The sequence below is a fragment of the Streptomyces sp. UW30 genome, from assembly GCF_008042075.1.
Classification (GTDB): domain Bacteria; phylum Actinomycetota; class Actinomycetes; order Streptomycetales; family Streptomycetaceae; genus Streptomyces.
This window is the reverse complement of record NZ_RDBN01000021.1, coordinates 140,264-197,934: the sequence shown is the minus strand read 5'-3', so window position 1 is coordinate 197,934 and position 57,671 is coordinate 140,264. Positions and strand designations below refer to the sequence as shown.

Genomic DNA, 57,671 nt, shown 5'->3' with positions numbered 1-57,671 from the left:
CCCTCAACTCGGACATACCCCGCCCCCCTCGCCTCGTTCCGGCTTCGATTACCGGCGCGATGCTAGTGGTTCACGGTAAAGACGTCTCAAGTTCGCCGTATTGAAGGGGGGTCGGCGGGGTGGGCGGCGACGGCATCCTCGGACTGGGCGAGGCCGTCGTCGAGACGTACCGGACGATCCGCCGGCCAGGGCTACTTGCGGCGGTTCTCCCGACGCCGCACGAACTTCAGGCCCGACCAGTCCTCCCCCAGCGCCGCCACCTTCACGTCGACCAGGCCGAGGGGGAGGAAGAGGTCGCGCAGGGCGTTCTCGGTGATGTCGCTGACGTGGCCGGCCGCCCGTCGGGGCCAGGCGATCCACACCATGGCGGGGTCGGCGAGGTCGCCGGCCAGCGCGGGACCTTCGGCGACCAGATCGCCGTACGACCGATAGAACGCGAGGGTGACGTCCGCGCCGCGCGGGCCTCCCTCGGCCACCTCGCAGCCCTCCGGCAGCCCGGGGATCTCCCACCGGTCGGGCGCGTGCCGGAGCCGGACCCGGTGGCCCGGCTTGATGCCGATCTTCCTGGCGAGCGGCGTACTGGATCCCCGGTCGGAGTCGCCCATACCGAACCGTCCGCCTCTCTCCCCGCCGTCCGTGTGCCGTTTGCGCACCGTCCGGATGCCATCTTGGCGCAGCGGAATCCGACATGCCCGATTCCCCGCGACACGCACGACCGAAGGCCCGGCACACCATGACGAGGATCAGGCTCGGACGATGCCGCCCCGCAGGGGATTGAACCGCGTGGCCGCCATCAGGTACCAGGCGGTCGCTCCCACATGCCGGTACGGGTAGTACCCGAACCCGAACCCGGTGTCGATCGGACTGCTGGCCGACACGACGCCCGCCCGCTCGGGAAGCGCCCGCCCGCCGACGGTCTGACCACCCCCGAGCAGTTCCTGAGCCCGCTCGATGGAACCGATCAGCAGCCGAGCCCGCGCCTCGTCACCCCGCCCAGCCCGCTCGCGCAGGGCGAGCGCGAGATGGGCGGTCCCCTCGAACCACACGCCGTTCCTGTCCGGCTTGGGCTGGGAGTCGGCGATCGGCACGTCCTCGTTCGCGAGGAGACTGGCGGAACTGAAGGTGACACCGTCGTACGACTGCCCCGCCGGCACCGTGCTGTTGCGCCGCCCGGCGTGATCGAGCACGGCGAGCTCGCGCGCGGCCCAGTCCAACGACCGGGCGTGGGCACGGGAGTCGAGGGCGAGGTGGGTCCAGGTCTGGGTGTCCTCGGGAATCGGCGAAGTATTGACCGTGACCCCGTCATTGGTCCCGGTGTAGAAGAACCCGCCGTCCGCCTCCCACATCCTCAGGACGAACTCCCGGGCCCGAGCACGCCGTTCCCACCACACCCGGTCCCTCGTGAGCCGGGCCAGCCGCCCGAAGAGACAGACAAGATCGGTGTTGTGCTCGGTGGAGGTGAAGGGCAGCTTCTGGTTGCCCCCGTCGACCCCGAACTTGTACCCCCCGAGCGGTTCGTCGGTACGCCCGTACCGCTCGACCCACTCCCCGATCCGCACGGCACCCCGAAGGAACCGCTGCTCCCCCGCCGTCCGCGCGAGCGCGCTGAGCGCGATGCCGGCCCAGGCCATGTCCCCCACGGCCGTCCCCGTGAACCCGAACTGCGTCCCCACATTGACGGTCCCGTCCGCCCGCACGAACCCGTCCGGCTGCCGCGAGCCGTCATAGAAGGTGTACGGCCCGACGTTGTACCCCTGCCGAAGCCGGCCGTCGCCATGAACCGGATCATGCGCCTGCGCATACAGGAGCGCGTCCCCGAGCGAGATGGCCCGCTCCCGTCCGCCGACGGTTCGGGTGGCGAGCAGGGCGAGGATCGCGAGGGCGTTGTCATAGGTGAAGGCGGTACTGAAGAGACCGGCCTGGTCGGCGTAGCTCTGGGCGAGACGGGTGGGGCCGTGGTCGGGGTAAGCGTCGATGGCGGCGGCGAGGAAGGCGCCGGCTCGATGCCGGGCGGAGGCGGAGGCGGCGCCGGCCTGTGCCGTTCCGGCCCCGGCCCCCGTCGCGGTCGCGGTCGCGGCCCCGGCCCCGGTCGCGGTCGCGGTCGCGGTCGCGGTCGCGGTGAGCACGGTGGCACCGATACCGGCTGCGATGAGTGCGCGACGGCTGAGTGCGCGACGGCTGAGTGCGGGGGATTGTCTGCCGGTCATGCCGTTCATGCCGCTCATGCCGTTCATGCCGTTCATGGGTCTCCCTCGGATGATGCCGACGGTTGGACATGCGCTTGCGGCGTTCCTTTGAGAGCGCTCTCAGAAACGCGCGCTCATTCTGCTGGTGCACCCGGAGCGGGTCAACGCCCTTGGCCGCGCTAAGGGTTGGAGCAGGCATGAGTCGAAGTCGGCGGTTCCGTGGGCGGGCTGGGCGAGGCGGCGGTGCCTTCCGCGTCGTGCGATACGCGAGTTGCGGCGCGACGCAGGCGCTCAAGTCCCGCGCGAGTGTTCCGTGTCCTGGGTTGATCGGAACCCAGCACCGCAGCCCCAATGGAAACTCAGCTTAGTGAGCACCCAGCTCCACCGGGCCGACCCCGACCGCCGTCGCCGTCGCCGCAAGGACGGAACGAGGAAACACACTCGACGAGTGGGCCTACGCCCAGCCCTACCGCACCGAGCAGGAGCGGCGCGCCGCGTTCCCCGGCTGGCTCCGCACCTGCACTCGCCACCGCGGACACACCGCCCTGAAGGGCCGGCCACCCGCCAGTCGCGTCCCCACCCTCACGGGTCGAGACACCTAGGGCCTGAGGACGATCTTGCCGTGGGTGTGGCGGCGTTCGAGCTCGGTGTAGGCCTCGCGGACTTGCGCCAGCGGGTAGACGTTCGCGATCGGCACCTCGAGGTGTCCGTCGGCGATCAAGCCTGCAAGCTCGGTGAGCACCTTGGCGCCCGGCCCGGCCGCGATCCCCCCGTCAGTCTTCACCCCGTGCTTCTCGGCGGCCGCGAAATCGGCGATGGTGTCGATCCGATCGGTCGCGACGCCGAGGGCGAGGGCCAGCTCGACGTACCCGTCGCCGAAGGTGTCGATGAAGGCGTCCACGCCGCGGGGCGCGGCGGCCCTGATGCGGTCCGCGACACCCTCGCCGTACGCGACCGGGATCACGTCGTGGCTCTCCAGCCACTCGTGGTTGCTCTCGCTCGCCAGGCCGATGACCGTGGCCCCGGTACGGCGCGCGAGCTGGACGGCGAGCGAGCCGACTCCCCCGGCGGCTCCCGAGATGACGACGGTCTCACCCTCCTCGGGCTGGACGGAATGTACCGCCCCCCATGCGGTTACGCCGACGACGTACAGGCTGCCGGCCACCTCCCATGAGACCTTCTCCGGCTTGCGCGTGAGGTCACCGGCTTCGACCAGAACCAGCTCGGCCTGGGAGGCCCGCTTCTGGGTGAATCCGATCACCTCGTCGTCGGGCGAGAATCCAGCAACCCCGGCGCCGACCTCCTCGATGACCCCGGCGAGGTCGCTGCCCTGCCCGGACGGGAACGTCGACGGGAACAGGTCCGCCAACGCCCCCGTGCGGATGGCCGCCTCACTGGGGTTGATGCCGGCCGCTTGCACGCGCACGAGGACCTGCCCGTCCCCGGGCACCGGGCGTTCCACCTCGTCGACCCGCAACACGTCGATCCCGCCGAACTCGTCGTACCTGACCGCCTTGGGCATGATCTCTCTCCTTCGACTCGCTGCAGCTGACAGGGGTGTGGGCTACGCCCGCCGGAGTTCGAGCACGGGAATGACGCGGATTCCGGCAGTCTGGCGTGCGTACTCGGCAAAGCCGGGGTAGCGCCGCGCTTGCTCGGCGTAGATGCGGTCGCGTTCGGCGCCGCTCAGGTCGCGGACGGTCACCTGGTAGGTCGCGGTGCCGCGTTCGATGGTGCCCTCACCGGCGGCGGCCAGGTTGCGGTACCAATCCGGGTTGGTGGGTGCTCCGCCCTTGGTTGCGAAGACGTAGACGATGTCCGGCGCGGTGTCGTGCGGGAGGTACATCGTCGGAGTGACGTGCTCCTGCCCGCTCTTGCGGCCGCGGTGATGGACGAGGACCAGCGGAGCGCCCTCGAAGACCCCGCCGACCCTGCCCTCGTTCGCTCGGAACTCTGCGATGGTCTTCGCGTTCCAATCGGCTGCTTCGCTCATGTCGAACTCCTGTCGTTCTCGATCCGGGTTGTGCGCTGGGAGGATGAGCTTGTTCGGTGCTCACGGAGGATCTCCCTTCGGTCGGCGACCTCCTGCCGCCAGGCGAGCCACTGCGATGCCTTCCATCAGGAAGGTGAGGAGGCATCACCGGACCAGGGTGATTCGCACGGCCGTGGCACCCGCAGGACCGATCCGCTGCGGACATGCGTGCCTTCTCGGTGCCATGGGACGTCTCGGCCGGACAGGCCCTAGCAGTAGCGGCAAGGACTGACCGCTTTGGCGCGAGCGACTCGGTCGTCGTCCCCCAGTACAGTCCCGGTCAGCTGTGCTGCGGGCTGTGATGCCGCCGGCTGCGGTGCGGCCGGCGGTGGCGCGGCCGGCGGTGGTGCGGCCCGCGGTGGTGCGGCCGGCTGAGTTTCGGGAACCGCACCGGTCAGTTCCTGACGGTGGACCCGGATGGTGGCGATCGCGATGAGCAGGGCGAGCAGCGCGACCGCTGCCGCGACCTCGAACCCGCGGGAGAAGCCGACCGCCAGGGCGTGGTCGTAGACGGACGCGGGCGGCGCGGTGCCCGACCTCGCGGCTGCTTGCGCCCCGACGCTGTTCGCGACGGCAGTCCAGGCGACGGTGCCCAGCAGGGCAAGTCCGATTGCGCCGCCGACCTGCTGGCCGGTGTTGAGCAGGCTCGAGGCGACGCCGGAGTCCTGGTCGGCCACGTTGTGCAGGGAGACGAGGGCCAGTGGGACGAACACCAGGCCGAGCCCGAGCGAGGTCACGAGCAGTGGGCCGAGCAGCTGGCCGATGTAGCCGGAGTGTTCGGTCAGCCTGGAGAACCAGAACGTGCCGCCCGCGACCGCGGCGGCGCCGGCCAGGATCAGCGGCCGGGCGCCTACTCGCGCCACCAGCCGCGAGGCCAGCGCGGAGCCGGTCACGACCCCGAGGGCGAACGGCAGGTAGGCGATGCCCGACTGGATCGCGCTGTAGCCGAGCACGGACTGCATGAAGAGGGTGAGGAAGAAGAACAGGCCGAACAGCGCGGTGGCGATGCACAGCATGATCAGGTAGGTACCCGACCTGTTGCGGTCGGCGAGGATCCGCATCGGGAGCAGCGGGTGGGGGCTGCGCATTTCGATCCAGACGAACGATACGAGCAGCGCCACGGACGCGGTCAGCGATGCCGGCACCTGCGGGTCACTCCAGTGCGATACTCCGTCGGACCCGGTGGCGGCCTTGGACAGACCGTAGACGAGCAGCGCGACTCCGCCGGTGCCGGTGATGGCTCCGGCCATGTCGATCCGACCCGGCCTGCGGGGCGATTCGGCCAGCACGCGCGGTGCCATGGCCGCCACCAGGATCCCGATCGGGACGTTGACGAACATCACCCACCGCCACGACAGGTAGGTGGTCAGGATGCCGCCCAGCAGCAGGCCCACCGCGCTGCCGGCGCCGGCCATCGCCGCGTAGACGCCGAACGCCCTGTTGCGTTGCCCGCCTTCGGGAAAGTTGGTGGTGATCAGTGCCAGCGCGGTCGGCGCGATCGCCGCGCCGCCAACGCCCTGTACCGCCCTCGCGGTGAGCAGCCACCACTGACTGGTGGCGAACCCGCCGAGGAGGGACGCGGCGGAGAACAGCAGCAGCCCGAAAATGAACACCCGCCGTCGGCCGAGGATGTCACCGGCACGGCCGCCCAGCAGGAGCAGGCCGCCGAAGGTGACCGCGTAGGCGTTCACCACCCACTCCAGGCCGGTGCCGGAGAAGCCAAGGGCACGCTGCACATGCGGCAACGCCACATTGACGATGGTGGAGTCGAGTACCACCATGAGCTGGGCGGTGGCAATGACCAGCAGAGCCAGTTCGAGGCGACGGTTGCCGCCGTCGGCCGTGGCGCCGCGTGAGACTGCTCGCCCGGTCACGGATCGCGGGACCGGCGCGGGCCGCGAGGTGGTCGCGTAGTCGGACGGGTCGGCGGCGCCGTCTGCGCCGGAGGCTGGTGACGTCACGGTGTCTCCCTGGGCCTCGGAGCACGTCCCTGGTGGCCGTGCAAGCTTGGGCGATGGAGCCAGGCTCGCTGCCGGCACGGTGAGAGGGCCTCACCGGATTCCGGTGATTCGCGCGCGCTGACGGGGCGTGCGCCGGCCTGATCGCGAGAGGATTGTGCCGTCGGCGGCAGGGCATACGGCGCAGGCACCGAGGAAGGCCTATGACGGTGGGTCCAGCAGCTCCCCGGCTGATCGACCGGGGTGAACTTCTCGCTGCCCTGGATCGAGCGGCGGCGAGGAAGGTGACGATCATTTCGGCTCCCGCCGGCAGCGGGAAGACCTCGCTGCTGCGCGCCTGGGCGCACCAGCCGGGCCGACCGCACCAGCTCGCCGTGGTATCGGTGCAACGCGACCAGCATGACGCCCAGCAGTTCTGGCTTGCCCTGCTCGACGCGGTCCGTCACGCTTCGGCCACGGCCGGCCGTGCGGAACCGCAAGCAGCGACACCGGACTTCAATGCACCGGCGATGGTTGACCGGGTCCTGTCGGAGCTCGCCGATGCTCGTGGCGGCATGACACTGGTGATCGATGATCTGCACGAGCTGAACTCGCCGGAGGCCCTCCACCAGCTGACCCGGCTGCTGATGAACCTTCCCCCGAACGTGCACGCGATGCTGGCCACCCGTCGCGATGTGCGGTTGCGGCTGCATCAGCTGCGCCTGGCAGGCCAGCTGGCCGAGATCCGCGCGGCGGACCTGCGCTTCTCCGAGCACGAGACCCGCGAGCTGCTTGATGCCTCGGGTATCGCGCTGTCCGCGGCCGGGGCAGCGCTGCTGCACCAGCGGACCGAGGGGTGGGCCGCGGGCCTGCGGCTCGCGGCGATCTCCCTGGCCGGTCACCCCGACCCGGAGCGTTTCGTCGCGGAGTTCTCCGGCAGCGACCGCACGGTCGCCGAGTACCTGATCGCGGAAATGCTGGACCGCCGGCCGGCCGGCGTCCAGGATCTGCTCCTGCGCACCTCCCTGCTCGATCGCGTCAACGGCGAGCTGGCGGACGTGCTGACCGGCCGCCCCGGCTCGGAACGGATCCTGCTGGAACTCGAGGATGCGAACGCGTTTGTCGAATCACTCGACCCTGAGCGCACCTGGTTTCGCTACCACCGCCTGTTCGGGGATCTGCTCCGGCTGGAGCTGCGCCGGACGCTGCCTGCGGAAGTGCCGGCACTGCACCGGCGTGCCGCCGAATGGTTCATCCAGCAGGGCCAGGTGGTCGACGCCATCCGGCACACGCAGGCGGCCGGCGACTGGCCCGATGCGGCCCGGCTGCTCGCCGACCATTCGTTCAGCCTGACACTCGACGGGCAGGCGCAGACCATGCAGGCGCTGGTACGGGCCTTCCCGCCGGGCGCGGACCACTCCGAGCTGGCCCTGGTACGCGCAATGGGTGACCTTGCCCAGGGGCGCCTGGACGAGGCGGCCGCCCACCTGGCGGTCGCCGAGACATACGCCGGGACGACGCCGCCGGGTCGCCGGCGCCGCCTCCAGGTGGCGATCGCGTCGCTGAAGCTGTCGCTGGCCAGACGGCGCGGTCACCTGGCCGGCGTCATCGAGCAGGCCCGATTCCTGGCCTCCCCGGTAACCGGGCCGTCCGACGAAGACATCGCGCTGGGCAGCGACCTGCGAGCGGTGGCGCTGATGAATCTGGGGACGGTCGAGGCGTGGTCCCTGGGGCTGCCGGACGCTGAACGCCACCTCCGGGAGGGCGCCGTCCTGGCCCGGGAGATCGGCCGGCCGTACCTGGAAGTCGGCTGCCTCGCGCAGCTCGCTTTCGCGTACATCTTCCATGGTGCCGCCATGCCGAAGATCCAGGCGTTCGCCACCACCCAGCGGCGCTGCCGCGAGGCGATCGCGCTGGCCGAACGGTACGGCTGGGGAACGGAACCGGTGATCGCACCCGCGCTGATGACGCTCGCCGGCACGATGGTGTGGCTGGGTGAGTTCGACCAGGGCGAGCAATGGCTGCGGCGCACCGAACGGGCCCTGCAGACAGACACCGGGCCGGACATCAGGCTGCTGCTGCACCAGGCGGCCGCGATACTGCACGCCGGTCGCGGACGCCGCCACGAGGCGCTCGAGGAGTTCGGCGCGGCCGAACACCTGGCATCGCAGCTCGAGGGCTCGCAGGCGCTGGCGAGCCAGATGACCGGCTGGCTGCTCGCCACGCAAGCCCGCCTCGGGAGGCCCGGCGAAGCCCGCGCCCGCCTCGCGGCGCTCGATGACGAGCAGGCCGGCTCCGGTGAGATCCGTAATGCCCGCGCGGCGATCTGCCTCGCGGAAGGCGATCCGTCCGGAGCCCTGGGCGCGCTGCACGATGTTCTCGATGGCACGGCACCGGTCCTCGGTTACACCACGGTCATTGAGGCGCACCTGCTCGCCGGGCTCGCCCATCGGGAGCTCGGTGACCAGCGCGCGGCGAACCAGGCGGCCGAACGCGCACTGGCTCTGGCGGATTCCGACCGGCTGGTCCTGCCGTTCGCGATGACGGGCGCCCGGGAGCTGCTCGAGGCGCTGCCCCAGCATGAGACAGCGCACGCCGCGCTGCTCGGCGACATCCTCGATGTCCTGCACGGCTCATCCCCGGCGGCCCAAGAGCAGTCCTCATTACCGCCGGCGGAGCAGCTCAGCCCGGGCGAACTCAGGGTGCTGCGATATCTCCCGACGAACCTGTCCCGGCCCGAAATCGCAGGCGAACTATCGGTCTCGGTGAACACGGTCAACACGCACGTCCGCAGCATCTACGCCAAGCTCCAGGTCCGAGACCGGTCCTCGGCCGTGCAGCGCGCAAGGGAGCTGCGACTGCTGGCCGCCGGCCGCACGCGCTAGCCCGACGGTCACCGGATCCTGGTGATGCGGTTTCACCTGCCGGCCCGTGACCATGACGTCATGGACCCGGAACCCGCCCTGTACATGATCCGGATCAAGGGGCACCTCGGCGCCACCGTGCTGTCCGCGTTCCCGGCGATGACGCCGCGGCAGCACGGCGCGCATACCGTGCTCACCGGGCTCCTGGACCAGTCCGCGCTGTACGGCGTACTGGCCGATATCGAGGCGCTCGGCCTCGACCTGCTCGAGATCCGAAAGCTCACCCCGCACCACGAATCAGCAGGACCAGGGGAGCGCCGCTCACCGTGACGAGTCCCGTCCGCACGGCTCCGCCAGGCCCCCGCCTCGACCAGCGATCTAGCATGAAAAGCAAGGCTTGATCTCCAGGCCCGCGCCGCAGCGGCAGGGAGGCCGACATGGCGCTCAACACGACTGGCTTCGAACAGACAGACAGCAGCCGCTACACACCGATCTCCGAACATGGCCTGATCGGCGATCTTCGAACGACCGCTCTGGTCGGCACGAACGGCACCATCGACTGGTACTGCTGCCCGCGCTTCGATGCGCCCAGCGTCTTCGGGTCCATCCTCGACGCCGACCGCGGCGGCTCGTTCGAGCTGGCCGCCGACGTCCCGACCCGCACCCGGCAGTTCTACTTCCCCGACACGAACGTCCTGATCACTCGGTTCTTCTCCGCAGACGGCGTGGCGGAGATCCAGGACTTCATGCCCGTGGTCGACGAGTCGCGCGAGGCAGCCCGGCACCGGCTGATCCGGCGGGTGGTCTGCGTCCGCGGAACCCTCCCGTTCAGGGCGCGGATCGCCCCCCGCTTCGGCTACGGCGCCGAAGCGCACACCACGCACCTCGAAGGCCACACGGCGGTGTTCCGCTCCCCATCACTGACGCTCGCGCTGACCGCCACCGCACCCCTGGAAAGCGACGGCCTGGACGTGTGGTCGCACTTCAAGCTCCTCGAGGGCGAGTCCAACGTGTTCGCTCTCGACCAGGTCAGCGGCGACGTCCCGACCCGGTCGTGCCCGCGCGCCGAGGCGCAGGAGCAGGCCGAGGCGACCGTCCGGTTCTGGCGCCACTGGCTGGCCGGCTCGCGTTACCACGGGCGGTGGCGGGAGATGGTGAACCGCTCCGCGCTGGTGCTGAAACTGCTCACCTACGCGCCGACCGGTGCGATCGTCGCCGCACCGACCACCAGCCTGCCCGAGCAGATCGGCGGCGAGCGCAACTGGGACTACCGGTACGTCTGGGTCCGCGACGCCGCCTTCTGCGTCTACGCGATGCTGCGCCTGGGGTTCACCTCGGAGGCCGAGGCGTTCATGGGGTTCCTCTGCGAGCGAGGCATCATGCGCAGCACCGGTGCGACCGGCCCGTTGCAGATCATGTACGGCATCGACGGGCGCAGCGAGCTTCCCGAGTACGCGCTGCCGCACCTGGAGGGCTACCTCGGCTCCGCACCGGTCCGGGTCGGCAACGCCGCCACCGGCCAGCTCCAGCTGGACATCTACGGAGCCGTGATCGACTCGATCTACCTGTACGACAAGTGGGGACAGCCGATCAGCAGCGACCGCTGGGACGAGGTCGGCGCGATGGCGGACTGGCTCTGCGAGCACTGGGACCAGCCCGACGAGGGGATCTGGGAGACCCGCGCGGGCCGGAGGAACTTCGTGTACTCGCGGCTGATGTGCTGGGTGGCACTGGAGCGGGCGATGCGCATGGCGAACCGCCGCGGCCTCCCGGCCGACCTGCCCCGCTGGCGGCAGTCCCGGGACGCGATCTACCGGCAGATCATGCAGCGCGGCTGGTCGGCCCAGCGGGGCGCGTTCGTCCAGGCCCTGGACGGCGGTGAGCTGGACGCCTCTCTGCTGATGATGCCGATGGCCAAGTTCATCTCGCCCACCGACACCAAGTGGCTCTCCACCCTGGACGCGCTCACCGCGGACCTGGTCTCCGACTCGCTGGTCTACCGCTACGACCCGACCGGCAGCCCCGACGGACTGCCCGGCCCCGAGGGCACCTTCTCGATCTGCTCCTTCTGGTACGTGGAGGCACTGGCCCGCGCAGGCCGGCTGGAGGAGGCCCGGCTCGCCTTCGAGAAAATGCTCACCTACGGCAACCACCTGGGGCTGTTCGCCGAGGAGATCGGTCCGACCGGCGAACAACTCGGCAACTTCCCCCAGGCCTTCACCCACCTCTCGCTGATCAGCGCAGCCTTCAACCTCGACCGCGCACTCGGCTGACGCGCCATCACCGACACGTACGGACCATGCCCCTTTAGTCCGAATTCCAAGGTTAATAAAAAGAAGAAACCCCAGGTCAGAGGTCTGACCTGGGGTTTCAATAGGGAGCCGCCTTCGGGATTCGAACCCGAGACCTACGCATTACGAGTGCGTTGCTCTGGCCATCTGAGCTAAGGCGGCGCGCCGTCCGCACTATGGTGCGATCGGCAACGTCGGTAAGTCTACACAGTTTCCCAGGGGCTCCGTACCAGCCCCCCACCAGCCCCTTCGACGGCCGCGATCAAGGCTATGAGCAGCGCTTTCCCCCGGTTGGCGGCGTCCCTCGGAGGAGGTACGCGTTGATCGTGTCGTCGATGCAGGAACTGCCGCGGCCGTACGCCGTGTGGCCGTCGCCGTCGTAGGTGAGGAGGCGGGACGAGGAGAGCTGGGTGGTGAGGGCGCGGGCCCAGCGGTAGGGGGTCGCGGGGTCGCGCGTGGTGCCGACCACGACGATCGGGGCCGCGCCCTTCGCCTCGATGCGGTGCGGTTCACCGGTGGGGGCCACCGGCCAGTACGCGCAGTTCAGGGTGGCCCAGGCGAGGCCCTCGCCGAAGACCGGGGACGCCTTCTCGAAGGCGGGGAGGGCCCCCCGGACCTCGTCCGGGGTGGAGAAGGCGGGCGGGAGGTCCACGCAGTTCACGGCCGCGTTGGCGAACATCAGGTTCGTGTAGCGGCCGTCGCCGTCGCGCTCGTAGTAACTGTCGGACAGGGCGAGCAGGCCCGCTCCGTCGTTCTCCCGCATCGCCGAGGTCAGCGCGTCGCGCAGGGTCGCCCAGGCCCCCTCGTCGTACATCGCCGCGATCACCCCGGTCGTGGCGAGGGATTCGCCCAGGTCACGGCGGTCCGGGTCGCCGGTCGGGACGGGCTGGGCGTCGAGCTTCTCGAAGAAGGCCTTGAGGCCCCGACCGACCTCGCTCGCCTTGGTGCCCAGCGGGCAGTCCCGTTGCCGCACGCAGTCCCTCGCGAAGGCCTGGAACGCCGTCTCGAACCCCGCCGTCTGGTCGAGGTTCATCCGGCGGGCGTGATGAAGGAGCTGGAGGACAAGCAGAAGCGGCGCCGTACGCGGACGCAGCGCGACAGCCTCGACCTCGCCCTGACCGACATCACCGCCTTCTACCGCGACGTCCTCGCCCTCCAGCTCGGCTCCCGCATCGCCCTCGCCAACACCGACGCCGAGGACGCCGTTGCAGTGCGTCAGCCCCGACCGGGCGCTCGGCGGCGCCCCCGGTTGCGGGTTCTGCGACGGATGCCATACGGCCCTGGTGGGCACGCATGCCGACGTCACCACCGTCGCGGCCGTCGGCACCCAGATCCTCGCCGACGACATGCGGGACACCGTCCGCAAGTCGTTCACCTCGCCGGCGAACGGCCGCTGGCAGGTCATCCTCGTCGAGGACGCCGAGCGACTGAACGAGAAGTCGGCCAACGCCGTCCTGAAGGCCGAGGAAGGTGCCGTACGACGCCCCCACATATGTCAGCTTCTCGTCGCCCAGCACCGACCGCAGGATGTCCATGTCCCGTGCCGCCTCGGCGGTGGACACATGGCGCAGGAGACCCGGCGCGTCTGCCCCGCAGCCTTCCGCGAACTTCTTGTACGCCTCGACGAGTTCGCCGGTCTCCTTGGCGTCGTCGGGGGTGAAGTCCGTCTGCGTGTACGCGTCCATCTCCCGTCCGTCGAGGCATTCGACGGGCTCGCTGCGGGCGACTCCGCGCGGGTCGACCGCGACCATGTCGTAGCGGGCGCGCACGTCGGTCGGGTAGCCGATCCCGGCGTACTGCTGGAGGTAGCCGATCGCCGAGCCGCCGGGTCCGCCCGGGTTCACCAGCAGCGACCCCAGACGGGCGCCCGGTCCCGTGGCCTTCTTGCGGGCCACGGCGAGCTTGGCGACCCCGGCGTCCGGCTTCGTGTAGTCGAGCGGCGCCCGCATCGTGGCGCACTGGAAGCCGGGCATCCCGCAACTGCGCCAGGTCAGCTTCTGTGTGTAGTACGGCGTGAGCGCGGCCGGCGTCGCCCGCGGCAGCGCCGCCAACCCGGCCTCGGCCGCCCCGCTCTCCGAGTGCGTCGACCCGCCGGAGGTGCAGGCCGAGGCGAGCAGCGCGACTGCGGCGAGGAGGGCGCCGAGCGCGCCCGCGTGACGGCGGGGTCGGCGGCTGTTGCGCGGGCCCCGCCCGCTCGGGCTCGGGTCTGGGCTGACCGTGGAGCTGTGCCTGAGGTGCATCTGGCGAGCGTAACTCTGCGCAGCCGATTGGATGCCCTGCGTGCGCGTCACGGCTCGTACGGGTTACATGGTCAACCTCCCGTTGATCATGCAGCGGGTCGTTCGGGCTGTCCGGCCGGTGGGCCGCGTCGCCTCAGCCCACCCCTCTCACCACTCGCCGCCGACTCAGCCCGCTCTGAGCGCCATGGTCATCGCCTCCACCGCCAGCAGCGGCGCCACATTGCTCTCCAGGGCGTCACGGCAGGCGGCGATCGCCTCGATGCGGCGGAGTGTGGACTCCGGGGAGCTGTCGCGGGCGAGGCGCTGGAGAGCGTCCTCGGCGTCGGTGTTGGCGAGGGCGATGCGGGAGCCGAGCTGGAGGGCGAGGACGTCGCGGTAGAAGGCGGTGATGTCGGTCAGGGCGAGGTCGAGGCTGTCGCGCTGCGTCCGCGTACGGCGCCGCTTCTGCTTGTCCTCCAGCTCCTTCATCACGCCCGCCGTGCCGCGCGGCATCCTGCCGCCCTGGGTCGCGCCCAGGGCCGCCTTGAGTTCCTCGGTCTCCTTGACGTCGATCTCCTCGGCGAGCTGCTTGGCGTCCTCGGCGGCGGCGTCCACGAGTTCCTGGGCGGCCTTGAGGCAGGCGCCGACCTCGCCGACGCGCAGGGGCAGCTTCAGTACGGCGGCCCGGCGCTCGCGCGCTGCCGGGTCAGTGGCCAGGCGGCGGGCCCGGTCCACGTGGCCCTGAGTGGCACGGGCCGCCGCGACGGCGACTTGGGGCTCGATGCCCTCACGGCGCACCAGCATGTCCGCGATGGCGTCGACCGAGGGCGTGCTCAGGTTCAGGTGGCGGCAGCGGGAGCGGATGGTGGGCAGGACGTCCTCGAGGGAGGGGGCGCAGAGCAGCCAGACCGTGCGGGGGGCGGGCTCCTCCACGGCCTTCAGGACGGCGTTGGCCGACTTCTCGTTCAGTCGCTCGGCGTCCTCGACGAGGATGACCTGCCAGCGGCCGTTCGCCGGCGAGGTGAACGACTTGCGGACGGTGTCCCGCATGTCGTCGGCGAGGATCTGGGTGCCGACGGCCGCGACGGTGGTGACGTCGGCATGCGTGCCCACCAGGGCCGTATGGCATCCGTCGCAGAACCCGCAACCGGGGGCGCCGCCGAGCGCCCGGTCGGGGCTGACGCACTGCAACGCGGCGGCGAAGGCCCGCGCCGCCTGATTCCGGCCCGCTCCGGGCGGCCCCGTGAACAACCAGGCGTGCGTCATCCTGGACGCCTCGGGCGGCGGCGCTGCGGCGGCAATCGCGGTGACCAGGGCATCGGCGTCCCGAGCGGCGGCGTCCAGCTGCTCGCTGACCCGCTCCTGCCCCACCAGGTCGTCCCATACGGTCATGGGTCACGCCCGCCTTTCGTCACAGCTCGCGTTGTGAGATCCATTGTGCGGGGCGGCACTGACAATGGGCGCCGGCCGGGGCCGGGGGCATCCGTCCGGGCCGTCGTCCGTCGGGCGTCGTGCGGCTGCGGGCCGGTGGGGCTGGTCGCGCAGTTCCCCGCGCCCCTTGGGTGGGTCCGATCACGCCGACGTAGGCCCAACGGCACCCGGTCGACCGTAGCCCCCGCCGGCCTCAGCGCCGGCGGCCGCGCCCCCGGCCGCCGTCCTCGTCGTAGTCGTCCCCGCGCGGACCCAGCAGCTCGTCCGCCAGCGTCGGCAGATCGTCCAGCGGGGTCTCCTCGGCCCAGTCGGACCTGGCCCTGCGACGCGGCGCGCCCGCCTCGTCGACCTGGGGCATCTCACGCGTCCGGTCCTCTTCCCGGAAGTAGCCGGGCGGAACCCGGTCCCCGGGCTCGTCCGCCGGCACCGGAGGCAGCACGGCCGTCTCGTCCGCGGCCCCCGGAGGAACCGGCGGCAGCACAGCCGTCTCATCGGCCGCACCCGGCACAACCGGCGGCAGTACGGCCGTCTCGTCCGCCGCCCCGGCAGGCGCCGGAGGCTGCGGCAGCTTCGCCGTCACCTCGGACTCGGACTGCCCGTGGGCGCGGTTTCCGGAAGGCCGCTCACCGCCCGCCTCCGGTCGCTCCTCATCACGCACCGGCCGCAGCACGGTCGTCTCGTCCGACGTCCCGCCCGGCGCGTTCCCCGGCGTCACCTTGGGCGTGGCAACCGTCGCCGCGTCCCCGAAGCCGGCCCCGGCCGCGGGCCCCGTCGGCTTCGGACCAGCCTCCGCCGCGGCCGCCGCCTGCTCGGCCAGTCGACGGGCCTCCTCGGCCCGCAGCAGGGCATCCTCCGCCTTGCGCTGCTTCTCCAGACGCCGCTCCTCGGCCTCGGCACGAATACGCGCCTCCTCCTCGGCCTGCTTGCGGCGCCGCTCCTCCTCGGCCTTGCGGCGCGCTTCCTCCTCGGCGCGCACCTTCTCCTCAGCGAGGAGCCGCTGCCGCTCCTCCTCGGCACGCCGAGCCGCTTCCTCGGCCCGCTGCCGGGCCTCCTCCGCCTGCCGTTCGGCCTCGCGCCGCTGCGCCTCCTCCAGCTCGCGCCGCTTGCGCTCCTCCTCCTCGGCGCGCAGCCGGGCGAGCTGCTCCTGGCGCTCACGCTCCAGGCGCTCCTCCTCGGCCTTGCGGGCGGCCTCTTCCTCGGCCTTGCGGCGGGCCTCCTCCTCGGCCTTGCGGCGCGCTTCCGCCTGCGCCTGGATCTCCGCCTCGGACAGCGGAAGCGTCTGGTCGAGCCGGTGCCGGATGACGGTCGTGACCGCCTCGGGCTCCTGGCCGGCGTCCACCACCAGGTACCGCCCGGGGTCGGACGCGGCCAGTGTCAGGAATCCGGAGCGCACGCGCGCGTGGAACTCGGCCGGCTCCGACTCCAGCCGGTCCGGCGCCTCGGTGAACCGCTCGCGGGCGATCTCCGGCGAGACGTCGAGCAGGACCGTCAGATGCGGCGCGAGGCCGTTCGTGGCCCAGCGGTTGATGCGGGCGATCTCCGTCGGCGACAGGTCGCGGCCCGCGCCCTGGTAGGCCACCGAGGAGTCGACGTAGCGGTCCGAGATCACGACCGCGCCGCGCTCCAGGGCGGGCCGGACGACCGTGTCGACGTGTTCCGCGCGGTCCGCCGCGTACAGCAGCGCCTCCGCGCGGTGCGACAGGCCGGCGCTCGACACGTCCAGCAGGATCGACCGCAGCCGCTTGCCGACCGGCGTCGCGCCCGGCTCGCGGGTGACGACGACCTCGTGGCCCTTGCCCCGGATCCACTCGGCGAGCGCCTCGGCCTGGGTGGACTTCCCTGCGCCGTCGCCGCCCTCCAGGGCGATGAAGAAGCCGGTCGTCGCGGGCACCTGCTCCGGGTCGTCCCCGCCGCGCACCGCGTCCCGCAGGTCCTGCCGCAGCGGCACGCCGGAGCGGTCGTCGACCTTGGCCAGTACCAGCACGGCCACCGGCAGCAGCAGCGCGCCGACCAGCATCAGCGTGAACGCCGCCCCGCCGTGCGCGAAGACGAACTTGCCGCTCTCCAGCCGGTGCGGCCCGATCAGCGCGGCCACCAGCGGCGCGATCACCGCGCCGAGCCCGACACAGACCCGTACGACCGCGTGCAGATGCTCCGTCGTGCGCGAGCGCCGGAACTCCTCGGCCTCCTGGTCGAGCAGGGTGTGCCCGGTGTTGGCGGACACACCGGCGCCGACCCCGGCCAGCGCGACGATCAGCAGGACGGTGGTGACGTCCGGGACGAGTCCGGCGGCCAGCAGGGCGACGCCGGTGAAGGCGATCGCGAGCGCGAGCAGGCGGCGCCGGGACAGGGCGGGCAGCAGGGAGGGGGCCGTGCGGATGCCGACGACCACTCCGCCGGTCAGGGCGAGCACCAGCAGGCCGTAGAGCACCGGGCCGCCGCCCAGGTCCTTGGCGTGCAGCACGGCCACGGCGACCGCGGCGGCCACCGCCGCGGCGACGGCGGCGCACGCCGTCACCAGCAGCGCGATCGCGCCGGTACGGCCCTTGTCGACGCCCGAGCCGGTCTTCGGCCGGCGCAGCCCCTCGAGCGGCGACCGCGCGCGCGGGGTGCGCGTGTCGGGCAGCTCCAGGAACGTCAGCACGGACAGGGACGCGGCGAACAGACCGGCCGCGACATACGACGCTAGGGCCGCCTGGTGCTGCTCGAACCAGTCGAGCCCGGCACCGAGCAGGTTGTTGAGCAGGGCGGCCGCGACGAGTGCGGCGGCAGCCAGCGGAACCGCCACGAAGCTCGTGCGCAGCGACAGGCGGCGCAGGGCGTCCATGTGGTCCGGCAGCGGTCGTACGGTCGCGCCCTCCGGCGGCGGGGGCGGCAGCAGGGCGGGCGCCGCGCTCTCGCGGGACACCGTCCAGAAACGCTCGGCCACGCCGGTCACGAAGACCGTCACCAGGAGGAGCGCCAGCGCGTTGTCCGGCGTCCAGTCGATCCACAGGGGCGCGACGATCAGCAGGGCGGCCCGCAGTCCGTCCGCGCCGACCATGGTCCAGCGCCGGTCGAGCGGGCCCTCCTGGGAGGTCAGCGAGGTCAGCGGGCCGAGGAGTACGGCGCCGAAGAGCAGCGTGGCCAGGATGCGCACGCCGAAGACGGTCGCCACTGCGAATGCCACGCCTCGGTAGCCGCCACCGAACGACCCCTCGACGATCGCCGCCTGAAGGGCCAGCAGCACCAGCACCAGGAGGGCGAGGATGTCGCCGACACCACCCACCAACTGCGCACTCCACAGCCGCTTGAGCTGCGGTCGGCGTAGCAGGGCGCGGACGGCACGCTCGCGGGAGTCCACGACCAGGGCGTCGTCGGGGGCCGGCTGGGGGGCCGTTGGCTGCTCGGCACGGGTCATGCTTTCAGCCTATCGGGACCCACCGACAGCCCGGTGCTCCCGCCCGAACGTACGACCGCCCCGACACCAAACTGATGCCGAGGCGTTCGTTTTGCGAACCGTGAGTGAAGGACCGGACCGTCAACCGGTCCCGTTCGAGGCGCGGTTGGTCCTCGCCGGGACCCGGTCCGCCCTGCGGGCGAAGGTCCCTGCGGTGGTTCAGTCCTCCGAGGACGACTTGGAAGCCGTCGCCTTCTTGGCGGTCGCCGTCTTCGCCGTCGTCTTCTTCGCGGCCGTCGTCGTCTTCTTCGCCGCGGTCTTCTTGGCGGCCGTCTTCTTGGCCGGGGCGGCCTTCTTGGCGGTCGTCTTCTTCGCGGCGGTCTTCTTGGTCGTCTTCTTGGCGGGCGCCTTCGCGCGCTTCTCGGCGAGCAGCTCGAAGCCGCGCTCCGGGGTGATCTCCTCGACGCTGTCGCCGGAGCGCAGGGTCGCGTTGGTCTCGCCGTCCGTCACGTACGGCCCGAAGCGACCGTCCTTGACCACGACCGGCTTGCCGCTGACCGGGTCCGCACCCAGCTCCTTCAGCGGCGGCTTGGCGGCGGCCCGGCCACGCTGCTTGGGCTGGGAGTAGATCTCCAGCGCCTCTTCGAGCGTGATCGTGAAGAGCTGGTCCTCGGTCTGGAGCGAGCGCGAGTCCGTGCCCTTCTTCAGGTACGGGCCGTAGCGGCCGTTCTGCGCGGTGATCTCCACGCCCTCCGCGTCGGCGCCGACGACACGCGGCAGGGACATCAGCTTGAGGGCGTCCGCGAGCGTCACCGTGTCGAGCGACATCGACTTGAACAGCGAGGCCGTACGCGGCTTGACGGCGTTCTTGCCGGTCTTCGGGGTGCCCTCGGGGAGCACCTCGGTGACGTACGGGCCGTAGCGGCCGTCGCGGGCGATGATCTGGTGGCCGGTCTGCGGGTCGGCACCGAGCTCGAAGTCACCGCTCGGCTTGGCCAGCAGCTCCTCGGCCAGCTCGACCGACAGCTCGTCCGGAGCCAGGTCCTCGGGGACGTCCGCCCGCTGGTGGTTCTCGGAGTCCTTCTCGCCACGCTCGATGTACGGGCCGTAGCGCCCGACGCGCAGCACGATGTCGTTGCCCACCGGGAACGACGACACCTCGCGGGCGTCGATCGCGCCCAGGTCGGTCACCAGCTCCTTGAGGCCGCCGAGGTGGTCCCCGTCGCCGTTGCCGGCGTCGGCCGCGCCGCCGTTGTGCGTGCCCTCGCCGAAGTAGAACCGCTTCAGCCACGGCACGGACTGCGCCTCGCCGCGGGCGATGCGGTCGAGGTCGTCCTCCATCCTCGCGGTGAAGTCGTAGTCGACGAGCCGGCCGAAGTGCTTCTCCAGGAGGTTGACCACGGCGAAGGACAGGAAGGACGGGACGAGTGCCGTGCCCTTCTTGAACACATAGCCGCGGTCGAGGATCGTGCCGATGATCGACGCGTACGTCGACGGGCGGCCGATCTCGCGCTCTTCGAGCTCCTTGACCAGGGAGGCCTCGGTGTAGCGGGCCGGGGGCTTGGTGGCGTGCCCGTCGACCGTGATCTCCTCGGCGCTGAGCGCGTCACCCTCGCTGACCTGGGGCAGGCGGCGCTCGCGGTCGTCCAGCTCGGCGTTCGGGTCGTCGGCGCCCTCGACATAGGCCTTCAGGAAGCCGTGGAAGGTGATCGTCTTGCCGGACGCAGTGAACTCGACGTCCCGCCCGTCGGCCGCCGTGCCGCCGATCTTGACGGTGACCGAGTTACCGGTCGCGTCCTTCATCTGGGAGGCGACGGTGCGCTTCCAGATCAGCTCGTAGAGCTTGAACTGGTCGCCGGTCAGTCCGGTCTCGGCGGGCGTGCGGAAGCGGTCGCCGGAGGGGCGGATCGCCTCGTGCGCCTCCTGCGCGTTCTTGACCTTGCCGGCGTACGTCCGGGGCTGCGGCGGCAGGTAGTCGGCGCCGTACAGGTGGGTGACCTGGGCACGGGCCGCGGCGACGGCGGTGTCGCTCAGCGTCGTGGAGTCCGTACGCATATAGGTGATGAAGCCGTTCTCGTACAGCTTCTGGGCGACCTGCATGGTCGCCTTGGCTCCGAAGCCGAGCTTCCTCGAAGCCTCCTGCTGGAGCGTCGTCGTACGGAACGGGGCGTACGGCGAGCGGCGGTACGGCTTCGACTCGACCGAGCGGACCGCGAACTGCGTCTGCTCCAGGGCGGCGGCCAGGCCGCGGGCGTTGGCCTCGTCGAGGTGAAGGGTGTTCGCGCTCTTGATTTGTCCGAGGGAGTCGAAGTCGCGGCCCTGCGCGACCCGCCTGCCGTCGACGGTCTGCAGGCGCGCGACCAGCGACGACGGGTCCGACGAATCCCCCGCGCGGCCGGTCGCGAAGGTGCCCGTCAGGTCCCAGTACTCAGCAGAACGAAACGCGATGCGCTCGCGTTCCCGCTCCACGACGAGTCGCGTGGCGACCGACTGGACACGGCCCGCCGACAGTCGCGGCATGACCTTCTTCCACAGGACCGGCGAGACCTCGTAGCCGTAGAGGCGGTCGAGGATGCGGCGGGTCTCCTGGGCGTCGACCAGCTTCTGGTTCAGCTCGCGCGGGTTGGCGACGGCAGCCTGGATCGCGGCCTTGGTGATCTCGTGGAAGACCATCCGCTTGACCGGGACCTTGGGCTTGAGCACCTCTTGGAGGTGCCAGGCGATGGCCTCGCCCTCGCGGTCCTCATCGGTGGCGAGGAAGAGCTCGTCGGAGTCCTTCAGCAGGTCCTTGAGCTTCTTGACCTGGGCCCGCTTGTCGGCGTTGACCACATAGATCGGCTCAAAGTCGTGTTCGACGTCCACACCGAGGCGGCGGACCTCACCGGTGTACTTCTCCGGCACCTCCGCGGCGCCGTTCGGGAGGTCGCGGATGTGCCCGACGCTCGCCTCGACTACGTATCCGGGGCCGAGGTAGCCCTTGATCGTCTTCGCCTTGGCAGGCGACTCGACGATGACGAGTCGGCGGCCGCCCTGTGCGGTCTCGCTGGTCGGGGACAACTTCGCTCTTCTCTCCGGTCGACGCTGGGGCCTCCCCGGGGGTCGCTCGGCTCCCGGGGTCGGGTGGTGGTGACGCTGCGGAGTGTGACGGTACATCCCGCCCCGTTGTCAAACGGGAAAAGCCCGCAACGGCCACTCGAACGGTAACCCGACTTCCGCCATTCCTGCCGCCCGGAGTGCCGACAGGTCTTTTCGAGCCTTTCCGGAAGAGGCCCTGCCAATTACTGGCCGCCCAGCTCGCGGGCCGTTCTCAGAGGCGGGTGAAGCACCAGGTTCCGAGGATGAGCGCGATCACCGAGACGACGCCGGCGAGGGTCGCCGATGCGACGGGGTTCACACCGTGGGCGACGGGCTGACGCTGCCGTACCCGCACCGCCGTCCACACCAGCAGCCCGCCCCCGAACAGGGCGAACACGATCCCAGCGAAGAGCGCCGGTCCCCTTTCCATGGCTCCGTATGCCCCTTTTCTCCCGTACGCGAGTGCCCCAGCCCGGGGAGGCTGACACGCGCGGACGGCGCACAGGCGAACCTCAGGTGAACGAGGGACCGACGCGGCTGTGGACTCTCCGAATCGCTCCGGGCCCGGCCGCCACGACAGCCCCACAGCATCCTCCGCCCTCATCGGCCCCGTCCGCCTCAGACCGCGCCGGGCGCCGGTATCTTTCCTGTCGTCTTCGCGTTGTCGACCCGGCCGACCGTGCACACGACCTTGTCGAAGCCCAGTTCCCAGTCCTCGTCGTCCGCGATCCAGCCGTAGACGGCCCGCTCCGCGCCCGGCGCCCAGATCGACTCGAATTTGTTCCGGCACAGCTTGGTGGCGTTGTCCGAACCCTTCTTGTGACTCATTTCGCCGGGTGCCTGAACAGTGCCTATGACCTGGTCGGTGTGCGGTTCGGCGCAGCCGATCAAGGGGGCGTTGTAGCCGTCGTCCTCTTCCTCGTAGATCCAGCAGTCGCCGACGCTCATCTGACCGACCCAGAGGTTCTCGCCGTCGTCGCGGAAGCGGCCCACCTCGCCGCCTATCGCTGCGTGCCGGCCGAGCACGAGGCACGCCGTACCGCTGTTGGCCGCGGCGAACCCCTCCTGCGTCGGTACGACGGCGTATTCGGCCGCGTCCGGCAGCGCGGCGGCGATCGCCCCGCTCTGCTTCTCGCAGCGCCGCGCACCCTGCGCGCGGGCGTCGGCGAAGTCTGTGGCGGTGTCGACAGCCACGACCTGGCCGTCGGGCCAGTCGTCGTCGCAGTCCACGACCCCGAGGTTCGGCATCGACTTGAAGGGCGTCCCCGCCCACACCGCCTGCACGCAGTCCCCCGTCTCCAGCGGCTCGGTGAGCCCCACGGCATCGCCGTACGGATACACGGGCCCGGTCGGCGACTGCGACCCCCGTGACGCACTGGCCGAGGGCGAACTCTTCGTCGCGGAGTTCTTCTTGTCCCCTGCGTCGTCGCCGGTCAGCGACACGACGGCCCATGTCCCACCGGCGACGACGAGGACGAGCCCCACGACCAGGGCGATGAGCGCGGTGCGCTTCCTGGCGGCGGAATCCGAGGTCGGTCCCTGGCCTCCCCCACCGGGCAGGGGACCGCCGAGCCCGCCGGTGGCCCAGGAACCTCCCGGGCCTCCAGGGCTGCCAGAGGTGCCGCTCAGGTACGACGGCGTGGTGGGGCTGCCCGCGTACGGCGACGAGGTGGGGCTGCCGGCGTAGGGCGACTGGGCGGCGGCCCCTCCCGCGTGCGGAGGCTGACCGCCGCTCCCGGCGTAGGGCGACTGCCCGACGCCGTCCGCGGAGGTGGCACCTGGGCCCTGCACGTAGGGACCTTGCGCGTAGGGGCCTTGCGCATAGGGGTTCCCAGGGTCGAAGGGCGGCCGCGGGGCGGGCCGGCGCCACGGGTCGTACGGTGCCGGGCCGGGCGTGTGTCCGGGCGTGGCCGGACCACCGGCGCCCGGACCACCCCCGGCCGGGGTGTGCGGGGTGTTCGGGGTCGGCGCCGCACCGGGCGTCTGCGGCGTACCCGGCATCGGTCCGAAGCCGCCGGGCGGCGGCCCGAACCCCGCCTGCCCCGCACCGAGCGCCGGCTCCGCGCCCCACCCGGGCGGCGCCCCGGAACCCGCATCCGGCGCCGGCGTCACGCCAGGCGCCCCCGGAGTCGGGCGACCCCTACGCGCGCGTGCTGCTCACCGACTACGGCATCGCCCTCCAGCCCGAGTCCCGCGAGCCCCGGCTCACGGCCACGGCGGGCATCCTCGGCACGCCGGGCTACCTCGCCCCGGAGCGTGCGCGTGGCGAGCCGCCKKCTCCGGCCGCCGACCTGCGCACCGGGTCCTTCACCAGCAACCCCTGAAGCACCGACGCCAGTTCACCGGCACGGACCGGTGGGGTCGGGTCCTCGCCGAGGAGGGCCGTCAGGGTGGCGTAGTCGCCGTGGCGGTCGAAGGGGCCGCGGCCCTCCACGGCGGCGTAGAGCGTGGCGCCGAGGGAGAACAGGTCGGCGGCCGGAGTGGGCGGCTCGCCACGCGCACGCTCCGGGGCGAGGTAGCCCGGCGTGCCGAGGATGCCCGCCGTGGCCGTGAGCCGGGGCTCGCGGGACTCGGGCTGGAGGGCGATGCCGTAGTCGGTGAGCAGCACGCGCGCGTAGGGGTCGCCCGAAGCGTCCGGCGCCAGAAGGATGTTGGCCGGTTTCACATCCCTGTGCAGGATGCCGATCCGGTGCCCGGCGGTCAGCGCGTCGAGCACGGCGAGCCCGATGCGGGCCACCTGAACGGGCGTCAGCGGCCCCGAACTCCGTACGACCGCCTGGAGATCCACCGCGTCCGGCACGTGCTCCATGACGATCCACGGCAGCTCCTCGTGCACCACCACGTCATGCACCGTCGCCACATGCGGATGTCCTCGCAGCCGCGCCGCGTGCCGGGCCTCACTACGGGCCCGCGCGACGCGGTGCCCCGTCTCACTCGCGTCCATCGGCACGTCCGCAAGCGCGATCTCCTTCATCGCGACTTCGCAGGCCAACTCCTCGTCGTAGGCGAGCCAGACGCGGCCCATCCCGCCCGCGCCGAGCGTCCGCACCAGCCGGTACCGCCCGTTGATGAGCCTGCCTTCGCCGTGATCCGGCGTCTCCCCCGCCATCACGCCTCCCCCCGAGACCCGAGGCAGCGCGTCTCCCCCGAGGGCGCGTCGAGTCCGTCTCTCGAAGGTAGCTTCGCATCCACCACCGACAGGAGACCTTTTCGGGATCAATCCTGGCAGACCGGACACTTGGGCATCAGGGGTGCCAATCCATCTCAGGCGTGACGCGGCAGGGGCGAACCCCGGGCGGGGTCACCGCGCCGGTTCGAGGAACCCCTGCTCCACCAGCAGCCGGATCTGCGCGGGCGTCCGGTCGCGCAGCAACACCGGGTCCTCGCCCATCAGTTGGGCGATCGCGTCCAGGATGCGGCCCGCGCTCAGCGTGCCGTCGCACACGCCGGCGAAGCCCGCGCCGACCGTGTCCACCTGGGTGGCCCGGCGCATGCCGCGGTGCTGGCGCAGCACCACGTGCTCCGGGTCCTCGGCGCCGGGCAGCCCGACCTGCTCCTGCACGACTTCGGCGACGAGCCTGAAGTGGTCCTCCAGCAGGGCCGCGTCGTCGCGGGCGCGCAGGTAGTCGAGCCGGTCGAAGTGCGCCCGGACCGTGTCGCCGAGCGGCTGCTCGACCGGGTGCGGCCACTCCTCCACCGTGATCGAGGGCACGGCGGCCGACGCCTTGCGCAGGGTGATCCACCCGAAGCCCACGCCCTTGACCTTGCGCGCCTCGAACTCGTCCAGCCAGGCGTCGTACCGCGCCTGGTACTCGGCCACGTCACCCCGGTGGTCACCGGCATCCCTGAGCCACAGCTCGGCGTACTGCGTGACGTCCTGCACCTCGCGCTGCACGATCCACGCGTCGCACCCGCGCGGCACCCATGACCTGAGCCTGTCCTGCCAGTCCTCCCCCTCCACGTGCTGCCAGTTGGCGAGGAACTGCGCGAACCCGCCCTCGTTCAGCCGCTCTCCCGCTCCCTGAACGATCGACCGGCACAGATCGTCCCCGCCCATCCCGCCGTCGCGGTACGTCAGCCGCGCGCCCGGCGAGATCACGAAGGGCGGGTTGGACACGATCAGGTCGTAGGTCTCGCCGTTCTTGAGCGGCTCGAACAGGGAGCCCTCCCGCAGGTCCGCGGCCGGCGCGCCGGACAGGGCCAGCGTGAGCGCGCAGATGTGCAGCGCGCGCGGGTTGAGGTCGGTCGCCGTCACGCGCGTGGCGTGCTGCGCGGCGTGCAGCGCCTGGATGCCGGATCCGGTGCCGAGGTCGAGGGCGGAGGCGACGGGCGTGCGGACGGTGATGCCGGCGAGGGTCGTGGAGGCGCCGCCGACGCCGAGGACGACAGCCTCGTCCGCCTGACGGCCGTCGCTGCCACTGCCGCCCGCACCGCCGACCGCGCAGCCCAGGTCGGACACGATGAACCAGTCCTCGCCCCCGGGCCCGCCGTACGGCCGTACGTCCACGGTCGCGCAGACGTCGTCGGATTCGCCGCCGACCCGGACCAGCCAACCGCTCTCCAGGCACGCGTCGACAGGCAACACGTCCGCCACGCGCGCGTGCGGAACGGGCTGCTGCAACAGGAACAGCCGTACGAGCGCTTCGAGCGGCGCGTCTGCGCGGGTCGCCCGGAGCGCGGGCACGGTCTCGCTCCTGGCGAGCGCCGCGTACGCGGGCGCGCCGAGCAGTTCAAGCAGTCCGTCGGCGGTGAAGGAGGCCCTGAGCAGGGCCTCCCGCAGCCGTACGGCGACATCGGGGCGGTCGGAGGTGGGCAGGGAGGGCAGCGTGGAGTCACTCACGCCCTCATTGTGACCCGCGCCCGCCCCCCGAGTCGGCACGGCCACCGGAGGCCGGTTCGGCCCAGCCAGGGGTGGCCACTTCGGCTCAGCTGTCGGTGGCCCCGGCCGCCCCGGACGCCGCGGCGGCCTGCTTGCAGCCCTCCTGCGAGGTCAGCGCCTTCTTGGTGTCGCCGGACTCCAGCTTCTTCAACGCCGTCACGGCGCTCTTGCGCTGGGTCTCCACCTGCTTCATCTCGGCCGACACGTCCTTCAGGCCGGACGCGAACTTCGCCTGGTTCTTCGTGTCCAGCCCGTCGACCCGCTTCTTCAGGTCCGCGTAGGCCGCGGAGAGGGCGGTGAGCTTCGTGACGACGTCCTTCTGGGCCTTCGCGCCGCCCTCGACCCCCGGAGGCGCCCCGGCGGAGCTGATGAGCGTCGCGCGCTCCTTGTAGCCGTCGGCGAGGTCCTGGAAGGCCTTGGAGTCGGCCGCCTGGAGATCCTTGGGCGTGCTGGTCGTGTCCTTGGCCGCCTTGGTGATCGCGACGTAGGCCGCCGAGATCTTCGCGTTCTGCGCCGGCACCGAGTCACAGACCTTCTTGGCCCAGGCGTCGAGCTCCTTGTTGCCCTCTTCGCTCGTGCATCCCGTCAGCGCCAGTACCAGTACCGCACCGCCGGACATTACGGCCGCGAGCTTCTTGTTCACCGGTTTGGTCCCTTCCATGGCTATCGGCCACGGGACCCTACACGTCGGATCGGGGACGACACCGTGCCCCATACGCCATCCGTAGGCTTTTCATACCTTTTGCACCATGGGAGAGAAGGGTCACGGCAAGGGCGTGAACCAGCACGAGGCGGGCGGGCGGCACGTCAATGCGCGCCGCCCGCCCGCCTCTTGAGCAGGACCGTCGTAAGACCGCCTACGAGACCACCGCGGGGTCGGCCGGCTTGGCCAACCTCTCGGCGTTGTCTTCGTCACCCACGGCGATCCCGCGCCGCTTGGAGACGTAGACCGCGCCGGCGATCACGAGGGCCGAGACGACGGAGATCAGAACCCGCACTCCGACGTTCTTGTCCTCGCCGAAGCTGAACTGGATGACCGCGGGCGCGATGAGCAGCGCGACCAGGTTCATCACCTTCAGCAGCGGGTTGATCGCGGGACCGGCGGTGTCCTTGAAGGGGTCGCCGACCGTGTCGCCGATCACCGTCGCGGCGTGGGCCTCACTGCCCTTGCCGCCGTGGTGGCCGTCCTCGACGAGCTTCTTGGCGTTGTCCCAGGCGCCGCCGGAATTGGCGAGGAACACCGCCATCAAGGTGCCGGTACCGATCGCACCCGCGAGAAACGCGCCGAGGGCGCCGACGCCGAGCGTGAACCCGATGAAGATGGGCGCCATCACGGCGAGCAGACCGGGCGTGGTGAGCTCGCGCAGGGCGTCCCGGGTGCAGATGTCGACGACCTTGCCGTACTCCGGCTTCTCCGTGTAGTCCATGATCCCGGGACGCTCACGGAACTGCCGCCGCACCTCGTACACCACGGCTCCCGCCGACCGGGACACCGCGTTGATGGCGAGACCCGAGAAGAGGAAGACGACCGCCGCGCCCGCGATGAGACCGACGAGGTTGTTGGGCTGCGAGATGTCCATCATCAGGTTCATCGGCGCGCCTTCGCCGCTGAGTTTCTCGCCCACGTCCCGTGCGCCTGTGGTGATGGCGTCGCGGTACGACCCGAAGAGCGCCGCCGCCGCCAGGACGGCGGTGGCGATGGCGATGCCCTTGGTGATGGCCTTGGTCGTGTTGCCGACCGCGTCCAGGTTGGTGAGCACCTGGGCGCCGGCGCCCTCGACGTCGCCGGACATCTCGGCGATGCCCTGCGCGTTGTCGGAGACCGGACCGAAGGTGTCCATGGCGACGATCACGCCGACCGTGGTGAGCAGGCCGGTGCCGGCCAGCGCCACCGCGAACAGCGCCAGCATGATCGACGTGCCGCCGAGCAGGAAGGCCCCGTAGACACCGAGGCCGATCAGCAGGGCGGTGTAGACGGCCGATTCGAGACCGATCGAGATACCGGCCAGGACGACGGTGGCGGGCCCCGTGAGCGAGGTCTTGCCGATGTCCTGGACCGGGCGGCGGTTGGTCTCGGTGAAGTAGCCGGTCAACTGCTGGATGACGGCGGCCAGCACAATGCCGATCGCCACGGCGACGAGCGCGAAGATCCGCGGGTCGCCGTCCTTGGCCGCGATGGCCGCGTCGCCGATGCCGTCGAGGTCGGCGTACGACGACGGCAGGTACGCGAACACGGCGATCGCGACCAGCACGATCGAGATCACCGCGGAGATGAAGAAGCCACGGTTGATCGCGGTCATGCCGCTGCGGTCGGAGCGGCGCGGAGCCACGGCGAAGATGCCGATCATCGCGGTGATCACGCCGATCGCGGGCACGATCAGCGGGAAGGCGAGCCCGGCGTCACCGAAGGCCGCCGAGCCGAGGATCAGGGCGGCGACCAGGGTCACCGCGTACGACTCGAACAGGTCGGCCGCCATGCCCGCGCAGTCGCCGACGTTGTCGCCCACGTTGTCGGCGATGGTCGCGGCATTGCGCGGATCGTCCTCCGGAATGCCCTGCTCGACCTTGCCGACCAGGTCGGCGCCGACGTCGGCGGCCTTGGTGAAGATGCCGCCGCCGACACGCATGAACATCGCGATCAGTGCGGCACCCAGTCCGAATCCTTCGAGCACCTTCGGCGCGTCGGCCGCGTACACCAGCACCACACAGGAGGCGCCGAGCAGACCGAGCCCCACTGTGAACATGCCGACGACGCCGCCCGTGCGGAAAGCGATCTTCATGGCTTTGTGCGAGACGGCGGTGAGATCCTTTTCCGGTTCGCCCGCCGCCGGGGTCGCTTCCCGTGCCGCCGCGGCGACCCGCACATTGCTGCGCACGGCGAGCCACATGCCGATATAGCCGGTGGCCGCCGAGAACGCGGCGCCGATCAAGAAGAACACCGATCGGCCGATGCGCTGATTCCAGTCGTCCGCGGGCAGCAGCATGAGCAGGAAGAACACGACTACGGCGAATACGCCGAGCGTGCGCAACTGCCGGGCCAGATAGGCGTTCGCGCCTTCCTGGATGGCCGTCGCGATCTTCTTCATGCTGTCGGTGCCCTCGCCCGCCGCGAGCACCTGGCGCACCAGGACGCCGGCGACCACGAGCGCTGCCAGTGCGACGACACCGATGATCGTGATGATGATCCGGTTGTCGTCTGTCAGCACTGCAGCTGCGAGGGTAGTGGGATGGTCCAGCTGATGAGGGGTAGAAAGCCCCGCCATTCGTCCTCCTTGACGCTTGGGCTGAGCTCAAGATGTGGACGGATTCTAGGTACCGGAACCTGATCAAAACAGATGGCGGTAAGCGGAATCGGCCTTCACATGCCGTTCAGCAAATGATCGACATCAAGCCACTTAACCCGAAAGCGCTAATGCCCTAAAACCATTGACGTCCACTTTGATGCTTGATCAAATTATGAAGAGCTTGATCAATTATCGGAGGATCGATCGTGAATTCCTTCACGAATTCCCCGGCGTCGGAGGAAAAAACACGAAGGGGCCCTGCTGAGCAGGGCCCCTTCGTGATGAGACGGGTGGGTGAAGCTGTTCAGGGAAGTACCGCGGCCGGCGGTGTCGTCGGCCAGGTCATACGGATCAGGCCTCCATGCTCCCCGGCGGAGACCTCCACGTCGTCGACGAGGCCGCTGATGACCGCGAGGCCCATCTCGTCCTCCTCGGCGTCCACCTCACCGTCGTCGCCCGCGGCGCCGGATGACCGCTCGCCGGGAACGGAGCGCGGTGCCTCGTCGCCGACCTCGATGGAGAACTGCTTCTCCTCCTCGATCAGCGACACCTTCACCGGCGAGGTGATGCCGACGCTCTGGTGCAGCCCGACGGCCCGGGTGCAGGCCTCGCCCACGGCGAGTCTGACCTCGTCCAGGACGGCCTCGTCCACTCCGGCCCTGCGCGCCACCGCCGCCGCCACCAACCGGGCGGTCCTGACGTGCTCGGGCAGCGCGCTGAAGCGGAGTTCAACGGTGGCCATGCATCCCCCTCAGAACTTCGGGCGTGCTGTCGGGGGGACCGGGCCGCCGAAAGCCCAGTCCCCCTTCGCTTTCACCTTCTGCAGCCCCGGGCACGCCGGCGTACGGCGAGCCCGGGCCGGTGATCAGTCGGTCGCCGCTACCGCTTCCTCGACCGAGGTGTGGATCGGGAACACCTTGGTGAGGCCGGTGATGCGGAAGATCTTGAGAATGCGCTCCTGGTTGCACACCAGGCGCAGTGAGCCCTCATGGGCACGCACCCGCTTCAGGCCGCCGACCAGCACGCCGAGCCCGGTGGAGTCGAGGAAGTCCACGCCCTCCATGTCTACGACGAGGTGGAAACTCCCATCGTTCACCAGCTCGACCAGCTGCTCGCGCAACTTGGGCGCGGTATATACGTCGATTTCGCCACCGACCTCGACGACCGTACGATCGCCGACGGTACGGGTCGACAGGGACAGGTCCACGGATCCTCCAGCACCTTGCTATCGAGCGGTCGCCCCTCGGGACACCTCGGCTTGCAACCCCAAGGTCGGTTCGCCAGCCGCGATGGCATTCAATCACTTACCGGCAGGCGTGCACGACGCCTTGGTCCCATTGTCCGTCACGCCAGTGACACACTCGGTGCCGATGGCCAAGAATCACCGATCCGATCGATCCCCGACGGGCACCGTTTCCCGGGTGGACCCGGGCGCGGTGCTGGGCCGACTCGCCTCGGGGCCGAGCCGGGCTTCGCGCATCACTCATACGGAGCATGTGCCCCCGCGGGAGGGTCGCCATGCAGTCTGGCCCGACCGGATCCGCGCGGAGGTCATCGCCGCAGTACAGACGGCCGGAATCGAACATCCCTGGGCCCACCAGGCACGCGCCGCCGAGCACGCCCTGGACGGCGCGTCCGTGGTCGTCGCCACGGGCACGGCCTCCGGGAAGTCCCTGGCCTACCTCGTGCCGGTTCTGTCGACCCTTCTGGACGGCTCCGAGGCCCCGAACGGCCGCGGCGCCACCGCCCTCTACCTGGCCCCGACCAAAGCCCTTGCGGCGGACCAGTGCCGTTCGGTGAAGGAACTTTCACATCCGCTGGGCAATTCCGTACGTCCGGCCGTGTACGACGGCGATACTCCGTTCGAGGAACGCGAGTGGATCCGCCAGTACGCCAACTACGTCCTGACCAACCCCGACATGCTGCACCGCGGCATACTCCCGTCCCACCCCCGCTGGTCCTCCTTCCTCAAGGCGCTGAAGTACGTCGTCATCGACGAGTGCCACACCTACCGCGGCGTCTTCGGCTCCCACGTCGCCCAGGTGCTGCGCCGACTGCGCCGTCTGTGCGCCCGCTACGGCGCCTCTCCCGTCTTCCTGCTGGCCTCTGCGACGGCCGCCGAGCCCTCGGTGGCCGCCGGCCGCCTGACCGGCCTCCCGGTGCTGGAGATCGCCGACGACGCCTCCCCACGCGGCGAACTGGTCTTCGCCCTCTGGGAGCCCCCGCTCACCGAGATGCAGGGCGAGAAGGGCGCACCCGTCCGGCGTACCGCCACTGCCGAGACGGCGGACCTCCTGACGGACCTGGCCGTGCAGGGCGTGCGGTCGGTCGCCTTCGTGCGGTCCCGGCGCGGCGCGGAGCTGATCTCGGTCATCGCCCAGGAGCGCCTCGCCGAGGTCGACCGCTCCCTGGCCCGGCGTGTCGCGGCATATCGCGGCGGCTACCTCCCCGAGGAACGCCGCGCCCTGGAGCAGGCCCTCCACTCCGGCGAACTCCTCGGCCTCTCCGCCACCACCGCGCTGGAACTCGGCATCGACGTCTCCGGCCTGGACGCCGTACTCATCGCCGGCTACCCGGGCACGCGCGCCTCCCTGTGGCAGCAGGCGGGCCGGGCCGGCCGCTCCGGACAGGGCGCCCTCGCGGTCCTCGTCGCCCGCGACGATCCGCTGGACACCTACCTCGTCCACCATCCCGAGGCCCTGTTCGACCGTCCGGTGGAATCGACGGTCCTCGACCCCGACAACCCGTACGTCCTGGCGCCGCATCTGTGCGCGGCGGCCGCGGAGATCCCGCTGACGGACGAGGACCTGGAGCTGTTCGGCCCCGAGACCGAGGGCCTGCTGGCGCAGCTGGAGGCCGCGAAGCTGCTGCGCCGCCGCACGAAGGCCTGGCACTGGACGCGCCGAGAACGGGCCGCCGACCTCACCGACATCCGCGGCGAGGGCGGCCGTCCGGTCCAGGTGGTCGAGGCCGGGACGGGCCGGCTGCTCGGCACGGTCGACGCGGGCGCAGCGCATTCCACGGTCCACGAGGGCGCGGTCCATCTGCACCAGGGCCGTACGTACCTGGTGCGCTCCCTCGACCTGGAGGACTCGGTCGCCCTGGTCGAGGAGGCCGCCCCGTCGTACTCGACGGTCGCCCGCGACACGACGGCGATCTCCGTCCTGGAGACGGACGTCGAGGTCCCGTGGGGCGACGGCCGCCTGTGCTACGGCTCCGTCGAGGTCACCAACCAGGTGGTCTCCTTCCTGCGGCGCCGGCTGATCACCGGCGAAGTCCTGGGCGAGACGAAGCTCGACCTCCCTCCTCGTACGCTGCGCACGCGCGCGGTGTGGTGGACGGTCACCGAGGACCAGCTGGACGAGGCCCGGATCAACCCGGAGATCCTCGGCGGCGCCCTGCACGCCGCCGAGCACGCCTCGATCGGCCTGCTGCCCCTCTTCGCGACCTGCGACCGCTGGGACATCGGCGGTGTATCGATCCCGCTCCACCCCGACACCCTGCTCCCCACGGTCTTCGTCTACGACGGCCACCCCGGCGGCGCGGGCTTCGCCGAGCGCGCCTTCCACACGGCTCGCTCCTGGCTCACCGCCACCCGCCAGGCCATCGCCTCCTGCGAGTGCGACGCCGGCTGCCCGTCCTGCATCCAGTCCCCCAAGTGCGGCAACGGGAACGATCCGCTGCACAAGAGGGGCGCCGTGCGGTTGCTGACGGTGTTGCTGCGTGGGGCGCCGGAGGAGGAGTCGGGAGAGGGCGCGGACGGGAGCGGGGTTCCCGGGTCGGTCCAGGACGGGGGGTCCGCGCCGACGCCGGGCGGGGTGACGGTGGCTGCGGGACCGGTCAAGGATCCGGTGTCGGCCGGTCCGTCAGCGCAGGGCCGGGCGGCGGATGTCCCGTCGTCGGGGTCTGCCCCGCAGGCGCCGTCGGCGGCGCAGGCCCCGGAGGCGGCAGAGGCACCCTCGGCTCCGCAGGCCCCGCCCTCGCCCTGACCTCCGCCGCGAAGGGGCCCCGGCCCGAGGCCGCCGTCACGTCCGAGACCTCGCCGACCACTACGCATCGCACCAGCCGCACGCCCTGAGCGGCGGCGACCCGTTCGGCCCGTGCACAGGCCTCCGTGCCACCCTCCGCCCAGTGGTCGGCCGCCGCGAGCGCCGCGAGATCGGCACCGCCGGCCGCACGGTGCCGGGTCGCGACCGCGTGGCCCAGAGCGAGTACGACGCCGAAGACCACACAGAGCACGGCGATGGCGCCAAGGCTCCACACGGTCGCGGAACCCCGATCGGAACGCAGACCGACGGCAGCCTTCCGGGCGGTGCGCGGACCGCCGGCCGCGGCCCGTCCGTTACGGCGCCCGGCACCAGCCCTTCGGCCCGTTGCGGAACCTCCTCTCATGTCCCCGCTCCCACCGTCTCCTCCGCCGCCGCGACGGCCTCCTCCCGTACCTCGAAGGGGAGTCCGGTCAGCACCGGCGGCTTGGCCACGACGACCACGCGGACCTCGTCACCTTCCCGGCCGACCGTGACCGTCGCGCCGCGGGGCGCCGCCTCACGGGTCACCTCGATGACCGCGTCGGTGGGATCCTGCCGGGCTGCCGCGCGGGCACCGGTCCGGGCCGCGTCCACGCACTGGATCTGCGCCGCCATCACCAGCAGGCCCCACACCAGCGCCATCGCGAACATGACCAGAACAGGAAGCACGACAGCCGACTCCGCGGTGACGAAGCCACCATCCGAGCCCCAGCCTGCCCTACGGGCGGTTCCCCGGTCCGGCCCCCGCTCGCCCTCCGCCTCACATCCGCGCATCGAGCGCCTGCTTCACGATGGCCTGCAATTCCTCGCTGACCTGCCCGCTCGTCACGACCTTGTAGAGCACCACGGCGAACGCCACCGCCGCCACGATCCCCATCGCGTACTCGGAGGTGACCATCCCGGCATCACCCCGCGCCGCCCGCACCCTGAACGCCAGCGCGCGCATCCGTGCCCATACCGCCTTGCACATCTCAACCCCCGTAAGGTTCAGTCCCGTTGAACAAACCATTGAACAAACCGTTGAAACACATCGTTGAACTTCCGCTGTCGCACGCCCGCGAGCGCCCGCAGCCGGGCCCGCATGTTGCAGAACCCTCGACCGTCGACCTGCGACCTGCGACCTGCAGGTGAGACGGTCAGCCTGCGACCGTCTCGGCCCGCACCTCGTCATCCACCACCCCCTCCCAACACCCCGCCCGCAAGCCCGATCACCACCGGCGCCACGCCCACCGCGATGAACGCGGGCAGGAAGCACAGGCCCACCGGCGCGCTGACCATGACGGCCGCCCGCCGGGCCCGTTCCGTCGCGGAGCGCGTCCACTCGGCGCGGGCCTCCGCGGCGAGCCGCGCGACCGGTCCGGCCGCCGGGAGCCCCGTCACATCGGCCCGTTCCAGCAACCGCGCCAGCGGCCCTGCCCCGGGCATCGAGGCCAACCGCTGCCACGCCTCACCCGGTTCACCACCCAGCCGCACCTCCGCGGCACCGCGCGCCAGCCCTTCCCCGACGGGACCGCCCAGCGCCTCGCCCACGGCCTGAGCCGCGATCACCGGGCCGGCTCCGGCCGCGATGCAGGCAGCGAGGAGATCGGCGGCGAGCGGAAGCCGACGTGCGACCTCACCGGCGTCGACCTGCGCCGCGGCGCCCTCAAGGGCTCTTTGCCGACGCCGCCACAGCCACAGCCCGCCCGCGACGACCAGCCCCACGCCCAGACCGGCGAGCCCGCCGACCAGCGCCCAACCTGCGCCCACAACCGCTGCCAGCGGCAGCCATCGCCGTACGCCCTGCCGGACGTCGTACCGTCTGCCCGTCGGCGTCGCGCCGGTCGCTCCGCCAGCCGTCCGGTCGGCCGCCGTCACCAACGACCCCAGCCGTCGCCGAACCCTCCGTTCGCGCCGGACCTCCGCCGACCAGCGCCACAGCCACCCGACGGCCAGCACCGCCCCCATCGCCGTCCCCAGCCTGTGGACAACCTCCACGTTCACACCGCCACCTCCCTCTTCCGGCGACCATCGAATCGGCCTCTCACGCCGCCTCCGCTCCCCGCACGATCCGCGTCGCCCACCACATCCCCAGCCCCTCAAGCACTCCGCCGACGACCAGGCACCCGAGCCCCGCCCCGGTGTGCAGCAGCACACGCAGCGGGTCGGCTCCCATGGCGGCCCCGAGCATGAGTCCCAGGACCGGCAGCCCGGCGAGCATCAGCACCGTCGATCGGGCGCCTGCCAACTGAGCGCGCAGATCGGCACGTTGGTCCCGCTCGGCCCGCAGCGCCCCTTCCAGCCGGTCGAGCCCGGCCGCGAGCCCCGCGCCCTGGTCCACGGCCACTCGCCAGCACGCCGCCAGGCCCAACAGGCCCTCGGCGCCCGGTTGCCGTGCCGCGGAGGCCAGAGCACCCGGCACATCCCCGCCGAACTTCGCCGCCGCCAACACCGCGGACTGCGTCTCACCGAGCCCACCGGCATCCCGTACCGCCCGCTGCAGCGCCTCACCCGGCTGCCGCCCGGCCCGTACCTCTCCGGCGAGCGTCGCGCACAGCGCGATCACCGCGTTCCCTTGACGCTCCCGCGCCCTTCGCGCCTCCCGGGTCAACCGGACCCGCCGCAGCAAGGGCACCCCGGCCGCCCCCGCGACGACCGGCAGCACCGACGACCCCAGGAGCGCCAGCACCAGCCCGACAGCAGGTGCCCACCACTCGGCCCTCATCCGCCCCCGCAGTCGCCGCAGCTGCCCTGCCAACTGCCGCCAGTCGGGCGGTCCGGCCCCAACGGCCCCACCCCCGGCCAGCAGCAACTGCGCTCGCCGCACTCCGGAGTTCGGCCCACCCAGCAACCAGACCGCCATGCCAAGGCACAGCACAGCCGCGCCCGCGGACATCTCACCCACTCAAATCACCGAACCCCTCATGAACACGGCGCCCTCCATCGCCCTCACCCCGAAGCAACCCCCGCAGCCGCTCCCACCCCCGCTCATACGCGAACGTCTCCGCGCCCCACCGCAGCGCCGGCACCGTCCGCACCAACCCCGACGGGTCCCGCTCCAGCACATGCACCTCGGCGATCCGCCGACGCCCGGTCCGGTCGCGTACGAGATGGATGACGACCGACAGAGCTGCCGCCAACTGGCTGTGCAGCGCGGCGCGGTCGAGCCCGGCCGCCGTGCCGAGCGCCTCCAACCGGGCCGGCACATCGGCCGCCGCATTCGCGTGGACGGTCCCGCAGCCTCCTTCGTGACCGGTGTTCAACGCGGCCAGCAGATGGACGACTTCAGGGCCGCGCACCTCGCCCACGACCAGCCGGTCCGGCCGCATTCGCAGCGCCTGCCGCACCAGGTCCTCGAGGGTGACGAGCCCGGCGCCCTCCTGGTTGGCGGGTCGGCTCTCCAGCCGTACGACATGGGGATGCTCCGGCCTGAGCTCCGCGGAGTCCTCGGCGAGCACGATCCGTTCACCGGCGCCGACCAGTCCGAGCAACGCGCTCAACAGCGTGGTCTTGCCGGTGCCGGTGCCGCCGCTGATGAGGAACGACAACCGTGCCTCGACCAGTGCGCGCAGCACCCGGTCCCCGCCCGGCGGCACCGTCCCCGCCGCGACCAGTTCTTCGAGCGTGAACGCCCGCGGCCGTACCACTCGCAGCGACAGGCACGCGCAGCCGATGGCGACGGGCGGCAGCACCGCGTGCAGCCGGGTCCCGTCGGGCAGCCGGGCGTCCACCCAGGGCCGTGCGTCGTCCAGTCGCCGCCCGGCCACCGCGGCCAGGCGTTGCGCGAGACGTCGTACGGCAGCCGCGTCCGGGAAGGACACGGACGTCAGCTCCAGGCCGCCGCCTCGGTCCACCCAGACCCGATCCGGTGCCGACACCAGCACGTCCGTGACCGAGGGATCGGCGAGCAGTGGTTCCAGCGGGCCGCTCCCGACCAGCTCGGACCGCAACTGCTCGGCCGCCCCGAGGACTTCGGCGTCCCCCAGCACCCTGCCCTGCTCCCGCAGAGCCTGCGCCACGCGCGCGGGCGTCGGCTCGGCCCCGCTCTCGGCCAACCACTGCCGCACCCCGTCCAGCAGCTCCGACGGCATGCCCGCCCTGGCTACCGACCGGTCCGGCGCCCGGCTCCCGCCCGAGGGACCGCCCCGTGCGCCCGAGACCGGCCACCCACCGCCCGCACTCACCGAATCCACCGCAATGGCCCCACTCACCGCGCTGGGAGCCCTGGCTGCCGACCGGTCCGGCGCCCCTCTCCCGCCCGAGGGACCGCCCCGTTCGCCCGAGACCGGCCGCCCACCGCCCGCACTCACCGAATTCACCGCAATGGCCCCACTCACCGCGCTGGCCGCCCCTTGCGACAGCCGCCACCGAGCAGCGGCGCCACCTGAACCGTCCACCGCTGATGCGGTCGAACCCGCCCGCACCCCTGCGGCAACCGTCCTGCCCGACCGCCACCGCTCAGGCGCCGCCCGCACCGACCCGGCCTCGCCCCCGCTCACCCAGCCGAGCCCCGATGCCGCGCTCATGCCGCCCTCGCTTCGAGCATCGACCGCTCCCAGAACTCCCGGCAGAACCGCGCCAGCGGCCCCCGTCCCATCGCCCCCGGCGGTTCCTTGCTCTCGTGCGGTCGCAACAGCCCCGGCTCGACCGGCACCTCACCTACCAGTGGCAGATCCAGCAGTCGGGCCACCTCGCGGTCGTCGAGTCCGGGCGCGTAGGGGCCGCGTACCGCTACCCGTAGGTCCCGCAGGACCAGCCGGACCGCGGAGGCCACCTGCCGGGCGGCGGCGATGGCGCGCAGTTCGGCGGGGACGACGAGGATGCCGACGTCCAGTTGGGCGAGAGCCTCGGCGACGCCGTCGTCGATGCGGCGGGGCAGGTCGACGACGACCGTGCCGCCCCGGCGCCGGGCCGCGGCGAGCACCGCTCGCACCGCCTGCGGCGGAACGGCGACGCATTCGCCACGGTCCCAGCTGAGGACTCGCAGGGAATGCAGCTTCGGCAGCGACTCCTCCAGCGCGCCGCTCCCGAGCCGCCCGCGTGAGCCGGCGAACGAGGGCCAGCGCAGCCCCTCTGCCGCCTCGCCACCGAGCAGGACGTCGAGTCCGCCGCCCAGCGGATCGGCGTCCACGAGGAGTGTGCGCAGTCCCTCACGCGCGGCGGTGACGGCGAGGGCACACGCGAGCGTGGACGCTCCGGCGCCGCCTCGGCCGCCGATCACGCCGACGGTGAGGGCGGGTCGGCCGACGCCCTCGGCGACGTCGGCGATGCGGTCGACCAGCCACTGTTCACCGTCGGGCAGCATGAGGACGTGGTCCGCCCCAATCTCGACGGCCCGGCGCCAGACCCCGGCATCGTCCTGGTCGCGGCCCACGAGCACCACCCCGCGCCTGCGTCCGGCGCCCTGCACGCGGCGTGCGGCGTCGTCCCCGACCAGGACGAGCGGCGCCGCCTCCCAGCTGCCTCTGGGCTCGGGCACCGAGTGGTGGACCTCGGGTGTGGCGCCGGCCGCGGCGCACAGGCGCAGCAGGTCGTCCAGCAGTTCGGCGTCTTCCGTGACGATCAACGGCTTGCCCGGCTGCCCTGAGGCGGCGGGCGGTGGATCGTGTGTGACGGCTGCGGTCACGGTTTCCGTCCCCCTTCGCTGCATCACTCGCGCAACCCTGCGGCCCCGCGATTCCCAAACGTGTGAAGAACCGGCAAGCGGCCTCCATATGAACGGCCGATACGAACCGGCCAAACACGCCCGACTAACCGGAACCGGCCATCAAGTCGGCCCGAGCCGGACGCGCTGGAATCACGGTGCAGCGATCCCGGAAATCGTGTGGATCTTGGTCGATAACTGTGGACAACTCGGTGGTTGTGAATATCGCCGTCACCCAAACCGGTGACCCGGCACCGACCCCTGTGCGACTCCCGCAGAGCAGCACGACAGCTACACACAGTCACGGATCATGAACATGCCGAACAGGCGGCCGCAGCCGCCTCGTTCCGGCCTCGCGGCCACGTTCGAAAGGGGAAAACCCACCCGGACATGCGACGACCCCCGCCGGGGGGGAGAGCGGGGGTCGTCTCCACGGCCGACTCGGGGGGGGGGAGGAGTCGGACCGGGTTAGCACGGTCGCGAACGATCCGTGACTTCCATGGTGTACCCGAGAGCCCTCTCAGGCAAACCCACGCGCCCACCTTACGCCGAATGGGCTGCGCCTATGCTCAGGGTCGTGGAAAACCACTCCTTGCCCCGCACAGCGGCCTTCTTTGACCTGGACAAGACGGTCATTGCGAAGTCGAGCACGCTCACCTTCAGCAAGTCGTTCTACCAAGGCGGTCTGATCAACCGCAGGGCCGCCTTGCGGACCGCATATGCCCAGTTCGTCTTCCGCTTGGGCGGTATGGACCATGACCAGATGGAGCGCACGCGCGAGTACCTCTCCGCGCTCGTGCGCGGCTGGAACGTCCAGCAGGTCAAGGAGATCGTCGCCGAGACGCTGCATGACCTGATCGACCCGATCATCTACGACGAGGCCGCCTCCCTCATCGAGGATCACCACATCGCCGGCCGCGACGTGGTGATCGTGTCCACCTCGGGCGCCGAGGTGGTCGAGCCGATCGGCGAGTTGCTCGGCGCGGACCGCGTGGTGGCCACGCGCATGGTCGTGGGTGACGACGGCTGCTTCACCGGCGAGGTGGAGTACTACGCGTACGGCCCGACCAAGGCCGAGGCGATCAGGGAGCTCGCCGCATCCGAGGGCTACGACCTCGACCGCTGCTTCGCCTACAGCGACTCGGCGACCGACCTGCCGATGCTGGAGACGGTCGGGTATCCGCATGCCGTGAACCCGGACCGCGCGCTGCGCCGCGAGGCTCTCGCGCGCGGGTGGCCGATTCTCGATTTCCATCGCCCGGTCCGGCTCAAGCAGCGGATCCCCTCCTTCTCCGTACCGCCGCGTCCAGCCCTGGTCGCGGCGGCGGCCATAGGAGCCGCGGCGGCCACGGCGGGCCTGGTCTGGTACGCGAACCGACGCCGTACGTCGCTTGCCTGACCTGCACTTTCCACGTTCCGGGCACCCCATTCGACAAACCGATGCCCGTTTCAAGTGATTTGAGACTAAAAGTAAAGAACTGCGGCAAGGCCTTCCGCTTGGTTGTGACCTGGAGTACAAAGGACTCAACGGCCCGCGAGACCAAGGACATCCGAGAGGATCACCTTAAATACGCATTTGGCCCCACGGACCGAGCATGAACATTGGGCACCCACGCGACGTCGACCCGTCGATTACGGGCCAGCCGCACCAGGTGACGGGCAAAGCTCCCGACCTGATGGGCAAAATATCGAGGACGCCTGGTAACCCGGTGAACATGCCAGCGGCGGTACGAAATCTCGTACCGCCGCAACTCTGTTCAGGCCCCGCGCGTGAATCCTGGAACGCTACGACGCCTCACGCGCGCGTGCGCCACACCGCCCCGGGACACACCGCCTCGCGCTATGCCGCCCCGCTCCACGTCACCCGCGCAAAGCCATCCCGGCTACGCCGCCCCGCGCTACGCCGCCCCGCGCTGGAGCGCCTCGCACACCGCCGTCGACTCGCGCGCCCCGAGCTCGATCGCCCTGCCACAGTGGGCGATCCACGCGGCCATGCCCTCGGGAGTGCCGGACACATAGCCCTCGAGCGCCGCCACATAGGCCGCGCGGCCCAGTTCGGCGTGGCCGACCTCGGCCGGGCAGACGGACTTCGGGTCGAGGCCGCTGCCGACCAGGACGATGCGCTCGGCCGTGCGCGCGACCAGGCCGTTGCGGGAGGTGAAGGGGCGCAGCGCGAGGAGCTCACCGTGCACGACGGCCGCCGTCACCAGGGCGGGCGCCGAACCGCCGGCGATGACCAGTTCGGCCAGTCCCTCCAGACGGCCGTGCACCTCCGCCGCGCTCGGCAGCGGGAGCTCGATCAGGGGCTCGTCGACCGGCTCGCCCGCCTGGCGCGGGCGCCCGACCTCGCCCTCATTGCTCGCCGCGGCCACCAGATGAAGCCGGGCCAGCACCCGCAGCGGCGACTGCCGCCAGATGGACAGCAGTTGGCCCGCCTCGGCCGTCAGCCGCAGGGCCGCACCCACGACGCGGGCCTCGTCGTCACCGCTGAAGTCGGTACGCCGGCGCACCTCTTCGAGAGCCCAGTCGGCTCCCGACAGCGCCGCGGAGCCACGGGCGCCACGCAGGGCCGCCTCGGAAGTGATCTCGTTACTGCGGCGCCGCATGATGCGGTGCCCGTAGACCCGGTCCACCGCCTTGCGCACGGACTCCACGGACTCGGGCACCCCGGGCAGTGAACCGAGCGCCGCGAGCGGATCGGCGCTCGCACCTGTCGTACTCATGAGTACGACACTACGCGCCCCACCCGTCACCCGACCGCCACCCCCCGACGGGATTCGCGGACCCCTTCGATCGCGCGCACCCCACGATCGGGTGGCCTTCTCCACGCACGCCTGCCACATACAGCTATCGCGCGACTACTGTTCGTGAACATGAAAATTGCTTTCGTCGGGAAGGGCGGCAGCGGCAAGACGACCCTGTCCTCCCTCTTCATCCGTCACCTCGCGGCCGCCGGAGCGCCGGTCGTGGCCGTCGACGCCGACATCAACCAGCACCTGGGAGCCGCGCTCGGCCTGGCCGACGCGCAGGCGGCCGCGCTGCCCGCCATGGGCGAGCGGCTGCCGCTCATCAAGGACTACCTGCGCGGCACCAACCCGCGGATCGCCTCCACGCAGACGATGATCAAGACGACACCGCCCGGCGAGGGTTCGCGGCTGCTGCGGGTGTGCGAGCACAACCCGGTGTACGACGCCTGTGCCCGGCCGGTGGAACTCGACGGCGGCACCGTCCGTTTGATGGTCACCGGCCCCTTCACCGAATCCGACCTCGGGGTCGCCTGCTACCACTCCAAGACGGGGGCGGTGGAGCTGTTCCTGAACCACCTGGTGGACGGCCCCGACGAATACGTCGTGGTCGACATGACGGCGGGCTCGGACTCCTTCGCCTCCGGCATGTTCACCCGTTTCGACATCACGTTCCTCGTCGCCGAGCCGACCCGGAAGGGGGTCTCCGTCTATCGCCAGTACCAGGAATACGCCCGCGACTTCGGAGTCGTCCTGAAGGTCGTCGGCAACAAGGTGCAAGGGCAGGACGATCTCGACTTCCTCCGCGCCGAGGTCGGGGACGACCTGCTGGTGACCGTCGGGCACTCGGACTGGGTGCGCTCCATGGAGAAGGGCCGACCGTCCCGGTTCGAGTTCCTGGAGGACGCGAGCCACCTCGCCCTGCGCCGGCTGCGCACGGCCGTCGACGCGACGTACGAGCTGCGGGACTGGGAGCGCTACACCCGTCAGATGGCGCACTTCCACCTGAAGAACGCCCGGTCGTGGGGGAACGAGCGCACCGGGGCCGACCTGGCGGCGCAGATCGACCCCGGCTTCGTCCTCGGGGAGAGCGTGACCGCCCCCGGAAGCAACTCGCCTCTGATGCCTACTGCTTGAGCGGCGGAGCCCCGGGCACCCCCTTCGGAGCCGGTGCGGGACGCCCCGACAGGAAGGACGCCCAGCCCTGCTTCGGGGCCTCGCCGACCTCCAGGGTGCGCAGCTTCCGCAAGGTCGCCGGGTCCTGGGCGTCGAGCCAGTCGACGAGCTGCCGGAAGGACACGCAGCGCACGTCGGGCTTGTTGCAGACGGCCTCGACGACCTCCTCGACAGCGCGCATATAAGTGCCGCCGTTCCAGGACTCGAAGTGGTTGCCGATGATCAGGGGCGCGCGGTTGCCGTCGTAGGCCCGGTGGAAGCCCATGAGCAGGCCGTCCCGCATCTGGTCGCCCCAGAACTCGTGCTTGTCGGGGTCGCCCTGGCTCGTGGTGCCGGACTGGTTGACCATGAAGTTGTAGTCCATGGTGAGCTGCTCGTAGGAGTGCCCGGGGAACGGCACGAGCTGCAGCGACAGGTCCCACAGGCCCTCCCTCTTCACGGGCCAGAGCTGGTTGTTGACGCCGCTGGAGTCATAGCGGAAGCCCATCTCCCGGGCCGCCGTGACGAAGTTCTTCCGGCCCTCCAGACAGGGCGTGCGGGCTCCGATGAGCTCCTTGTCGTAGTCGAAGGGCAGAGGGGACGTCTTCGTCATGCCGGTGTTGGTCTTCCAGGACTTGACGAATCGTTTCGCCTGAGTGATCTCGTCCTTCCACTCCTCCACCGACCACTGGCCGACCCCACCACCGCTGCCGCAGAAGTGGCCGTTGAAGTGCGTGCCGATCTCGTTGCCCTCCAGCCACGCGAAGCGCAGTTGCCTCACGGTGTCGCCGATGCCCTCCTCGTCGTTGAAGCCGATGTCGGAGCGGCCCGGGGAGTGCTGCGGTGGCCGGTACAGGTCGCGCTTGTGGTCCGGCAGCATGTACACGCCGCTGAGGAAGTACGTCATCGTCGCGTTGTTCGCCTTGGCGACCTTGCGGAAGTGGGAGAACAGCTTCTGGCTGTCCTCGCCGGCGCCGTCCCAGGAGAACACCACGAACTGCGGGGGCTTCTGACCCGGCTTCAGCCGTTCGGGCCTGGGCAGATGCGGCTGCGCGCCGGTGTACGCGGTGGACCCGTCGCCGATCAGGTGGATCGCGCTCCCGGGCGCGGGCGCCGCGGGCTTCGCCTTCTGCGGCCCGGACGCCGCGGGGGCGGAGCGGCCGCTCGTGCATCCGGCGAGCGACGCGGCGCAGACCGCGGCGACGGCGGTACCCGTGGCGATTCGGTGTGTCGCGGCGGTTTTTCGGGGGGCGGCGAACCTGCGGGTGGCAGCCATGTTCGGTCCACCTACTTCCTTCTCTCGGGTGGCGACAGCGCCGCCAAGGTCGCATGGGACCGAGAAGGAATTAGTACGACAAGCCGACTAATTAGCCACTTCACTCTTCAGGGGGATTTATTAGTCCATTTGCTCGGAAAATCTATTCCGGGCCTTTACTCTGCATTACGATCCGTTTACCGACAGTTGATGCATCCCGCCGCTGCATGCCGTGACCACACGGCCGCGACCCGACCCCGCCTCGAGCGGGGACCGCCAGATCCGCGACCGCGCTGCCCCGGAGGAGACGGGAAAAATGTCAGCCTGCGTCCCCACCCGCGCCGACGAGCCACGTCGAGAAGAGCACAGCCACGAAGCACACAGCCCGCCTCCGACCCGGCGCCGCCGCCCGCACATCGCGGGTGCCGACCTGTCGGCCTCGATCGCGGTCTTCCTGATCGCACTCCCCCTGTCCCTCGGCATCGCCCTCGCCACCGGCGCGCCCCTGCAGGCCGGCCTCGTCGCCGCCGCCGTCGGAGGGCTCGTCGCCGGACGGCTCGGTGGTTCCCCGCTCCAGGTCAGCGGCCCCGCCGCCGGACTCACGGTGGTCACCGCCGAGCTCATCCACCGATACGGATGGCGTACGACCTGCGCCATCACGGTCCTCGCCGGCCTCGCCCAACTCGGCCTCGGCCTGCTGCGCGTGGCGCGCTCCGCGCTCGCCGTCAGCCCCGCCATCGTGCACGGCATGCTTGCCGGCATCGGCGTCACCATCGCCGTCGCCCAGCTGCACATCGTCCTCGGCGGCATCCCGCACAGCTCGGTCCTCGACAACATGCGTGAGCTGCCCGCCCAGTTGGCCGGTGTGCATCCCGCCGCCCTGTCGGTGAGCGTGCTGACCCTCGCCGTGCTGGTCACCTGGCCCAGAATTCCCGGCCGGGCCGGACGGCTCCTGCGCAAGGTGCCGACCCCGCTCGTCGCCGTCGCCGTCGCCACCACGACCGCCTCGCTCACCGGCCTGCGCCTGCCCAAGGTCGACCTGCCGTCCTGGAGCAGCCACGCACTGGCCGCACTTCCCGACGGCCCGGTGCTCGGCCTTGTCGCCGCCGTGCTCACCGTCACTCTGGTGTGCAGCGTGCAGTCGCTGCTCGGCGCGGTCGCCGTGGACAAGCTGGTCGCCGGCCGACCGGCGCAGTCCGCCCGTGTCGGACGCTCCCACCTGGACCGCGAGCTGCTCGGCCAGGGCGCCGCCAATGTCGTCTCCGGCGCCCTCGGCGGACTGCCCATCGCCGGCGTGGCCGTGCGCAGTTCCGCGAATGTGCAAGCCGGTGCCGTCAGCCGGAACTCCACGATGTTGCACGGCGTTCTCGTAGTAGTCGCCGCGCTGCTGATGGTCCCGATCCTGGAGCTCATCCCGCTCGCCTCGCTCGCCGCCCTGGTGATGGCCGTCGGCATCCAGATGGTGTCCCTGCACCACATCCGCACGGTGACCCGCCACCGAGAGGTGCTGGTGTACGCCGTCACCACCCTCGGCGTCGTGCTCTTCGGCGTCCTGGAGGGCGTGGCCCTGGGCATCGCCATGGCCGTCGGCGTCGCCCTGCACCGCCTCACCCGCACCCGGATCACCCATGACGAGACGGAAGGAGTCCATCACGTACATGTAAGAGGGCAGTTGACGTTCCTCGCGGTGCCGCGGCTCAGCCGGGCCCTGCATCTCGTACCCCAAGGCGCCCACGCCGTGGTGGAGTTGGACGGGTCGTTCATGGACCACGCGGCGTACGAGTCATTGCAGGACTGGCAGAACACGCACACCGTGCACGGCGGCACCGTCGAGCTGGTCGGCCGCAGGTCCGGAGTCCGCATCGGCGAGCCGACGGGACCGGCCGGTCTCCAGGCCACCGGGATCGTCGCGGACGAGTCGGCCGACTGCCGCTGCCACCCCTGGACGGCCTGGCGCAACCACCAGTGCGAGCTCCCGGAGGCCGCCCTGTCCCGCGACGGGCAGCCCGGGGAGGCTCAGGCGACCGGGAGCGACGACAGCGACGGATCCACGGCGCCCTCCGACACGGACGCCCACGGCGGCACCCGCGACACCGGCGACACGGTCGGCGGGCCCGGCGATGCCGGCGGCACAGACGGCCTCACCCACCCCGGCCACCCCCACGACAGCCCTGCCGACGTGGGCGAAGACAGAGGCACAGGTACAGGTACAGGGACCGTCACCGGCACCGGCACCAGCCCCGATGCCAGCCGCCCCAGTGCCCGGCAACTGGCCCGCGGCATCAGCGCGTTCCAGCGCAACACCGCACCCCTGGTGCGGGGAGAGCTGGCGCGGCTGGCGCGTGAGGGGCAGCAGCCCTCGCAGTTGTTCCTCACCTGCGCGGACTCACGAGTGGTCACATCGATGATCACCTCCAGTGGTCCCGGCGACCTGTTCGTGGTGCGCAACGTGGGCAACCTCGTGCCGCTGCCCGGCCGGGAGAGCGGGGACGACTCGGTGGCGGCCGCGATCGAGTACGCGGTGGACGTGCTCCAGGTGCGGTCGATCACGGTGTGCGGGCACTCCGGGTGCGGGGCCATGCAGACGCTGCTCACCTCCGAGCCCGGCGCCTCGCAGACCCCGCTCAGGCGGTGGCTGCGCCACGGGCGGCCGAGTCTGGAGCGGATGTCCGACAAGAGCCGGCCCTGGGCCAGGCTCGCCGCGCGGGCACCGGCCGACGCGGTCGAACAGCTCTGCCTGACCAACGTGGTCCAGCAATTGGAGCATCTGCGCGCGCACGAGTCGGTGGCCCGGGCCCTGCGGGCGGGAGCGCTGGAGTTGCACGGGATGTACTTCCACGTGGGCGAGGCACAGGCGTATCTGCTCGCCGAGGGACACGGGGACAAGGTGTTCGATCACGTGGGCGTGGCGGATCTGTCGGCCTGATGCAGGCAGGCGTGCGCGGCCCCGATCGATGCGGGGCCGCGCTTTCCGTGGGGCCCGCGTTTCGCCTGCGCTCGACCGGGATGTGACAGGGATTACAGACCTGAACCGCCCCTGTCCGGCGTCCGTGGGAACGGGTGACCCAAGCGCCGACAGCTGCTCGGGCCCTCACCCCACTGACAGGTCTAAACCAATTTTCCGGCGACCCTTGTCATCGGACCCCCGGGTCTGATGAGCTGTGGCCTGGGACACAACGGACACCCTGGGAAAGGGAGATGTCGTGAGCAACGAAAGCCTGGCCAACCTGCTGAAGGAAGAGCGCAGGTTCGCACCCCCCGCCGACCTGGCCGCAGGCGCCAACGTCACGGCGGAGGCGTATGAACAGGCCAAGGCTGACAGGCTCGGCTTCTGGGCCGAGCAGGCCCGCCGGCTGACCTGGGCCAAGGAGCCGACCGAGACGCTGGACTGGTCGAACCCGCCGTTCGCGAAGTGGTTCAAGGACGGCGAGCTCAACGTCGCGTACAACTGCGTGGACCGGCATGTGGAGGCCGGGCTCGGTGACCGGGTCGCCATCCACTTCGAGGGCGAGCCCGGCGACAGCCGCGCCCTCACCTACGCCGAGCTCAAGGACGAGGTCTCCAAGGCGGCCAACGCCCTGCTGGAGCTGGGCGTCCAGAAGGGCGACCGGGTCGCCGTCTACATGCCGATGATCCCGGAGACGGCGGTCGCGATGCTGGCCTGCGCCCGGATCGGCGCGGCGCACTCCGTCGTCTTCGGCGGGTTCTCGGCCGACGCGCTGGCCACCCGTATCCAGGACGCGGACGCCAAGGTCGTCATCACCTCCGACGGCGGCTACCGGCGCGGCAAGCCGTCCGCGCTCAAGCCGGCCGTCGACGAGGCGATCGGCAAGGTCGACAACGTCGAGCACGTGCTCGTCGTGCGGCGCACCGGCCAGGACGTCGCCTGGGACGACACCCGTGACGTGTGGTGGCACGAGATCGTCGAGCGGCAGTCCGCCGAGCACACCCCCGAGGCCTTCAACGCCGAGCAGCCGCTGTTCATCCTCTACACGTCCGGTACGACGGGTAAGCCGAAGGGCATCCTGCACACCTCCGGCGGCTACCTCACGCAGGCGGCGTACACGCACCACGCGGTCTTCGACCTCAAGCCGGAGACGGACGTGTACTGGTGCACCGCCGACGTCGGCTGGGTCACCGGCCACTCGTACATCGTGTACGGGCCGCTGGCGAACGGCGCGACGCAGGTGATGTACGAGGGCACCCCGGACACCCCGCACCAGGGCCGTTTCTGGGAGATCGTGCAGAAGTACGGGGTGACGATCCTGTACACGGCGCCGACGGCGATCCGTACGTTCATGAAGTGGGGCGACGACATCCCCGCGAAGTTCGACCTCAGCAGCCTGCGGGTGCTGGGTTCCGTGGGTGAGCCGATCAACCCCGAGGCGTGGATCTGGTACCGCAAGCACATCGGCGCGGACCGGACCCCGATCGTCGACACCTGGTGGCAGACCGAGACCGGCGCGATGATGATCTCGCCGCTGCCGGGCGTCACCGAGACCAAGCCCGGTTCGGCGCAGACCCCGCTGCCCGGCATCTCCGCGACCGTCGTGGACGACGAGGCGAACGAGGTGCCCAACGGCGGTGGCGGCTACCTGGTACTGACCGAGCCGTGGCCGTCGATGCTGCGCACCATCTGGGGCGACGACCAGCGGTTCCTCGACACGTACTGGTCGCGCTTCGAGGGCAAGTACTTCGCCGGTGACGGGGCGAAGAAGGACGACGACGGGGACATCTGGCTGCTCGGCCGGGTGGACGACGTCATGCTCGTGTCGGGGCACAACATCTCCACCACGGAGGTCGAGTCCGCCCTGGTCTCGCACCCGTCCGTCGCCGAGGCGGCCGTCGTGGGCGCCGCCGACGAGACGACCGGGCAGGCGATCGTCGCCTTCGTCATCCTGCGCGGGACGGCGAACGCCGAGGACGAGGGCCTGGTCAACGACCTGCGCAACCACGTCGGCACCACCCTCGGCCCGATCGCCAAGCCGAAGCGTGTCCTGCCGGTGGCCGAGCTGCCGAAGACCCGCTCCGGCAAGATCATGCGCCGACTGCTGCGCGACGTCGCCGAGAACCGCCAGCTCGGTGATGTGACGACGCTGACCGACTCGACCGTCATGGACCTCATCCAGGCGAAGCTCCCGGCGGCGCCCAGCGAGGACTGAGCCTGCGGAAATCCGCGGAAATCCGCTGAAGGGCCGCCCCGCGCAGCACGCGCCGGGCGGCCCTTTTCTGCCTAACGTGAGACGTACCGGACACCTTCCGTCGCCCCTTAGGCAAAGTAAACAAAGCCACCTTAGGTAAGCTAATAAAAAAGACGTCAACCTCAGGTGCGCCGGGAAGTCTGGTCGGCAAGTGCTCCGTCCTGCCCACCGACCGGAGGTCTCCCCTGTGACCGCGCCCCGCACCCCCGCTCCCGTCCGCAAGGTCTTCGGACGGCTCTCGCTCCCCGAGCGGACCTTCATCGCGGACGCGCTGCGCACCGAGACCGTCGGCGGTGTCCTGCTGCTCCTCGCCGCGATCGCTGCGCTGATCTGGGCGAACGTACCCGCACTGGCCGACAGCTACGAGACCGTCGGCCACTTCCACCTGGGCCCCGCGGCCCTCGGCCTGGACCTGTCCGTCGAGCACTGGGCCGCCGACGGACTGCTCGCGATCTTCTTCTTCGTCGCCGGGATCGAGCTCAAGCGGGAGCTGGTCGCCGGCGATCTCAAGGACCCGAAGGCGGCCGTGCTGCCGGTCGTCGCCGCGCTGTGCGGGATGGCGGTGCCCGCGCTCGTCTACACGCTGACCAATGTCACCGGCGGCGGCGCGATGGACGGCTGGGCGGTCCCGACCGCCACCGACATCGCCTTCGCGCTCGCCGTGCTCGCCGTCATCGGCACCTCGCTGCCGAGCGCTCTGCGCGCGTTCCTGCTCACGCTCGCCGTCGTCGACGACCTGTTCGCGATCATCATCATCGCGATCTTCTTCACCGACCGGATCAGCTTCGCCGCCCTCGGCGGCGCCGTCGTCGGGCTGGGCGTCTTCTGGCTGCTGCTACGCAAGGGCGTACGCGGGTGGTACGTGTACGTCCCGCTCGCCCTCGTGATCTGGGGGCTGATGTACAACAGCGGCGTCCACGCCACCATCGCGGGCGTCGCGATGGGTCTGATGCTGCGCTGCACCCGGCACGAAGACGAGCAGCACTCCCCCGGCGAGCACATCGAGCACCTCGTCCGCCCCCTGTCGGCGGGGCTCGCCGTCCCGGTGTTCGCGCTGTTCAGCGCCGGTGTGGTGATCTCCGGCGGCGCGCTCGGCGCTGTGTTCACCCAGCCGGAGACGCTGGGCGTGGTCCTGGGGCTGGTGGTCGGCAAGACGATCGGGATCTTCGGCGGTACGTGGCTGACGGCACGTTTCACCAGGGCCTCGCTCAGCGACGACCTGGAGTGGGCGGACGTGTTCGCCGTCGCGACCCTGGCCGGCATCGGCTTCACCGTCTCGCTGCTCATCGGCGAGCTCGCCTTCGCGGGCGACGCCACGCTGACCGACGAGATCAAGGCCGCCGTACTGCTCGGGTCCCTCATCGCGGCGATCCTGGCGACGGTGCTGCTGAAGATACGTAACGCCAAGTACCGCAGGATGGTCGAGGCCGAGGAGCGCGACGAGGACGCGGACGGCATTCCGGACATCTACGAGCAGGACGAGCCGGAGTACCACCTGCGCATGGCCGCCATCCACGAGCGCAAGGCCGTCGAGCACCGCCGGATCGCCGAGGAGAAGATCGCCGCACGCCACGCGCTTGCCGAAGTGACGGGCAGGGCAGGCGAGGAGGACCACCGTCGGGCATGATCTGACGGGACGGTACAAAAGACGGAACCGTACGCAGTCAGGCAGAAGACGGATCCGTACACGACGAGGGAGACCGCGATGAGCGCACCCGACGGCAGCCCGGTCGGCGCCGAACGCAGCATCGGCCAGCTGTTCGCCTCGGCCACGACCGAGATGTCGGCGCTGGTGCATGACGAGATCGCACTGGCGAAAGCGCAGCTCAAGCAGGACGTCAAGCGCGGCGCGACAAGCGGCGGCGCGTTCACGGCGGCGGGCGCCGTGCTGGTGTTCTCGCTGCCGATGCTGAACTTCGCCCTCGCGTACGGCATTCGGACCTGGAGCGACTGGAACCTCGCGATCTGCTTCGTGCTCTCCTTCGCGGCGAACGTCCTCGTCGCGGGTCTCCTCGCACTGATCGGCGTCGTCTTCGCGAAGAAGGCCAAGAAGAGCAAGAGCCCGCAGAAGGTCGCCGCCTCGATGAAGGAGACCGCGGGCGTCCTGCAGAAGGCCAAGCCGCACCCGCGTCCCGCCGCACAGCCGGAGCTGGAGGACCGGGCGCCCGCGGCCATCGAGGCTGTGGCACGCTCGTCGTCATGACGGATCCCGCCACCCCCTCGGCTCAACCCGCCTCGGTCGTACGACTCGACGTCCTCGGCGGGAAAGAGGTGACGCACCGGGACGTCGCGGCGAACGGCGCGCGCTTCCACATCGCCGAAATGGGCGACGGTCCACTGGTGCTGCTGCTGCACGGCTTCCCGCAGTTCTGGTGGACCTGGCGGCACCAGCTCGTCGCGCTCGCCGACGCGGGTTTCCGGGCGGTGGCGATGGACCTCAGGGGCGTCGGCGGCAGCGACCGCACGCCGCGCGGCTACGACCCGGCCAACCTCGCCCTCGACATCACCGGCGTGATCCGTTCGCTCGGCGAGCCGGACGCCGCGCTGGTCGGCCACGACCTGGGCGGCTACCTGGCGTGGACGGCGGCGGTGATGCGCCCCAAGCTGGTGCGCCGGCTCGCGGTCGCGTCCATGCCGCACCCGCGGCGCTGGCGCTCGGCGATGCTCTCGGACGTCAAGCAGACGAGTGCCAGTTCCTACATCTGGGGGTTTCAGCGGCCCTGGATTCCTGAGCGGCAGCTGACGGCCGACGACGGAGCGCTCGTCGGCCGGCTGATCCGGGACTGGTCCGGCCCGCGGCTGCCGGACGACGACGCGGTGGAGACGTACCGCCGCGCGATCTGTATCCCGTCGACGGCGCACTGCTCGATCGAGCCGTACCGCTGGATGGTGCGCTCGCTGGCCCGCCCCGACGGCATCCAGTTCAACCGCCGTATGAAGCGGCCGGTGCGTGTGCCGACGCTCCATCTGCACGGCTCCCTCGACCCCGTGATGCGCACCCGCAGCGCGGCCGGTTCGGGCGAGTACGTCGAAGCACCGTACCGCTGGCGGCTGTTCGACGGTCTCGGGCACTTCCCGCACGAGGAGGACCCGGTCGCTTTCTCCACCGAGCTCATCAACTGGCTCAAGGATCCCGAGCCCGACCGCTGAAGTGACGTCCCGCCGGACCCTGCCGGGGGTCCGGGGGTCGTCCCCCGGGTAAACACAGCCCGCACGAGGAGGACCCGGTCGCTTTCTCCACCGAGCTCATCAACTGGCTCAAGGATCCCGAACCCGACCGCTGAAGTGACGTCACGCCGGACCCTGCCGGGGGTCCGGCTCAAGGATCCCGGACCCGATCGGTGACCGCACGGACGCGCCCGGTATCCGGAACTGAACACCTGTCCTACGAACAGCCAATTGCCTGGCGCATAGGCCAATTGGGAGCCCTGGGGGCGGTTATCGACCTTGGGGCAGGGGCAGACGTCGGGGTATGGGCTGGACGCACGACTACAGTGACGCAGCACGCAATCGCCGCTCGGCCAGTGGGCTGAGCTCCCACCAGCGGGGCAGCGCCCCGCAAATGCCGGGCGCGGACCTCCGGGTGGGTATTCCGCGCATTCTGCGCCGCCGGGCCCGCTGGGTCTCGGTGCGCCTGCGCCACCCGCGCGGCTGACCGCCGCCACCCTTCACCACGACCGGGCACACCCCTGACCCGGGCTCACGGGCTTACAGCGCGCAGCTGTCGCTGTCCACCTGCTGGTTGGCGGTACGGCCCTTGACGATGTCCTCCTGGATCTCGTCCGCGGTCAGCGCGTAGCCGGTCTGGGCGTCGTCGAGCGACTTGGCGAAGACCACGCCGTACACCTTGCCTTCGGGCGTGAGCAGCGGGCCGCCGGAGTTGCCCTGACGCACCGTCGCGTACAGCGAGTAGACGTCACGGCGCACGGTGCCGCGGTGGTAGATGTCCGGGCCGTTGGCCGGCAGGCGCCCGCGCACGCGCGCGGCACGGACGTCGTACGCGCCGTTCTCCGGGAAGCCCGCGATGATCGCGCTGTCGCCGCTCTCGGCGTCGGTGGCCGTGAACCGCAGAGCGGGCGCGTCCATGTCCGGTACGTCGAGTACGGCGATGTCGCGCTCCCAGTCGTAGAGGACGACCGTCGCGTCGTAGCGTCTGCCCTCGCCGCCTATCTGGACTGTGGGTTCGTCGACGCCGCCGACGACATGCGCGTTGGTCATGACCCGGCGGTCGGCGAAGACGAAGCCGGTGCCCTCCAGGACCTTGCCGCAACTCGTCGCCGTGCCCATGACCTTGACGATGGATCGCTGGGCGCGGGTGGCCACCGGACTGTTGGCCAGGGCCGGGTCGGGCGGCCGGACCTCGTTGATCGGCTCGTTCGAGAACGGGCTGAAGACCTGCGGGAAGCCGTTCTGAGCGAGGACCGAGGAGAAGTCCGCGAACCAGGTGTCCGCTTGGTTGGGCAAGGCCCGCGAGACGCCGAGCAGCACCTTGGAGCTACGGACCTCCTTGCCGAGCGTCGGCAAGGTGGTCCCGGCGAGGGCGGAGCCGATCAGCCAGGCCACCAGCAGCATCGCGACGACATTGACGAGAGCCCCGCCGGTCGCGTCCAGGGCGCGGGCCGGGGACCAAGTGATGTACCGGCGCAGCTTGTTGCCCAGGTGGGTGGTCAGGGCCTGGCCGACCGAGGCGCACACGATCACGACGACGACCGCGACGACGGCGGCGGTGGTGCTCACCTCGGCGTTGTCGGTCAGCGCGTCCCAGATGACCGGGAGGAGGTAGACGGCCACGAGGCCGCCGCCGAGGAAACCGATCACCGACAGGATGCCGACGACGAAGCCCTGGCGGTAGCCCACGATCGCGAACCAGACGGCGGCGACCAGCAACAGGATGTCCAGCACGTTCACCGGTTCGAGCCTCGCCTCGTCACTCTTCGCTCACCACAGGTCGGCCACGGGCCCGGCCCGCCACACAGCGGCTTTCGGACACGACGGCCCCCGGGAAGACACAGCACGGCAGACACCCTGTCATGACCGCCAGTCGAGCGGGACCTGCTTGCCCCGGTCCCAGGGCAGCTCCCAGCCCGAGAAATGGAGCAGACGGTCGATGATCCCGGCCGTGAACCCCCACACGAGCGCCGATTCGACCAGAAATGCCGGACCTCTGTGGCCACTGGGGTGGACGGTGGTGGCGCGGTTGTCCGGATTCGTGAGATCCGCCACGGGGACGGTGAACACGCGGGCCGTCTCGTTCGGATCGACGACGTCGACCGGCGTCGGCTCACGCCACCAGCCCAGCACGGGTGTGACGACGAAGCCGCTGACCGGGATGTACAGCTTCGGCAGGACGCCGAACAGTTGGACGCCGCTCGGATCGAGCCCGGTCTCCTCCTCGGCCTCGCGCAACGCGGCCCGCAGCGGCCCGTCGTCCTGCGGGTCGCCGTCCTCCGGGTCGAGGGCGCCACCGGGGAAGGAGGGCTGGCCGGCATGGGAGCGCAGCGAGCTCGCCCGCTCCATGAGCAGCAGCTCGGGCCCCTGCTCGCCCTCACCGAAGAGGATCAGGACGGCGGACTGGCGCCCCGCGCCGCTCTCCGGCGGCAGGAAGCGGCTCAGCTGCAGCGGCTCGACGGTCTCCACCACCCGCACCATCGGGTCCAGCCAGGCCGGCAGCCCGTCCTTGCTGACCACCACCGGCCCGTCCTGCGTATCGCTCGCCCTCGTCATAGCCACCCCCGTCGTCCTGCCGAGTCCAACGCGTGAGGGCACCTAGATCGTTCCGAGACGTCGCTACGACCGCCGTCCCGCCGCCGGACGGACCGAGCCCCCATGGCCGTACGACGGCCTGCCGGCGCCCCGGCCCTTCCCGCTCGCCCCGTCATCCGGCCCCCAGCGGCGGGGCCGGTTTGCCGCCCGCGTCCAGATAGGACTGCGGCGGCTTCAGCCGCTGCCCCGGGAAGCCGCCCTTCTCGTACTTGAGGAGCTTCTTCGCCTTCTCCGGATCCGTCTCACCCTCGCCGAACGCCGGGCAGAGCGGCGCGATGGGGCAGGCTCCGCAGGCGGGCTTGCGGGCGTGGCAGATGCGCCGGCCGTGCCAGATCACGTGGTGCGAGAGATCGGTCCATTCCCCTTTGGGGAACAGCGCCCCGATCTCGGCCTCGATCTTGTCCGGGTCCGTCTGCTCGGTCCACTGCCAGCGCCGCACCAGCCGCTGGAAGTGGGTGTCGACGGTGATGCCAGGCCGTCCGAAGGCGTTGCCGAGCACGACGAAGGCCGTCTTGCGCCCGACGCCGGGCAGCTTGACCAGGTCTTCGAGCCGGCCCGGGACCTCTCCGCCGTAGTTCTCCACCAGCGCCTTCGACAGGCCCATGACCGACTTGGTCTTGGCCCGGAAGAACCCGGTCGGCCGGAGGATCTCCTCGACCTCCTCGGGGTTGGCGGCGGCCAGATCCTCGGGGGCCGGGTACTTGGCGAAGAGCGCCGGGGTCGTCTGGTTGACGCGCAGGTCGGTGGTCTGGGCGGACAGCACCGTGGCGACCAGCAGCTGGAAGGGGTTGTCGAAGTCCAGCTCGGGGTGGGCGTAAGGGAAGACCTCGGCGAGCTCACGGTTGATACGGCGGGCACGGCGGACAAGGGCGGTGCGGGACTCGGCCGTAGGCGTTTTGGGGGCGACGGTCTTCACCGGGGAGGCGGCCTTGACGACGGCGGTGGCCTTCTCGGGGGCGATGGCGGGCTTCTTTCTGACGGCCTTCTTGGTGGTCACTTTCGCGACAGGGGACTTTGCCGCAGGAGCCACCTTCTTCGCGGGCGCTCCCTTCTTCGCGGGCGCCGCCTTCTTCGCAGCCGTCGGCTTACTCACGGCCGTCGGCTTACTCACGGCCGTCGACCTCTTCACCGCCGACGCCGATTTCCGGCCACTGGCCGCCACCTCACCCGACGCCTTTTTCGCCGCTTTTGCCGTTTTCTTTCCGCCACCGGGGTCCTGTTCGCCCACAGCGGAATCGCGACGTACAACCACCCGCCCAGCCCCCTTGGCCTGTGCTCTCACCGGCGATTTGGACACCCGGCCAGCCTAAAGCCCGGCACTGACATCCGCCCCGGACCCTGAAGATCGGCCCCCAATTGGACCCCTGCCGCTTACCTCGGGACACCTGTGCGGCATCCTTGTGACAGATCACACTGTTTGGACCGTCCGGCAAAATGGGGAGCACGGTCCCCTGGTACGCGGGGGAGCGATCCCCTGAGCAGGTCGACAAGGAGAGAACTCGTGGACGACCCTCTGCGGCGCAATCCGCTCTTCGCGGCTCTCGACGACGAGCAGTCCGCGGAACTGCGCGCCTCCATGAGTGAGGTGACCCTCGCACGTGGCGACTCCCTGTTCCACGAGGGCGACCCGGGCGACCGGCTCTACGTCGTCACCGAGGGCAAGGTCAAGCTTCACCGGACGTCTCCCGACGGCCGCGAGAACATGCTCGCCGTCGTCGGCCCCGGAGAGCTCATCGGCGAGCTGTCCCTCTTCGACCCGGGCCCGCGCACGGCGACCGCCACCGCGCTGACCGAGGTCAAGCTGCTGGGTCTGGGCCACGGTGACCTTCAGCCCTGGCTGAACGCTCGTCCCGAGGTGGCCACCGCGCTGCTGCGCGCCGTCGCTCGTCGGCTGCGCCGTACCAATGACGCGATGTCCGACCTGGTCTTCTCGGACGTGCCCGGGCGTGTGGCTCGCGCGCTGCTCGACCTGTCCCGCCGGTTCGGCGTGCAGTCCGAGGAGGGCATCCATGTCGTCCACGACCTCACGCAGGAGGAGCTGGCCCAGCTGGTCGGTGCGTCGCGTGAGACCGTCAACAAGGCGCTGGCCGACTTCGCCCAGCGTGGGTGGCTTCGGCTGGAGGCCCGTGCGGTGATCTTGCTGGACGTCGAGCGTCTGGCCAAGCGTTCGCGTTAGGTCRMCCCTTACGCCCCCGGGGTCCTGCCTCACGACGAGGCGGGGCCCCGTTTCGGCTTCCCGCGAGGATTCTCGCCCCCGCCGCCCCTACCCGTCCCTCCCCCAAGCTCTCGGCTTCGCTCGAGCAGGGGGGACCCCCATCCAGGGGC

At 70.9% G+C, this 57,671-nt stretch carries 41 protein-coding genes, 1 tRNA gene and 5 pseudogenes (1 of these 47 cut by a window edge); 15 read left to right on the top strand and 32 right to left on the bottom strand.

Annotation, left to right across the window (positions count from 1 at the left end; genetic code table 11):
* The 6 genes from EAO75_RS11170 to EAO75_RS11140 form a co-directional block, all read right to left on the bottom strand.
* Positions 1-16, bottom strand: part of the annotated coding region (locus EAO75_RS11170) for a glycosyltransferase family 2 protein (protein WP_147995247.1) (this coding region is incomplete at its 3' end). 945 nt of the annotated region lie to the left of the window's left edge; 16 of its 961 annotated nt are in view.
* A 175-nt stretch (positions 17-191) separates the two neighbouring features.
* Positions 192-605, bottom strand: a complete 414-nt coding sequence (locus EAO75_RS11165) for a DUF3052 family protein (protein WP_147994891.1) — start codon at positions 603-605, stop codon at positions 192-194.
* Positions 606-743: 138 nt separating this feature from the next.
* Entirely contained in the window at positions 744-2,243 is a 1,500-nt protein-coding gene (locus EAO75_RS11160) for a Tat pathway signal sequence domain protein (protein WP_410092230.1), read from the bottom strand.
* Positions 2,244-2,784: 541 nt separating this feature from the next.
* Positions 2,785-3,708 carry an NADP-dependent oxidoreductase gene (locus tag EAO75_RS11150; RefSeq protein ID WP_147994890.1) on the bottom strand — a complete coding sequence of 308 codons (924 nt, stop codon included), beginning with the start codon at positions 3,706-3,708 and terminating at the stop codon, positions 2,785-2,787.
* Between the two features lie 42 nt (positions 3,709-3,750).
* On the bottom strand, positions 3,751-4,179 hold the full coding sequence (locus tag EAO75_RS11145) for a nitroreductase family deazaflavin-dependent oxidoreductase (protein ID WP_147994889.1): 429 nt from the start codon (positions 4,177-4,179) through the stop codon (positions 3,751-3,753).
* 248 nt (positions 4,180-4,427) lie between these two features.
* A complete protein-coding gene (locus EAO75_RS11140) occupies positions 4,428-6,179 on the bottom strand; it encodes an MFS transporter (RefSeq protein ID WP_261989240.1) in 1,752 nt (583 codons plus the stop codon).
* A gap of 200 nt (positions 6,180-6,379) precedes the next feature.
* On the opposite strand from EAO75_RS11140, the gene EAO75_RS11135 reads away from it, so the two are divergent.
* The 3 genes from EAO75_RS11135 to EAO75_RS11125 all read left to right on the top strand — a co-directional run bounded on the left by EAO75_RS11135 (position 6,380) and on the right by EAO75_RS11125 (position 11,292).
* Positions 6,380-9,040: a LuxR C-terminal-related transcriptional regulator gene (locus EAO75_RS11135; protein WP_147994888.1), complete on the top strand. Its 2,661-nt coding sequence runs from the start codon at positions 6,380-6,382 to the stop codon at positions 9,038-9,040.
* Between the two features lie 60 nt (positions 9,041-9,100).
* The gene (locus tag EAO75_RS11130; protein ID WP_147994887.1) at positions 9,101-9,349 is read left to right on the top strand and encodes a hypothetical protein; all 249 of its coding nucleotides are present in this window, start codon (positions 9,101-9,103) and stop codon (positions 9,347-9,349) included.
* A gap of 107 nt (positions 9,350-9,456) precedes the next feature.
* Complete coding sequence (locus tag EAO75_RS11125) at positions 9,457-11,292, top strand: glycoside hydrolase family 15 protein (RefSeq protein WP_147994886.1); 1,836 nt, start codon at positions 9,457-9,459, stop codon at positions 11,290-11,292.
* A 106-nt stretch (positions 11,293-11,398) separates the two neighbouring features.
* Here the strand turns inward: EAO75_RS11125 and EAO75_RS11120 are convergent.
* A tRNA-Thr gene (locus EAO75_RS11120) sits at positions 11,399-11,472 on the bottom strand.
* Between the two features lie 106 nt (positions 11,473-11,578).
* Positions 11,579-12,352: pseudogene (locus tag EAO75_RS11115) on the bottom strand (alpha/beta hydrolase); the annotation flags it as partial.
* Between EAO75_RS11115 and EAO75_RS47200 the strand changes: the two are divergent.
* Together EAO75_RS47200 and EAO75_RS11105 are read left to right on the top strand one after the other, a co-directional pair.
* Positions 12,347-12,517, top strand: a pseudogene (locus tag EAO75_RS47200) (DNA polymerase III subunit delta'); the annotation flags it as partial. The pseudogenes EAO75_RS11115 and EAO75_RS47200 overlap by 6 nt on opposite strands.
* A pseudogene (locus EAO75_RS11105) lies at positions 12,516-12,779 on the top strand (DNA polymerase III subunit delta'); the annotation flags it as partial. The pseudogenes EAO75_RS47200 and EAO75_RS11105, both read left to right, overlap by 2 nt.
* Here EAO75_RS11105 and EAO75_RS11100 read toward each other — a convergent pair.
* The 12 genes and pseudogenes from EAO75_RS11100 to bldG all read right to left on the bottom strand — a co-directional run.
* Positions 12,771-13,550 (bottom strand): annotated as a pseudogene (locus tag EAO75_RS11100) (alpha/beta fold hydrolase); the annotation flags it as partial. The pseudogenes EAO75_RS11105 and EAO75_RS11100 overlap by 9 nt on opposite strands.
* A gap of 165 nt (positions 13,551-13,715) precedes the next feature.
* On the bottom strand, positions 13,716-14,921 hold the full coding sequence (locus tag EAO75_RS11095; RefSeq protein ID WP_147994885.1) for a DNA polymerase III subunit delta': 1,206 nt from the start codon (positions 14,919-14,921) through the stop codon (positions 13,716-13,718).
* Positions 14,922-15,153: 232 nt separating this feature from the next.
* Positions 15,154-18,360 (bottom strand): dTMP kinase, encoded by a 3,207-nt coding sequence (tmk, locus tag EAO75_RS11090; RefSeq protein ID WP_147994884.1) that lies wholly within the window; start codon positions 18,358-18,360, stop codon positions 15,154-15,156.
* A gap of 198 nt (positions 18,361-18,558) precedes the next feature.
* Positions 18,559-21,396 (bottom strand): type I DNA topoisomerase, encoded by a 2,838-nt coding sequence (topA, locus tag EAO75_RS11085; RefSeq protein WP_147994883.1) that lies wholly within the window; start codon positions 21,394-21,396, stop codon positions 18,559-18,561.
* A 250-nt stretch (positions 21,397-21,646) separates the two neighbouring features.
* Positions 21,647-21,844, bottom strand: coding sequence for a hypothetical protein (locus tag EAO75_RS11080; RefSeq protein ID WP_093746825.1), 198 nt, complete (start codon positions 21,842-21,844; stop codon positions 21,647-21,649).
* A 188-nt stretch (positions 21,845-22,032) separates the two neighbouring features.
* Positions 22,033-23,205: a septum formation family protein gene (locus EAO75_RS47195; protein ID WP_261989239.1), complete on the bottom strand. Its 1,173-nt coding sequence runs from the start codon at positions 23,203-23,205 to the stop codon at positions 22,033-22,035.
* A gap of 448 nt (positions 23,206-23,653) precedes the next feature.
* Entirely contained in the window at positions 23,654-24,523 is an 870-nt protein-coding gene (locus EAO75_RS47190; protein ID WP_410092229.1) for a serine/threonine-protein kinase, read from the bottom strand.
* Between the two features lie 192 nt (positions 24,524-24,715).
* A complete protein-coding gene (locus EAO75_RS11070; protein WP_147994882.1) occupies positions 24,716-26,254 on the bottom strand; it encodes a methyltransferase in 1,539 nt (512 codons plus the stop codon).
* A gap of 85 nt (positions 26,255-26,339) precedes the next feature.
* A complete protein-coding gene (locus EAO75_RS11065) occupies positions 26,340-26,954 on the bottom strand; it encodes a small secreted protein (RefSeq protein WP_147994881.1) in 615 nt (204 codons plus the stop codon).
* Positions 26,955-27,150: 196 nt separating this feature from the next.
* On the bottom strand, positions 27,151-29,556 hold the full coding sequence (locus EAO75_RS11060) for a sodium-translocating pyrophosphatase (protein WP_147994880.1): 2,406 nt from the start codon (positions 29,554-29,556) through the stop codon (positions 27,151-27,153).
* Between the two features lie 325 nt (positions 29,557-29,881).
* Positions 29,882-30,319, bottom strand: coding sequence for an ATP-binding protein (locus EAO75_RS11055; protein ID WP_147994879.1), 438 nt, complete (start codon positions 30,317-30,319; stop codon positions 29,882-29,884).
* A 123-nt stretch (positions 30,320-30,442) separates the two neighbouring features.
* On the bottom strand, positions 30,443-30,784 hold the full coding sequence (bldG, locus tag EAO75_RS11050) for an anti-sigma factor antagonist BldG (RefSeq protein WP_003975386.1): 342 nt from the start codon (positions 30,782-30,784) through the stop codon (positions 30,443-30,445).
* A gap of 82 nt (positions 30,785-30,866) precedes the next feature.
* On the opposite strand from bldG, the gene EAO75_RS11045 reads away from it, so the two are divergent.
* Positions 30,867-33,566 carry a DEAD/DEAH box helicase gene (locus tag EAO75_RS11045; protein WP_261989238.1) on the top strand — a complete coding sequence of 900 codons (2,700 nt, stop codon included), beginning with the start codon at positions 30,867-30,869 and terminating at the stop codon, positions 33,564-33,566.
* Here the strand turns inward: EAO75_RS11045 and EAO75_RS11040 are convergent.
* The 7 genes and pseudogenes from EAO75_RS11040 to ssd all read right to left on the bottom strand — a co-directional run.
* A pseudogene (locus tag EAO75_RS11040) lies at positions 33,487-33,969 on the bottom strand (Rv3654c family TadE-like protein); the annotation flags it as partial. The gene EAO75_RS11045 and the pseudogene EAO75_RS11040 sit on opposite strands and share 80 nt — an antisense overlap.
* Positions 33,966-34,379 carry a TadE family type IV pilus minor pilin gene (locus tag EAO75_RS11035; RefSeq protein WP_147994878.1) on the bottom strand — a complete coding sequence of 138 codons (414 nt, stop codon included), beginning with the start codon at positions 34,377-34,379 and terminating at the stop codon, positions 33,966-33,968. The gene EAO75_RS11035 and the pseudogene EAO75_RS11040, both read right to left, overlap by 4 nt.
* Positions 34,366-34,575 carry a DUF4244 domain-containing protein gene (locus EAO75_RS11030; RefSeq protein WP_147994877.1) on the bottom strand — a complete coding sequence of 70 codons (210 nt, stop codon included), beginning with the start codon at positions 34,573-34,575 and terminating at the stop codon, positions 34,366-34,368. The genes EAO75_RS11035 and EAO75_RS11030 overlap by 14 nt, the downstream gene beginning before the upstream one ends.
* Positions 34,576-34,772: 197 nt before the next feature.
* On the bottom strand, positions 34,773-35,588 hold the full coding sequence (locus EAO75_RS11025) for a type II secretion system F family protein (protein ID WP_147994876.1): 816 nt from the start codon (positions 35,586-35,588) through the stop codon (positions 34,773-34,775).
* Between the two features lie 40 nt (positions 35,589-35,628).
* Entirely contained in the window at positions 35,629-36,480 is an 852-nt protein-coding gene (locus EAO75_RS11020) for a type II secretion system F family protein (RefSeq protein ID WP_147995244.1), read from the bottom strand.
* 1 nt (position 36,481) lies between these two features.
* Positions 36,482-37,675 carry a TadA family conjugal transfer-associated ATPase gene (locus EAO75_RS11015; protein ID WP_147994875.1) on the bottom strand — a complete coding sequence of 398 codons (1,194 nt, stop codon included), beginning with the start codon at positions 37,673-37,675 and terminating at the stop codon, positions 36,482-36,484.
* 431 nt (positions 37,676-38,106) lie between these two features.
* Entirely contained in the window at positions 38,107-39,234 is a 1,128-nt protein-coding gene (gene ssd, locus EAO75_RS11010; RefSeq protein ID WP_147995243.1) for a septum site-determining protein Ssd, read from the bottom strand.
* A gap of 559 nt (positions 39,235-39,793) precedes the next feature.
* On the opposite strand from ssd, the gene EAO75_RS11005 reads away from it, so the two are divergent.
* Positions 39,794-40,627 (top strand): HAD family hydrolase, encoded by an 834-nt coding sequence (locus tag EAO75_RS11005; protein WP_147994874.1) that lies wholly within the window; start codon positions 39,794-39,796, stop codon positions 40,625-40,627.
* Positions 40,628-41,126: 499 nt separating this feature from the next.
* Here the strand turns inward: EAO75_RS11005 and EAO75_RS11000 are convergent, their stop codons facing one another.
* Complete coding sequence (locus EAO75_RS11000) at positions 41,127-41,951, bottom strand: oxidoreductase (protein ID WP_147994873.1); 825 nt, start codon at positions 41,949-41,951, stop codon at positions 41,127-41,129.
* A gap of 150 nt (positions 41,952-42,101) precedes the next feature.
* On the opposite strand from EAO75_RS11000, the gene EAO75_RS10995 reads away from it, so the two are divergent.
* On the top strand, positions 42,102-43,109 hold the full coding sequence (locus EAO75_RS10995; RefSeq protein ID WP_147994872.1) for an ATP-binding protein: 1,008 nt from the start codon (positions 42,102-42,104) through the stop codon (positions 43,107-43,109).
* Here EAO75_RS10995 and EAO75_RS10990 read toward each other — a convergent pair.
* A complete protein-coding gene (locus EAO75_RS10990; protein ID WP_147994871.1) occupies positions 43,099-44,403 on the bottom strand; it encodes a hypothetical protein in 1,305 nt (434 codons plus the stop codon). The two genes, EAO75_RS10995 and EAO75_RS10990, sit on opposite strands and share 11 nt — an antisense overlap.
* A gap of 295 nt (positions 44,404-44,698) precedes the next feature.
* On the opposite strand from EAO75_RS10990, the gene EAO75_RS10985 reads away from it, so the two are divergent.
* The 6 genes from EAO75_RS10985 (at position 44,699) to EAO75_RS47185 (ending at position 53,238) form a co-directional block, all read left to right on the top strand.
* Positions 44,699-47,308 (top strand): bifunctional SulP family inorganic anion transporter/carbonic anhydrase, encoded by a 2,610-nt coding sequence (locus tag EAO75_RS10985; protein WP_147994870.1) that lies wholly within the window; start codon positions 44,699-44,701, stop codon positions 47,306-47,308.
* A gap of 277 nt (positions 47,309-47,585) precedes the next feature.
* Positions 47,586-49,544 (top strand): acetate--CoA ligase, encoded by a 1,959-nt coding sequence (acs, locus tag EAO75_RS10980; protein ID WP_147994869.1) that lies wholly within the window; start codon positions 47,586-47,588, stop codon positions 49,542-49,544.
* 226 nt (positions 49,545-49,770) lie between these two features.
* Positions 49,771-51,210 (top strand): Na+/H+ antiporter NhaA, encoded by a 1,440-nt coding sequence (nhaA, locus tag EAO75_RS10975; protein ID WP_147994868.1) that lies wholly within the window; start codon positions 49,771-49,773, stop codon positions 51,208-51,210.
* 78 nt (positions 51,211-51,288) lie between these two features.
* Positions 51,289-51,786: a phage holin family protein gene (locus EAO75_RS10970; protein ID WP_147994867.1), complete on the top strand. Its 498-nt coding sequence runs from the start codon at positions 51,289-51,291 to the stop codon at positions 51,784-51,786.
* Positions 51,783-52,733 (top strand): alpha/beta fold hydrolase, encoded by a 951-nt coding sequence (locus tag EAO75_RS10965; protein WP_147994866.1) that lies wholly within the window; start codon positions 51,783-51,785, stop codon positions 52,731-52,733. Before EAO75_RS10970 ends, EAO75_RS10965 begins: the two co-directional genes overlap by 4 nt.
* 322 nt (positions 52,734-53,055) lie before the next feature.
* Positions 53,056-53,238 (top strand): hypothetical protein, encoded by a 183-nt coding sequence (locus tag EAO75_RS47185; RefSeq protein WP_147994865.1) that lies wholly within the window; start codon positions 53,056-53,058, stop codon positions 53,236-53,238.
* 53 nt (positions 53,239-53,291) lie between these two features.
* Here EAO75_RS47185 and EAO75_RS10955 read toward each other — a convergent pair whose 3' ends face one another.
* The 3 genes from EAO75_RS10955 to nth form a co-directional block, all read right to left on the bottom strand.
* Positions 53,292-54,491: a MarP family serine protease gene (locus tag EAO75_RS10955; protein WP_147994864.1), complete on the bottom strand. Its 1,200-nt coding sequence runs from the start codon at positions 54,489-54,491 to the stop codon at positions 53,292-53,294.
* A gap of 120 nt (positions 54,492-54,611) precedes the next feature.
* Positions 54,612-55,307, bottom strand: a complete 696-nt coding sequence (locus tag EAO75_RS10950; protein WP_147994863.1) for an NUDIX hydrolase — start codon at positions 55,305-55,307, stop codon at positions 54,612-54,614.
* Positions 55,308-55,458: 151 nt separating this feature from the next.
* The gene (gene nth, locus EAO75_RS10945; protein WP_410092228.1) at positions 55,459-56,598 is read right to left on the bottom strand and encodes an endonuclease III; all 1,140 of its coding nucleotides are present in this window, start codon (positions 56,596-56,598) and stop codon (positions 55,459-55,461) included.
* A gap of 249 nt (positions 56,599-56,847) precedes the next feature.
* Here nth and EAO75_RS10940 point away from each other — a divergent pair, with 249 nt between their 5' ends.
* Positions 56,848-57,522 (top strand): Crp/Fnr family transcriptional regulator, encoded by a 675-nt coding sequence (locus EAO75_RS10940; protein ID WP_030046018.1) that lies wholly within the window; start codon positions 56,848-56,850, stop codon positions 57,520-57,522.
* Positions 57,523-57,671 lie beyond the last annotated feature (149 nt).

Bases quoted from the DNA above. Each gene is read 5' to 3' on its own strand.
- EAO75_RS11165 (WP_147994891.1), bottom strand. From the start codon at position 605: ATGGGCGACTCCGACCGGGGATCCAGTACGCCGCTCGCCAGGAAGATC.
- EAO75_RS11160 (WP_410092230.1), bottom strand. From the start codon at position 2,243: ATGAACGGCATGAACGGCATGAGCGGCATGAACGGCATGACCGGCAGA.
- EAO75_RS11150 (WP_147994890.1), bottom strand. From the start codon at position 3,708: ATGCCCAAGGCGGTCAGGTACGACGAGTTCGGCGGGATCGACGTGTTG.
- EAO75_RS11145 (WP_147994889.1), bottom strand. From the start codon at position 4,179: ATGAGCGAAGCAGCCGATTGGAACGCGAAGACCATCGCAGAGTTCCGA.
- EAO75_RS11135 (WP_147994888.1), top strand. From the start codon at position 6,380: ATGACGGTGGGTCCAGCAGCTCCCCGGCTGATCGACCGGGGTGAACTT.
- EAO75_RS11130 (WP_147994887.1), top strand. From the start codon at position 9,101: ATGGACCCGGAACCCGCCCTGTACATGATCCGGATCAAGGGGCACCTC.
- EAO75_RS11125 (WP_147994886.1), top strand. From the start codon at position 9,457: ATGGCGCTCAACACGACTGGCTTCGAACAGACAGACAGCAGCCGCTAC.
- EAO75_RS11095 (WP_147994885.1), bottom strand. From the start codon at position 14,921: ATGACCGTATGGGACGACCTGGTGGGGCAGGAGCGGGTCAGCGAGCAG.
- tmk (WP_147994884.1), bottom strand. From the start codon at position 18,360: ATGACCCGTGCCGAGCAGCCAACGGCCCCCCAGCCGGCCCCCGACGAC.
- EAO75_RS11080 (WP_093746825.1), bottom strand. From the start codon at position 21,844: ATGGAAAGGGGACCGGCGCTCTTCGCTGGGATCGTGTTCGCCCTGTTC.
- EAO75_RS11065 (WP_147994881.1), bottom strand. From the start codon at position 26,954: ATGGAAGGGACCAAACCGGTGAACAAGAAGCTCGCGGCCGTAATGTCC.
- EAO75_RS11060 (WP_147994880.1), bottom strand. From the start codon at position 29,556: ATGGCGGGGCTTTCTACCCCTCATCAGCTGGACCATCCCACTACCCTC.
- EAO75_RS11055 (WP_147994879.1), bottom strand. From the start codon at position 30,319: ATGGCCACCGTTGAACTCCGCTTCAGCGCGCTGCCCGAGCACGTCAGG.
- EAO75_RS11045 (WP_261989238.1), top strand. From the start codon at position 30,867: ATGGCATTCAATCACTTACCGGCAGGCGTGCACGACGCCTTGGTCCCA.
- EAO75_RS11035 (WP_147994878.1), bottom strand. From the start codon at position 34,379: ATGCGCGGATGTGAGGCGGAGGGCGAGCGGGGGCCGGACCGGGGAACC.
- EAO75_RS11030 (WP_147994877.1), bottom strand. From the start codon at position 34,575: ATGTGCAAGGCGGTATGGGCACGGATGCGCGCGCTGGCGTTCAGGGTG.
- EAO75_RS11020 (WP_147995244.1), bottom strand. From the start codon at position 36,480: ATGTCCGCGGGCGCGGCTGTGCTGTGCCTTGGCATGGCGGTCTGGTTG.
- EAO75_RS11015 (WP_147994875.1), bottom strand. From the start codon at position 37,675: ATGCCGTCGGAGCTGCTGGACGGGGTGCGGCAGTGGTTGGCCGAGAGC.
- ssd (WP_147995243.1), bottom strand. From the start codon at position 39,234: ATGCAGCGAAGGGGGACGGAAACCGTGACCGCAGCCGTCACACACGAT.
- EAO75_RS11005 (WP_147994874.1), top strand. From the start codon at position 39,794: ATGCTCAGGGTCGTGGAAAACCACTCCTTGCCCCGCACAGCGGCCTTC.
- EAO75_RS11000 (WP_147994873.1), bottom strand. From the start codon at position 41,951: ATGAGTACGACAGGTGCGAGCGCCGATCCGCTCGCGGCGCTCGGTTCA.
- EAO75_RS10995 (WP_147994872.1), top strand. From the start codon at position 42,102: ATGAAAATTGCTTTCGTCGGGAAGGGCGGCAGCGGCAAGACGACCCTG.
- EAO75_RS10990 (WP_147994871.1), bottom strand. From the start codon at position 44,403: ATGGCTGCCACCCGCAGGTTCGCCGCCCCCCGAAAAACCGCCGCGACA.
- EAO75_RS10985 (WP_147994870.1), top strand. From the start codon at position 44,699: ATGTCAGCCTGCGTCCCCACCCGCGCCGACGAGCCACGTCGAGAAGAG.
- EAO75_RS10970 (WP_147994867.1), top strand. From the start codon at position 51,289: ATGAGCGCACCCGACGGCAGCCCGGTCGGCGCCGAACGCAGCATCGGC.
- EAO75_RS10965 (WP_147994866.1), top strand. From the start codon at position 51,783: ATGACGGATCCCGCCACCCCCTCGGCTCAACCCGCCTCGGTCGTACGA.
- EAO75_RS47185 (WP_147994865.1), top strand. From the start codon at position 53,056: ATGGGCTGGACGCACGACTACAGTGACGCAGCACGCAATCGCCGCTCG.
- EAO75_RS10950 (WP_147994863.1), bottom strand. From the start codon at position 55,307: ATGACGAGGGCGAGCGATACGCAGGACGGGCCGGTGGTGGTCAGCAAG.